Genomic DNA, 47,685 nt, shown 5'->3' on the forward strand with positions numbered 1-47,685 from the left:
GGCCAGGAGCTCGCCGAGCCCTCTGGCACCGCGGGGCCGATCGCGATCGTCGGCAGGAGCGGCACGGTCCACCTGCGCGACGGCACGACGGCCACCGTCGCCGACCCCGACGTCCTGCTGACCGACGACAAGAGCGCCTCGGCCACCGAGTGGGCGGCGCCGCAGAAGTACGCCATCGCCGGCGTCAAGGTGGCCACCGTGGGCGGCCCCGCCATGGTCTGGTCGCGGGTCCCCCTGGAGGGCACCGAGAAGGCGCTGCAGACGCTCTACGGCGCGCTGCTGCCCGGCGTGCCCGCCGTGCTGCTCGTGGTGGCCGGGATGACGTGGATCTCGGTGGGCCGCGCGCTGGCCCCCGTGGCCGCCATCCGGGCCAAGGTCGCCGACATCACGGCCCGCGACCTGCACCAGCGCGTGCCCGTACCCGGCTCGAAGGACGAGATCGCCGCGCTGGCCTCCACCGTGAACGGCACCCTCGACCGCCTGGAGACGGCCGTGGGCACGCACAAGCGGTTCGTCGCGGACGCGGCGCACGAGCTGCGCAGCCCGATCGCCACCCTGCGCGCCCGCCTGGAGCTGGCCGAGCCCAGCGAGCTGACCAGGGAGGCCCTGGCCGACGTCGAACGCCTGCAGTCCCTGGCCGCCGACCTGCTCATCCTGGCCAAGCTGGACGCGGGCGAGCCGCTGCGCGCGGCCGAGCTGGACCTGGGCCAGGTGGCCGCCGAGGAGTCGGTACGCGCCAGGCGGCGGCCCGAGGTGCGGCTGGAGCTGGACATCGAGCCGGACGTGGTGATGAAGGGCTCCCGCGCCCACCTCGACCGCCTGGTGACGAACCTCGCCGACAACGCCGTACGGCACGCCGCCTCGACCGTGCGGGTGCTCGTACGCGCCGAAAAGGACCAGGCCGTGCTGGAGGTGCGGGACGACGGGCCCGGGATCCCGCCGGAGCAGCGGGAGGCGGTGTTCGCCCGGTTCACCAGGCTGGACGAGGCGCGCGCCAGGGACGCGGGCGGCGCCGGGCTGGGGCTGCCGATCGCGCGGGACATCGCGCTCCGGCACGGCGGCACCCTCGTGTACGCAGATTCCGGATTTATCGCCAAATTTCCTCTGAACCGCTGATGATCTGCAAACGTGTGAGTGGTTGAAGGAGGCAACAATGCTCACACGCCGCGCATTGATCACCAGAAGCAGCGCCGTGGGCGCAGGAGTCGTGTTCCTGTGGCCGCGCCCGGCAGAGGCGGAGGCGGAGGCGGCCAAGCCCGTCCTCGCCACGACCAAGAGCATCCCGGTGGGGGGCGGGAAGATCGTCCAGAACAAGTACGTGATCACCCAGCCGAGGAAGGGCGTCTACAAGTGCTTCACCGCCAAGTGCACCCACCAGGGCTGCACGGTGGCGAGCGTCAGCCGTGGCACGATCAACTGCCCGTGCCACGGGAGCAGGTTCAGCGCCTCGACGGGCAAGGTGGTGAACGGCCCCGCCAAGAAGCCGCTCGCCAGCAAGAAGATCAAGGTCTCGAAGGGGAAGATCAGGCTGGCTTGATCGGCAAGGCGTAGGTGGTGGTGCGCCTGGTGATCTCGAACCCGGCGCGGCTGTAAACGCTCACGGCCCCCGTGGGGTTGTGGGCGTCCACCCCGAGCCCGGCACTGTCGTATCCCTGGTCTCCGAACGCGGCAAGGGCGTGTCCGATCAGCGTGCTCGCCACGCCCTTGCCGCGCCACTCGCGCAGCGTGCCGATGATCTGGATCCACGCCTGACGCTCGTCGCGCCGGGCGGAGGCGGCCTCGAAGAAGTGCGTGATCAGCACGCCGACCGGGCGGCCGCCGGCCAGGGCCACGAACGACGACTCGGGGCGGAAGTTCCTGCAGCCGCTGATGATGGCGCGCCAGCTCTCGGTCGTGTGCCGCACGCTGCCCCAATGGTCGCGGAACGACTCGTTGCGCACCTGGCGGGCGCCTTCGTCCAGCTCGGGCAGCCAGGCGACGATGGAGACGCCGTCCGGCGGCCGGACTGCGGGCAGGCCGCCCGACAGCCTCCGCTCCATGCGGGCGAACGAGCGTACGGCAGCGAACCCGGCCCCCTCCACCAGCGCGGCGACGTCGGGCCTGCCGTCGTGGACGTCGAAGTGGACCTCCAGAGGGACGCCGGGGAAAGCCCGCTCGCTCAGCCCCGGCGCCGTCCGGACGCTCCAGTCGATGACGCGCCGGCCGAGCCCCTGCCCGCGGTAGGCGGGGTGCACGCCGCCCGACAGGCGCATCATGTGCACGTCGTCGGCCGTCTGCCGGGCGGGGAGGTAGCCGAAGGCCACGATCCGGTCGCCGTCCCTGGCCGCGAGCGTGCCCTTTTCCAGGTCGACGAGGTGGCTGGAGAGATCCTCCGCCACCTCGTCGACCCCGTAGACCTTGCCCGTCCGGTCCTCGGCCTCGATGGCGGCCCAGAGCTCGGCCAGAGCCTCGGCGTCCTTGCCTGTCAGCGGTCCCCACTCCATGCCCGGCAGCCTAGGCGAGCCTGGTGGCGCACCCCAACCGGTTTCCCAGCTGCGCCAGGCCCTCGGCGAACGACTCGCGCGTGCGCCTGCGGAACCCGATGAACAGCCGGTTGGCCAGGGCGACGACCCAGTAGTTGCCGCCCACGTTGTAGACGCGGTGGACCAGGCGCGTTCCCTCGGGGACGGGGGTGACCGACCACTCGCCGCGGTACCACCACCCGCCCTGGTAGGCGAGGACGTGCTCGCCCAGCTCCGTCCGCGGAACGGCCCGCACGACCTCCGGCCACACCCGCTCGACCGGGGCGTCGATCACGCCGGCGACCTCGGTGAGCAGCTGCCGGCTCACGGCGCGCTCACCCGCGTGTTCTGGAAGGAGGCGAAGCGCCAGCCCTCGGGGGTGCGCAGCGCGGTCAGCGTGATGACGGACCGGCGGCTCGGGTCGGCCGCGCCGTTCACGGACGAGCCGCCGCCCACGATCGCCAGCGCGACGTCGTCGGTGAAGAGCCCGGCGTAACCCTCGGCGTCCCCGGCGTTCCAGGTCTCCGCGGTTCGCACGAGCAGCCGAATGATCTCTGCGGACATGGCACTGCTCCCTGTGTCGCGGCGCCTATCCTGTGAATGCGAGTTCGGGCAGGGCAGGCGCCTTGTTCGGATTTCCGGCCGCCGGGGTGTTGGCGCACCTCGGCGGCCTTCTCACATCTCGACCTTGGTCTCCCAGTCGAGCTCTCCCCTGTCGAGGCGGTCGAGCAGCCCCGTGATCCAGCCGAGCTCGGCGGTGTAGAGCGCCTGCTCGCACTCCACCTCCAGCATGAGGATCGCGGGCAGGCCGCTATCGGCCATGGCTCGCAGGTGGGCCTCCATGCCGGCGAGGACGCCCTGGATCGTGGCCGCGCGCCCGCGCAGCGCCCGCTGGGCCTCGGCCGGCGGCAGGCAGCCGATGAGCGAGATGGCCGCGACGAAGGCGCGGCGGTCGGGGTCGGGCTTCTCCAGGAGCTGCCGCAGCCGGGTGACCAGCTCCTTGCGGCCCTCGTCGGTGATCTCGTAGACCGTGCGCTCCGGCCTGCGGCCCTCGCGGTCGGTCTTCGCCGGGACGATCAGCTCGTCCTTGGCCAGCCGCTCCACCGCGTGGTAGAGGCTGCGCGGCAGGCCGGTGATGTAGTCCTTGTGCGTGTCGATGATGAACCGGTGCAGCTCGTACGGGTGGCTCGGGCGCACCGTGAGCAGGGCCAGCACGGTCAGGCCGACCAAGCTGTGGCGTTGCGCCATGATGCCTCCCTCAATATTGCACTTTGCAATATAGCTCAGACGTCCAGCTGCAGGAAGGCCCTCTCGATCGCCTGCCTGGCCACTTCCTCCGGATAGGGGAAGTGCTTGATCAGGTCACGCAGGCCCTCCACGTGGGCCCGCCTGGCCAGCTCGGCCACGAGGGTCAGCTCGGCCTGCTGCGCCTGCGCGAACGCCCGGTCCACGACCGCGCCGTGCCCCGGCACGACCACCTGCTCGGGCAGCTCGTCCAGAATCGCCGCCATGGTGACCGGCCAGTCGAGCGGGTACGAGTCACTGAACGCCGGAGGTGCCCCCTCCTCCACCAGGTCACCCGCGAACACGACGCCCGCGTCCGGCACGTGCACCACCACGTCGTTGCTGCTGTGCCCGAGCCCGAAATGCCGCAGGTGCACGATGCGTCCGCCGATGTCGAGGCTGGCCTCGACCGTGAACGTGTGGTCCGGCGGCACGATGGCGACCTCCTCGTACTCCGCACGCCGCTCGGGCTGGCTCTTGATCATTCCGGCGCGGGCCCGCTCGCCGTACTGCTCGATCTCCTCGGCGCACCTGACGTGGCCCCAGATCTCGGCGGGGCCGAAGATCGCGTTGCCGAAGTAGTGGTCGAAGTGGGAGTGGCTGTTGACGACCGTCCACGGGCTGCCGGTGATGCTCCTGACCGCCTCGACCAGCTCACCGGCCTCCCTGTGCGAACTGCGCGTGTCGAGGATCAGGCAGTGCCCGTCGCCCACGACCAGACCCACGTTCATGTCGAACGACTTGTGACGCCGGACATAGACCCGGTCGCCGACCTCCTGCCAGTGCTCGCTCATGTCAACGAACCCTACTTTCAGGTTGCGTCATTTGAGGTATTCGAGCACCGCCAGCACTCTCCGGTGCCCGTCCGCCGCGGGCGGCAGGTCGAGCTTGGCGAAGATGTTCGCGATGTGCTTGGCCACGGCCGCCTCGGTGACGAACAGCTCCTTGGCGATCGACGCGTTCGTCCGTCCCTCGGCGATCAGGCCGAGCACCTCCTGCTCGCGCGGGGTGAGGCGGGCCAGCGGGTCACGCCGCCGCCTCAGGAGCTGGCGGACCACCTCCGGGTCCACGACCGTGCCCCCTGCGGCCACCCGGTCGAGCGCGTCGACGAACTCGCGTACGTCGCCGATGCGGTCCTTCAGCAGGTAGCCGATCCCGGCGCCGGCGCCCGACTCCAGCAGCTCGGCGGCGTAGGTCTGCTCGACGTACTGGCTGAGCACCAGGACGGCCAGGTCCGGACGCCGTTCGCGCAGCTCCAGGGCCGCCCGCAGCCCCTCGTCGGCGAAGCCCGGCGGCATCCGCACGTCGGTCACCACGGCGTCGGGGCGGTGCTCGGCGACGGCGGCGAGCAGGGCGGGCGCGTCGCCGACCGCGGCGGCCACGGTGTGGCCGAAGCGTTCGAGCAGCCCGACCAGGCCCTCCCGCAGCAGGACGGCGTCCTCCGCGATCACTACGCGCACGGTATCTCCACTCTGATCAGGGTCGGGCCGCCGATCGGGCTGGACAGGGACAGTCTCCCGTCCACCACGGCCAGCCGGTCGGCCAGCCCGGTCAGCCCCGTGCCCCTGGCGGGGTCGGCCCCGCCCACGCCGTCGTCGCGCACCTCCACGACCAGCGTGCCGCCCTCGACCCGCCCGGTGACGGCGCCACGGGTGGCCCGGCTGTGCTTGGCCAGGTTCGCGAGGGCCTCGCTGACCACGTAGTAGGCGGTCACCTCCACGGGCGCGGGCAACCGGCCGGGCAGCTCCACGTCAACGTCCACAGGCACAGGAGAGCGTCCGGCCACGTCGCGTGCCGCCGCGCCCAGCCCGCGGTCGGTGAGCACCTGCGAGTGCACTCCCCTGATCAGCTCGCGCAGCTCGGCGAGCGCCCGCCTGGCCTCCTCGTGGGCCTGCCCGACCATCCGGCCGGCCGGCGAGTCGTCCGGCAGGTCGAGCCTGGCCAGGCCGAGCGCCATCGACAGGGAGACCAGCCGCTGCTGCGCGCCGTCGTGCAGGTCGCGCTCGATCCTGCGGCGCTCCATCTCGAACGCGTCCACCAATCGCGCCCGTGACCGCAGCACCTCGTTCAGCTCGGAGCCCTGCGGGGCGAGCATCGCGCGTACCATCGCGCCCCGGGCCCCGCCCCAGGCGGTGATCGTGTACGCGGCGACGGGCAGCAGCAGCACGCCCGCCACCGAGCCCACGGCGGCGACCCCGGGCTCCGCCTCGGGCTGGACGACCGGCGAGAGCATCAGGACCACCGGCCCGCCCACCGTGAACCCCAGCATGATCAGGTCGATCCACCACAGCCCGAGCACCGTGATGACGGCCAGCCCGGCCTCCCGCCTGCGCCGGTCCGGCGCCTCGGGCAGCGGCACGCCGTCCACCAGCCGCAGCCTGCGCCGCTCGAACCAGGCGACGAGCGGCAGGCACAGCGCCAGCACGACCGGGGCCGCGACCACTCCGAGCGGGACCGTGGCGAACACCGCGGCCCCGACGGCCGCGCCGGGGACGGCGCTGGCCAGCAGGTACGCCGCGCACCGCCAGGGCCAGGCGGAGCCCAGGAACGGCAGCGGCCGCCGAGTGAGCGCCTCCAGCGCGGTCCGGTCGAGCACTTTCCGACGGTATCCGCTGGTCGGCGGGCCAGGCAGTAGTGCTGGGTCTACTGTCCGAGGAAGCGGGTGAGCACCGGGGCCAGCGCCTTCGGGTCGACCATGTGCGTCTGGCCCTCGATGGTCTCGCGCACGGCACCCGGGACGAGCTCCACGATCGCGTCCGCGGCCCGGGCGAAGAAGTCGCCGCCCCCGCCCACGAACGAGTCCGCGCCGGCCCCGCCCGTGGCCACCAGCGTGGGGCAGGCGATGCCGGGCAGCCGGTCGGCGGGCGGGCGGCCGTCGCCGAGGCATTCGGCGTCGTACGCGAGCGTGGGGGCGAGGGCCTCGAGCCCCGGCCACATCGGCGAGTTGCGGGCCTGCCCCACCATCTCCTCCGTGGCCCCCGCCGACACCATGAACAGCGCGAACGCGTCACCGCGGCGGCCCCCGGCCAGCAGCGCGTGGAGCCGGTCCGCGTACTCGCGCGCGCGCCGCGGCCCGCCGGGCGCCAGGTCGTACGGCACCTCGTACACCGCCAGCCGCGCGATCGGGAGCCCCGCGGCGGCGGCTTCGAGCGCGAGCGCGCCGCCCGACGAGGCCCCGTACAGGTGCGCCGCCCCGCCCGCCGCGTCGATGAGCGCGGCGATGTCCTCGACCTCGCGTGAGACCTCGTACGGGAGGGTGTCGCCGCTGTCGCCCCGGCCGCGCCGGTCGTAGTTGTAGACGGTGAACCGCTCCGCCAGCTCGTGGGCGAGCTGCGCGTTCGCCGAGCGGTCGACGGCGGCGCCGCCGACCAGGACGATCGCGGGGCCGACGCCCAGGCGTTCGTATGCGATGGACGTGCCGTCTTTCGCCGTGACGCGGTGCATGTGACTCCTTCGGAGGCCCTTGTGACCACCCGATCTCGATGGGTGACTATCGGCGGCGACGTTATGGGACTACCGTCGAGCGTATGGCGATCCCCATTCCATCACGGCGGAATTCCGCGGACAACGACAAGACACCTGACACCCCCGCTCCACCGTCCTGGCCGATGTCGATGCCCCGCCTTTCCCCCGAAGCCACCACACAATCGGGGGAAACAGCATCAATCATCGTAAATTTAGACAAGGCGACACTTGATGCGGTTCATCAAAAAGCGCGGGCAGATGGCCGTATGATTTCCGATGTGATTCGCGCCGCGGTGGAGCGCGAAGTGGGCAACATGACGCACGCGACCATCTTGATCCAGCGCTGGAACCTGCAGTGCGACGACCTCGACAGAGCGGCCGACGCCCTTCAGGTGGACCGGATTTCTGACGACGTGATGCTCAGGCTCGGCCTGCATCGGAATCAAGAGGACTGACCATGCTTCCTGGGCGCGTTCTCGACGTGGGAGCGCTCGTCGACATAGCGGTCGCGAAAACAAATCATTCTCGGAGCATCGCGGCGGTGTGCCTTTATCGCGGTGGCGGGCTGTGCATTCCCGCGACCGCCCTCACGCTCGTCTATTCGATCGTCCCGCTCGCCACGAAAGTCGAACTCTTCGATCTGATCAACAGCTCCGCCGTACAGGTCGACGACCTCACCGTGGGAAAGGTGCCCGACATCGCCGAGATTCTCGACGGGTCGGGCGACATCACCGCGGGCCACGTGATCTTATGCGCGCGGGCCACCCAGTGGCCGATCCTGACCGACCGCCCCGGCATCCTGCGCAACCTCGACCCGGCGATCCTCGTCGATCCGCTGCCCGAGCAGAACTGACCTCTCGGCCCGGGCCGATGTCCGGTTCACCCACTATTGTGGGGGCCCGGACATACGAGGAAGCGGATCTACCTTGGCACATCGCGCCCTGGTCATCGCCCTGCTGCCCGCGATCGCGCTGCGGGCGCTCGCCGTGCTCGGATACCCGCCCTCGATCCTCTTCTACGGCGACTCGTTCGCCTTCCTGCGCGAGGAGCTGGCCCCCGGCACCGCCCGGCCCTCCGGATACTCGCTGCTGCTGGCGCTGCTGCGCCCCGCGCACAGCCTCACGCTGGTGACGGTCCTGCAGCACCTGCTGATGCTGGGGCTGGCCGTGGCGGTGTACGCGCTGCTGAGACGGCGCGGCCTGCCGGGCTGGGGCGCCGCCCTGCTGGTCACCCCGCTGCTGTACGACGAGTTCCTGGTACTGCTCGAGCACATGATCATGGCGGACGCGGTCTTCGTCGCGCTGGTCACGGTCGCGATCCTGCTCGTGGTCTGGCGCGTCACCCCCGCCACGGCCGCCGTCGGCGGCCTGCTGCTCGGCCTGGCCGGGATCACCAGGACGGTCGGCCTGCCGCTGCTGATCCTCACGGCCGCGTACCTGCTGATCAGGCGGTACGGCTGGCGTCCGCTCGTGGCGCTGCTGGTGGCGGGCGCGATCCCGCTGGGCGCGTACGGCGCCTGGGCGAAGGTGGAGAAGGGGAAGTTCGCGCTGACCGAGGCGGACGGGAACTTCCTGTGGTCCAGGACCATGAGCTTCGCCGACTGCTCGGTGATCAAGCCGCCGGAGCGGCTGGCCGTGCTCTGCCCGAACATGCCGGTGGAGCAGCGCCCGTACCCGCCGTACTGGTTGTGGGAGAGCTTCTCCCCCCTGCTCAAGGTGCCGGGGACGGGCAATCGCAACCAGCTCGCCGGGGAGTTCGCCAGGGCGGCCATCCTGGCGCAGCCCGGCGAGTACGCCGCCGCGGTCGCGACCGACCTCACGCAGCTGCTGCGCTGGGAGCGCACGGCCGTGGACGAGAAGACGCCGTACAAGTTCCCCGTCGCAGAGCGGCCGCTGGGCGAGTCGGTACGGGGCATCGCCGAGTCGTACGAGGCCGGACCGGCTGCCACCCGGGTCGTGGAGCCGTTCGCGGGGTGGCTGCGGGCCTACCAGCGGTGGGGGTACGTGCCGTTCCCGCTGCTCATGCTGGCTCTGGTCGGGGCGCTGGCGACGGCGCTGGTGCGGCGGCGGTGGGACGCGCTGCTGCCCGGCGTCACGGCGCTGGCGCTGGTCGTCTCGCCGCCGTTCCTGGCCGCCTACGACGTGCGGTACGTGATCCCGGCGATCCCGCTGGTCTGCCTGGCCCTGGGGCTGGCACTCGGAGCCCGGTCGCCGGCGCGGCAGGAGCGCCAGGGAACCCCCAGCCCGGAGCTTTCCCGGACCGCCACCTGAATGCTAGGCTCACGTGTAAGGAAATCATTACACGTGACGGGAAGCCATGACAGCGACCGGGCCGACAGGTGACGACCTGGTCGAGATCTTCGCGGCGCTGGCCAACCCGCTGCGGCTGCGCATCATGGCGGTGCTGGCCGAAGGGCGCGACTACGTGAGCCACCTGGCCCGCGAGATCGGGGTGAGCCGTCCACTCCTCCACATGCACCTGCAACGGCTCGAAGCGGCCGGGCTGATCGTCGGCACCCTGGAGCTGTCCGACGACGGCAAGGCCATGAAGTACTACGAAGTCGCGGACTTCAGCCTGCACCTGACCGCGTCGGCGCTGGCCGAGGCGGCCAAGACACTCACCAGGCCGGACCCGGGGAAGGGTCCAGGACCCAAGGAGCTCTCCTGATGATCGATTCCTGGCCCGCGGTGATCTTCTCCCTCGGGGTCATCCTCGTGGTCGGCTTCTTGATCGCCCTTTTCGCCGTGGGGATGTTCGAGATGCGCAAGACCAAGCTCGACGTCCACCAGGCGGACGACTTACGGCAGCTCGTGCGCCGGTTCGAGCAGCTCGCCGAGAACACGATGGACGCCCAGCAGCGGATCGCCGCCGACCTCGCCGAGCTGCGCGCCCGTACCGCGTCGATCGAGCAGATCCTGAGGACCGTCGAGTAGGTGACGCTGGTCAGAGGCCGAAGGCGCCGCCCTCCACGAGGATGACCACGCCGAGCCCGATCAGGACGAGGGGCAGCAGGACATGCCCCCACCGGCTGAGCGCCGCGGCGATGAGCGGGCGGGTGGCGAAGAACCTCCCGGCCAGGCACCAGACGGCGACCAGCACCAGGAAGACCACCACGTACACGGCCATGCCCGACGTGCCGGACGTGGCGAAGACGGGGACGTAGACCCCGATGTTGTCGCCGCCGTTCGCGAAAGTGACCGCGGCGACCTCCAGAGCCTTCGGCCCGCCGCCCCGCGCGGGCGGGTCGTCGCCGCCGCCGTCGGCGCGGTCGCGCCACACCTGCCAGGCCGCCTTGAGGCCCAGGGCGAGCGGCAGCAGGCCGAGATACGGGACGGCGGACGCGGGCAGGAACGTGGCCCCGAAGGCGGCCGCGACGGCGACCACGAGGATCCCGGCGAACCCGAGGTACTGCCCGAGGACGATCCGCAGGGGCCCCGCCCCCTGGGCGAAGAAGAGCGCCAGGATGACGATGTCGTCGATGTTGGTGACGGCGAACAGGCCTGCGGCTTGCCCGAAGATGCCCGAATTCACGCCTGGAACCGTACCGGACCGCCCTGGAACGCTCCTTGCTGGAGAGCGATCCATGGTTTTGACAGTCGTCCTGACACCTGGGCCTCCAGCTTTCTGACGCAGTTTGCGGCATATGTGGTCACACCTGGTGAACTCCCGCTCATCCTTTGTTATGGTCACTCACTGTCCAGAAACGGACACCCTTTACCCGAGGAGGATCATGAGGACCCCGAGGACCGTCGCCATCACTGCGGCTGTGGCGGCGACAGTCGCTCCCCTGCTGGCCATGGCGACCCCCGCGAGCGCCCAGCAGTCCACCGAGACCACCAAGAGCGTCCAGAGCTTGCCCCTGCTGGACTGGCTCTCCCTCGACAGCCTCAACCCGACCGAGCAGCTCAAGAAGGTCAAGGAGCTGCTCGGGACCGGTTACGTCCCCGAGGCGTTGAGCGTGACCAACGCGGCCAACCCGCAGTACACGTCCGTCTGGATCAAGGACACCACCCGCAAGGTGAGCGTCCTGCAGGGCCTGTCGGCGACCGACCTGCCGACGCGTATTGCCGAGCAGGCGAAGAGCGGCTTCGTGCCGTCCATGATCACCGGAACGGGCACGGGCCCCAGCGCCATCTTCGCGGCGGTCTTCGAGAAGACGACCGAGAAGGTCCAGTCCAAGCTCGGCATGACCAAGGACGTCTTCGCGTCCACCAACGCCAAGCTCGCCGCCTCCGGCTTCAGCGTCGCCTCGCTGGACGTGTACGGCACGGTCGAGAAGCCCCTCTACGCGGCCGTCTGGGTCGCCGGGGCCGCGACCGGCGCCGTGCAGGTGACCACCGGCCAGACGGTCACGCAGCGCGGCCAGGAGCTCCTCGCCAAGACCAAGGCCGGGCTGCGCCCCGTCCTCATGGCCGTCGAGCCCGGCAAGCTCTACACCACCGTGTGGAGCAAGGGCAGCGCGACCGGCCTCAAGGAGTACCTGAACCTGTCCAAGCTGACCTACACGCTCAAGGCCACCGAGCTGAAGGCGCTGGGCTACCGGCCCGAGGTCCTGGACACCGAGGGCAGCACCATCGCGGCGATCTGGAGCAAGGGCTAAGACCCGGATCGTGGTGTTGTGCACCGGCGATCAGCGACCACACCCGGCTGATCGCCGGTACGCACGGCACCCAGGTCAGCGGTCGAACCAGCGGGCCGCCGACGGGGTGAGCAGCAGGACGGCCACCGACAGCGGGAAGACCACGCCCGGCGCGAGCAGCGAGATCCAGTCGAGGTCGCCGTCGACCGCTTTGACGATCAGGAATCCGCCGCCCAGGACCGCTTCAAGGGCGATGGCTCCCCAGCGCACCCGCCTCCGCCGCGACGGCCAGCAGCCTCCGTCACACGATCATTCTGCAACACGACGAACGCGGGCATAATGGCGGCCGATGCCGGAAATTTCGGAAATATCAGACTATGCGGCGGCGATCGCGCCCGTCATCAACGCGGCCCACGTCAACGTGCACGCCTCCGCCCGCGGAGCGGTCTCCGAACTGGCTGAGAGCCCGGGACTGCTGGTCGACCTGAGGTTCGTGCTCCCTCTGCGCCCGGTGACCCGGGCCGGCCTGAGCACGATCTACCGCTACCACGACGCGGCCGGACGAGAAGCCGGGATCCAGGAGCAGCTGCGCTCAGGCACCCTGGCCGAGGACGGCGACGGAGTGCTGCGGGCGACGGGCCCGGGGCTGGAGTTCATCCGGAAGCTGTACGAGGCGCACGGCGCCGCCGCCGAGCGGATCGGGGCAGGGCAGGACCTGCCCCGGCTGGCCCACCTGGCCGGCAGGGTGCTCGACGGGGCCGAGCGGCTGCCGGGCGGCGCGCTCGAACTGGTCGCGCCGCCCTACGAGCCGGAGGGGAGCGGGCCGGGGCTGCTCCTGTTCAACCGGCTGGCCGTCCTCCGCTACCACCGGGCCGACGCCCACGCCTGGGCCTGGCAGGCGGAGGGCCTGTCCGCGGCCGAGATCGTCGGCCTGCGGGACGGGCCCGTCCGCGCGCGGATCGAGGCGGCGACCAACCTGCGGGCCGCGCGGCCGTACCAGGTCCTGACCGAGGACGAGCGGCAGATCCTTTACGACGGCCTGCTGAGGCTGATCTGAGCTGATCTAAAGTGCCGCCAGCAGGCTGGCCACCTGCGTGCGGTCTGATCTAAAGCGCCGCCAGCAGGCTGGCCACCTGCGTGCGGTCGTTCACGCCGAGCTTGTCGTAGGCCGCCTGGAGGTGGTTGGCGGCCGTCCGCGTGGACAGCGTCAGCCGGTCGGCGATCTGCCGGTTCGTCAGCCCGGCGGCCGCGAGCTGGAGGATCTCCCGCTGGCGCGGCGTCAGCTCGGGCGTGGCCAGCTCCACCAGCGCCGGGGTCGACACGCCCGGGCAGAGCCTGGCCAGTGCCCATGCCCTGGTCTGCGCGCCCCTGGCCAGCGTGCCGCGGCCCGTGTCCCGGTACGCCGCCGCCTCCTGGGCCGTCGCCTCGGCCGCGTACAGGAGCATCCCGAGCCGTTCGAACTCCCCGGCCACCGCCCGGAGCTCGACCGGGTCGCCGATCGCGCGGGCGTGCCTGGCCAGGAGCCCGGCCAGGGGACCGTCCACCCGGCCGGCCAGCCGGGCGAACCGGCTTGGGGCGCCGAGCCGGACCAGGTCGTGCAGCGCGAACATCAGGCCGGCGTGCAGCTCGTGCCGCTCCGCGTGGTCCGCCGCCGCGAGGCACAGCCGTACCGCCTCGTCGAGCTCGCCGCCGGACGCGGCCACCCACACCTCGGCCTGCAGCACGTGCTGCCGGGTGAAGGCCCACCTGGAGGCCGTCGCGGCGGCCTCCGCCAGCACCTCCCGAGCCTGCGCCGTACGGCCCAGCAGCGCCAGCGCGTGCGCCTGCTCGGCCAGCACCCGCCCCAGGTAGGGCTCCCGCCCGGGCATCCTGGCCAGGTCGTCCCGGCACCAGCGCAGCGCCCCCGTGACGTCCCCGCGCAACCGGCCGACCATCGCCCGGTAGGCCGCGAACCCCGACACCGACAGCTCGGCGGCCGGCAGCTCCATCCCCTGCTCCGCCGAACGGTCAGCCTCCTCCAGCAGCCCCGCGAACGTCTGGGCGGCGCAGAGCGCGTCCAGGAAGCTCGGCAGCGCGTGCGGCGCCTCGTCCCGCCAGCTCTCCACGCTCTCCAGCGTGCGCGCGGCGATGGCGAGGCTCTCCCCGGTACGACCCGAGTACGCCGCGGCCCACGCCTCCATGGACGCCGCGTGCGCGTCGGCGCGCGGCGACATCGGACCGTACGAACGCGAGCGCGCCAGCGAGCGCGCCGCCCCGGTCAGCCGCCCGGCGAAGCAGTCCGTCACGGCGCGGTAGACGTGCGCCTCCTGCAGCCAGGCCGGCTCGGTCAGCGTCGCGGCGGCCAGGTCGAGCACCTCGCACGCCTCGGCGTCCGCGCCCGCCCACGCCAGGTTGATCCCCAGGCTGAAGGCGTGCTGGGCGCGGTCGGCCTCGGTGACCGCGTCGCGCGCCGCCCGCCGCAGCGCCGTCAGCGCCGCGTCCGCGTCGCCCAGCACCATGAGCACCTCGCCGAGCAGCGCGACCGCGGCCACGCCCCCACCCGCGTCGATCGCGGCCCTGGCCAGGCGTTCGGCCAGGTGGGGATCCTGCCTGCCCCAGGCCAGCCGGGCGGCCGACACCAGCATCTCGGGTGCCGCGACCGAGCCGGAGTCCAGCCGCCACACGGCCGCGCGCAGCTCGTCCTCGCGCCGCCGCAGCCCGCTGGTCTCCAGCGCGTCGGCCAGCATCCGCAGCCGCCGCCGCGTCCGCAGCGTGCCGCAGCCGCCGCGGACGACCTCGCCGTAGAGGGGGTGGCCGAGCCGCAGTTGCTCGCGCCGGCCCTCGCTGACTGCCACGACCAGACCGCGGTCCTCGACCCGCTCGACCGCCCGCGCCGAGGTCAGCGACACCAGCAGCTCCGTGCCCAGCGGCTCGCCGAACGCCACCAGCTCCAGCACCTCGCGCTCGTCCTCGTCGAGGTGGCCGATCCGGTCACCCACCAGCTCGCGCAGCCTGGTCGTCATGGACAGCTCGCCCCGCCAGCGCCACTGCCCGTCCCGCTCGGTCAGGCAGCCCGCGTTGTGCCCCGCCTGCACGACCTCGCGCAGGTAGAGCACGTTCCCCTCGCTGACCCCCGCGAGGTGCCGTACGGTCTCCGCGGCCACCTCGCCGCCGAGCGCGCCCGCGAGCACCTGCCCGACCTCGGCCCTCGTCAGCGGCGGCAGCTCGATCCTGCCGAGCAGCTCGTCCTTCCACAGCGCGGCCACCGGAGCCGGTTGCGGCTCCCCGGACCGCACCGTCACCAGGACGCGCGCCACGCCGCTGTCCGCCAGGTAGTGCACCAGCGCCGCCGAGGCCGGGTCCAGCCGGTGCGCGTCGTCCACGCTCACCAGCAGCTCGCCCCGCGGCGCGCGGTCGCGCAGGTGGCGAGCCGCCCAGTGCAGCAGGTTCTCACCACCCTCCGGCGGCCCCGTCAGCACGTGCGCGAACGCGCCGAACGGGATCATCGACGCGGTCTCCGTGCCGAGCGCGCGCACCACCGCGTACTCCGATAACCCGGCCAGCGCCTCCGTCGCCAGCCTGCTCTTCCCGACCCCTGCCTCACCGGCGATCATCATGCCCGCTCCCGACCGCAGCGCCGCCCGCACGGCCGTGAGTGGCCCCCCTCGCCCGACGAACGGCCAACCGCTCCCCTGCTCGCTCATCGCGCCTCCTCTCGACACCCATCGTCGTCACGGAGGTTCGCGCGAGGTTCAGGCCAGGTCTGTGTTCATGGCCTCCGCTCCGCAGAGGCGGGCTCGGTCGCTCCGGAGCCGCCGCCTTCCCTCGTCGCTCTGGTCGCTACGCTCCCGCCGCTCCTCAGTCCAGGCGACGGCGCTCCCTCGCCAGTCCGGCAGCGGAACGCAGGAGGTCGAGGAGCGCTTCCGTGCCGCTGAACGGCACCGCCTCGCCTCCCACCTCTTCGAGCAGGCCGCGGAGCTGGCCGCCGGATTGCTCGGGCTCGACCAGCCGGACGATGACCGTTCTCATTCCGAAACCATCTCGCCGGGCGGTTCAGGTCTGGTTCAGGTGGGATAGGGGGCGGGCTCGACCTCCAGCTCGCGCATGCGTTCTGCGTAGAGGTGGTAGCGCCTGCGGGCGTCGCCGCGGCGGCCCGCCAGGTCGAGCACCCGCACCAGGCCCAGGTGGGCGCGCTCGTCATAGCGGTCGCGCTCCAGCAGGCGCAGCCAGTAGCGGGCGGACTCGTCGTAGCGCCGCTCGCCCGCGCGTGCCGCGGCGATCCTGGCCGCCGCCTGCGTGTAGGCCAGGCGGGCCTGCTCGCGCAGCCCCACGGCCCAGTCCGCGTACGGGTCCTCCTCGCAGAACTCCCCGCCGTACGCGCTCTCGGCCGCCGTCCACCGCTCCAGCGCCTCGGCCGTACGTCCTGCCTGATCCAGCCGTACGGCCTCAGCCACCAGATCCAGAAATTTCTCGACATCGACGTCCACATTGGACAGGTCCAGCCGTAACGTGCCCTCGTCCGAGACCACGATCTCGTCCGCCGGCCTTTCGTGCGCCGGGTCCAGCACCGCGCGCAGCGTGGACACCATGACGTTCAGCCGGCGCAGCCCGACCGCCTCGCCCTCCTGCTCCGGCCAGAGGATTTCGACCAGCCGCTCCCTGCCGATCCCGCTCCCCCTGCGGCTGGCCAGGATCTTCAGCAGGTCGCGCGCCTTGCGCGACTGCCAGGCCGTACGCGGGACCGGCACGCCGCCCCGCAGCACCCGGAACGTTCCCATGGTCTCGACGATCACCCTCGCGCCCGGCGCGGGAGCGGCGCGGGCGATCAGCGCGTCGATCCGGTCGTCGAGCGCCCGGCAGCCGATCGCGTGCATGCGCTCGCGCACGACGGCCGCCAGCTCGCCGCCGGTCGCCGGGTCGGCCAGGGCCGCCCTGACCAGCTCGGCCCTGGCCTGCCCCACCGGGTCGCCGAGCGTCGTCCACCTGCGCACGGCCTCGTCGGCCAGTGGCGGATCGCCCTCCAGCTCGGCCCGCAGCTCGGCGATGGCGGCCTGCGCGGCGTGGTCGCGGCGGCTCACCGCGAGGGGTTCGGTCTCGTCGAGCATCGCCCTGGCGTCGTCGTGCCGGCCGCCCTCCAGTGCCACGCGGGCGGCCACGACCCTGGCGGTCACCCCCGCGATGCCCTCCGTGTGCCGGAGCGCCTGCTCGGCGACGCGCGCGGCCTCGGCGGGATCGTCGCCGGCCAGCAGCTCGGCGAGGCCGTTGAGCGCGTTGGACAGCGACTGCACCTCGCCCGACGGCGCCGAGTCCGCGATGATCCGCCGGTAGATCGCCGCCGCCGCCCTGCGGTCGCCGCGCAGCACGTGGATCTCGGCGAGCCGGTTCAGCCCCGTGCCGACCAGCCTGGAACCCATCGCCTCCCACCTGGCCACCGCGTCGGCGGCCTCGGTGGCCGCCTCCTCCAGGCGGCCGAGACCGATCAGGGCCTTGGCACGGTTGGCGACGTTCAGGGCGGCATAGGGGGCGAACGACACCAGGTCGGACAGCCTGCCCCCAATCTCGGTCTCGGCCAGCGCCTCGGCGTAGGCGCCCTCGTCCAGGTGGCGGGAGGCCCGGTTGGCGTGAATGCGGATGAGCTGGACGATGTCGCCCGCGCGTTCGGCGTACTCCAGGGCGCGCAGGTAGTGGGCGTCGTTGGCGCGGCGGTCGCCGTCGAGCGCGGCGAGCATGGCCAGGACCGTGTTGGCCATGGCCAGCGCGCTCGGGTCGCCCAGGACGCTGGCCTGTTCGAGCGCCTTGTCGGCGAGTTCGGCGCAGCCCGCCCTGTCGCCCTTCAGCCAGAGCACCGACGCCGTGGACGCGGCGCACATGGCGGCGTCGGCGGGCGGCAGGCCGTACTCGTGTCCCCTGGCGTACATGGTCAGGGCCGCGTCGAGGTCGCCGCGCAGGTGGTCGATGAGGCCGAGCCGCCTGGCCACGAACGCGTCGAACGCGGGGCCCTCGGCGGCCTGGGCGAGCAGGTCGTGGGCGCGGGTCCACTGGCCGCGGTTCTGCTCGGCGACGCCGGCCAGCTTGACCATGGTCGGCGCGTGCCTGGCGGCCTCGGGCAGCAGCTCCAGCGCCGCGACCACATCCCCGCGCTCGGCCAGGCGCAGGCCGTACGAGTCGAGGAGCGTGGCCGCCAGGCCCGGGTGCTCGGTCGCGACGGCGGCGCGCAGGGCCAGCTCGGGCTGGTCGTGCTCCACGTACCAGCGGGACGCGACCGCCGCCGCGTCGTGGGCCTCGTGCCGGTCGAGCGGCGCGTGCTTGGCCAGCACGTGGCGGCTGGTCAGGGTCAGGCGATGACCGTTCTGGTCGCCCTCCAGGAAGAGGCCGCGGCTGGTGAGCGAGTCGAGCGTGTCGGGCGGCGCGCCCAGCGTGGCGGCCAGCCCGGCGGTCAGCACGGGCAGCACGGTGGCGGCACGCAGCAGCTCGCGCATCGCGGGCGGCAGGTCCCTGAACGCGGCCAGCGTGAGGCGTTCGAGCGTGGCCGAGTTCGCGGCCAGCCCGGCGGCCGTGCGCGGCCAGCCGGACGGGTCCTCGCGGGCCAGCGTGTCGAGCGCGGCCTGCACGGCGGCGGGCCAGCCGCCGCAGGCGTCGTGGAGCGTGGCGGCGACGGCCGCGCCCGCCTCCCCCAGCCGGTCGCGCGCCCAGGCGGCCGTCTCGTCGGGGGTGAGCGCGAGATCGGTCGCGTCCAGGTCGAGCACCTCGTGGTCCTGGCGCAACCGGGCGGTCGGGAACGGCAGCGGCGCCCGCGACGCGGTGACGAGGTGCAGGTGCCTGGGGGCGGCGCGGACCAGCGTCTCCACGTAACGCACGGAGCCCGGGGCGCCCGCGATGGCGTCGATGCCGTCGAACACCAGCGCGAGACCGCGCCGCAGCCGCCCGGACAGCGCCTCCGCCAGCGCGCCCGCCAGCGCCGCGGCCCTGGACACCTCGTCGGCGTCGGGACCGAGCGGGGCGTCCGCGGCGGTCACCAGATCGGCGGGCAGCCCCGGCACCCGCTCCGACAGGGCTACGGCGACCGCTCCCGCCAACGTGGGAAGATCGCGGTCAGCGGGCCCGAGCCGGTGCAACACCGCGCCGACGGCCTGGCTCCACCCGGCCAGCGCAGTCGACTTCCCGTAGCCTGTAGTTGCGACGAGCGAGGTGAGCCTGTATGTAAGCGCTCCGTCCAGCCGCCGGTCGAGGGCGGGACGGGGTCGCACCCACCCTCGTTCCACCCCCGCATGCTACGCCGGGGTTCGCGGGGGACTCCATAGTTCGGAAAGTGCCACCTCCCGGTAACAGACCGGCGGGCGCACTATGGTCGTACTTCTTAACAGGAGGCACCGTGGAACAGGAACTGCCCGGCGGTGCGAGGCTGATCGTGGGGGTGGACGAGTCCCCGGCCTCGCGCTGGGCGCTTGCCTGGGCCATCGGTGCGGCCAGGCTGCACCGGATGGCCCTGGTCGCCGTGCACGTCAGCCGCGCGCCCGTCCACCCATTCCCCGAGGCTCTGCCCGTCCAGCACGCGCTCCGAGCCGGCGAGGAGGCGCGCTGCGGCGAGGTGATCGCCAGCGTGTTCGAAGACGTCGCGGGCGGGGTGCCCGACGACATAAGAACGGCGGTGGTCGGCCGGGTCGGCGACCCCGGCTACCATCTCGTCGACCTGGCCCGCGAGGGCGACCTGCTGGTGCTGGGGCGGAGCCGGCGCGGGCTGCTCAGCCGCATCTTCCTGCCCTCGACCAGCATGTACTGCGCCCGCCACGCGCGGACCACGGTCGTGATCGTGCAGCAGCCGGCGCCGCCCGACGAGCCTGAGCTGTCAGGTGAGCGGGCCCGCCGGTTCTGGAGCCGCCGCCACCCGTAGGCGCCTGAGCCCTTCGGGGATGTCGTCCCTGGTGATGCCGCCGTAGCCGAGGACCACGCCGGGCTGGGGCGGGCTCTCACCGCAGTACGCCTCCAGCGACTCCACCGCGAGATCCGGTGCGGCACGTACCTCTATATCCGGGGCGAGCCGGGCACACAGGTGCAGGCCCGCGGTGGACGGGACCAGCCGCAGCCGCTCGTCGCCCGCCAGCGTTTCGGCGATCATGGCGTGTCTGGCGGCGTACTCGCGGGTCGCCTTCCTGATGTGCCTGGCCAGCAGCCCCTCGTCGATGAAGCGGGCCAGGGCGGCCTGCGTGGGGACGTCGCTGTGCCAGTCGGAGAGCTGCCTGGCCGCGCGCAGCGCCGGGGCCAGCGAGGCCGGGGCGACGAGGAAGCCGAGCCTGAGCATGGGGAGCAGGGTCTTGGAGAACGAGCCCACGTAGATGACGCGGCCGGCGCGGTCGAGGCTCTGGAGGGGTTCGAGCGGGCGCTCGCCGAAGCGGAACTCGCTGTCGTAGTCGTCCTCGATCACCACCGCCCGGCGGCGCTCGGCCCAGGCCAGCAGGGCGGCGCGGCGGGCCAGCGACATGGGCGTCCCCAGGGGGAACTGGTGCGAAGGGGTGACGTACACGATGCGGGCGGCGCCGGGGATGGCCCGGACGTCGATGCCCTCCGCGTCCACCGGCACTCCCACCACGCGGGCGCCGAGCGAGCGGAACAGCAGGCGGGCGGGCGGGTAGCCGGGCTCCTCGACGGCCACGCAGGCGCCCGGCTCGATCAGGACGCGGCCGATGAGGTCGAGCGCCTGCTGGGCGCCGTTCGTGATCAGCACGTCGCCGGGGCCGGCGTGGACCGAGCGGCTGATGCCTATATGACGGGAAATAGCCGCTCTTAGCGGCTCATATCCGGATGGGCTGCTGTACGCGGCGGCGCTCACCCGCAGCTCGCGGGCCACCAGCCGGCGCCAGGTCTCCATGGGGAACAGGCGCGGGTCCGGCATTCCGACGCGGAAGTCGTACCGGGCGGCCCGCACGGCTTCCGGGGCCTCGATCCCCTGCCAGAACGCCCTCGGCCGCACCACGCCCTCCGGGGCCGCCCGGCCGCGGACCGGCTCCGCCGACACGAACGTGCCCGCTCCCGCCCGCCCCACCAGGAACCCTTCGGCGACCAGGCGGTCGTAGGCCACGGCGACCGTGTTCCTGGAGATCTCCAGCCTGCGGGCCAGCTCCCTGGTCGGGGGCAGCCGCTCGCCCGACCTGAGCCGGCCGTCGAGAATGGCGTCGAGCAGCTGCCGGTAGACCTGCGCGGCCAGGTCACCCCGGCCCTGGAGACTGATGTGAACGTCCAACTTGGCCCAATCACTTTGCCGGAAATTGGAGCTTATATCGGGACAATGCGGAGTCCAAGATGAGGGCATGACACCCCGGCGCATCCTGGCTCACGCCCAGCTCGCGAACTCCATCGGCGACGGCGTCTACCTCGTCACCTCGGCGTTCTACTTCGCCAGGATCGTCGGACTGTCGGCCACCGAGATCGGCCTCGGCCTCACGCTCGGCTGGGCCGTCGGCTCGGTGGCCGGCGTCCCGCTCGGCCACCTGGCCGACCGGCGCGGGCCGCGCGGCGTCGCCGTCCTGCTCGCGCTGACGACCGCCACGGCGGTCGCCTCGTTCCTGTTCGTCCAGTCGTTCGCGCTCTTCGTCGTGGTCGCCTGCCTGTACGGCACGGCGCAGACGGGCCTGTCGGCCGCCCGCCAGGCCCTGCTCGCCGGGCTGATCGCGCCCGCCGAGCGCACAGTCGTGCGGGCGGTCCTGCAGTCCACGCTCAACGGCGGCCTGGCCGTCGGCGCGGCCCTGGGCGGCCTCGCCCTGCACCTCGGCACGCGACCGGCTTATCTGGCGGTGTTCGCGCTCGACGCGGTGAGCTTCCTGGTCGCCGCCGGACTGCTGCTCAAGCTGCCTCCCGTACGGGTCGCGCCGGCCGCGCCCGGCCCCCGGCTGGCCGTGCTCAGAGACCGGCCGTACGCGCTCATCACGCTGATCAACGCGGTGATGCTCTTCTACATGCCGCTGCTCAGCCTGGTCGTGCCGCTCTGGATCGCCTCCCGCACGAGCGCGCCCACCTGGATGGTCTCGGTCCTGCTGCTGCTCAACACCGTCACCGTGCTGCTCTTCCAGGTGCGGGTGGCCCGGCGCGTGAAGGGGCTGCGGTCGGCCGCCCGGTCGGTGCGGTACGCGGGTCTGGTGATGTTCGCGGCCTGCGCGGTGTTCGCCCTGAGCCCGTACGGGTGGCCGTTCCTGCTGGCGGCGGCCGGGCTGCAGGTCCTCAGCGAGATGCTGCTGGCCTCCGGGTCCTGGGAGATCAGCTTCGGGCTCGCCCCCGACCACAAGCAGGGCCAGTACCAGGGCTTCTTCGGCACCGGCGTGGCCGTGGCCAGGATGCTCGGGCCCGTCGCGCTCACCACGCTGGTGCTCGGCGGCGGCACGCTCGGGTGGCTGCTGCTCGGCGCGGTGTTCGCGACGGCCGGCGCCGCGATGGCGCCGGCCGTCCGGTGGGGGCGGCGTTCACTTGAGGCGGCTGCCGCCCGCCACGAATACGCTTGAGAACTTGGTTCAGTGCACGTGCCCGTGGCCGTCGCTCGGAATGGCCACTCCGGCCTCCTCTGCCCGGGCGGTGAACGCCGCCGTACGGACCTGGTCCCCGTGCTGGAAGTCCAGGAACAGCCCGTACTCGCCGCCGCTGGGCGCCTGGGCGTAGAAGGTGATCTCCGGCCCCGCCGTCACACTGTCCTCCGGATGCACGTGCAGATAGGCCAGGTCACCGCCCCGCAACGCCACCAGATGCCCGTAGGCTCCCAGATACCGCTGCAGATCCGTCACCGGCTCGCCGTCCTTGCTCACGCTCAGCGTCAGCTTGCTCGCCTGGCCCGGCACCAGATCACCCCGCAGGTAGACGGTGTAGTCGTCCACCGTCGCCGCGCGGCTGACCTGCGCCGCCGTCGGCGGCACGTACTCGCCCGCCACCAGCACATCCGCCCCCAGCGTCAACCCGCTCCCGCCCACCGGGGCGAAATCCGCGAACACCTGGTACGCGCCTGGCTCCTTCAACCTCAGCGGCACCGACCACACCCCCTCCGCGCCCAGGACCGGGTGCAGGTGCTGGAAACTCGCCAGATCCCGCGACACCACGATGAAGTGCAGCTTCTTGTCATGCTGGACCTGGTAGTCGGTCACCGGCCGGCCGTCGGGCCCGGTCACGGTGAACCGGAAGTCGGCCGGCTCGTCCGCTTCGACGATGGTCAGCGGGTTCAGGGTGTAGCCGTTCTCAGACATTTGAAGCCCCCCAGGGGTATAGATTTCCGCTGTTCTGTGTGATGTGCCCTCGACCTGCGCCGGGGGCGGCCGCTTGCCCCTCGCCTGAGGCGCCGCCGGGAACGACGGCCGATCCCAGGACGTGGGCGTTCATGTCTGGCCCGCCAGCTCGTATCCGGCCTCTTCGACCGCGGCGGCGATCTCCGCCCGGCCGACGGGGCCTTGGCTGTTGACCGTCAGCAGGCCGCCGGCCAGGTCCACCTCCACGGAGGTGATCCCCGCGACCCCGCTGACCTCTTCCTTCACCGTGGCAGTGCTCATGACGTCTCCTTTGGTGTGCTGGGTTTGAAGGTCTCAGCCGACAGGCTCGCCCTCGCGTACGGCCGGCCTGCGCATGAGGGCGGCCGTCAGCGCCGCGCCCAGGACGGCCACCACCGCGGCGCCGGTGAAGGCGGCCTGGAAGCCGAGCTGCTCCTGGGAGGTGGCCAGCGCCGTCATGACGGCCAGGCCCAGCGCGGAGCCGACCTGGTAGGTCGTGTTGACGATGCCGGAGGCGAGCCCCGCCTCCTCCGGACGGGCGCCCGACATGGCCGACATCATCGCCGGGATGTACGCCAGGGACATCCCGACCGCGGCGATCAGGCTCGCGGGGAGCACGTTCGTGGCGAACTCGCCGGTGAACCCGAGCCCGGCCACGCCTGCCGCCAGCACCGTCAGCCCCGCCACGATGAGCGGCTTGGCCCCGAACCTGCCCAGCAACCTGGCCGTGATGCCGATCATGAAGATCATGATCGCCACGGTCATCGGGAGCAGCGCCGCGCCACTGGCGAACGCGCCGTACCCGAGGACCTGCTGCAGGTAGAGGTTGAGGAAGTACCACATGGGGATCCAGGCCGCGCCGAGCAGGGCCATGGCCAGGTTGGAGGTGGCCAGGCCGGGGGTGCGCCAGATGGCCAGGGGCATGAGCGGCTCCTTGACCGTACGCTGCACGACCAGGAACAGGGCGAGCAGCGCCGCGCCCCCGAGACCGGCCGGCCAGTTCGCGGCGACGATGGCGTACACGACGAGCGCGATGCCCGCGGTGACGGACGCGGCGCCCACGAGGTCGACGGATCCGCGCTTCCCGCGCACGGCGGGCAGCAGCCCGGTGGCCGCGAGCGTGGCCAGGCCGATCGGCACGTAGATGATGAACACCCAGGGCCAGCTCAGATATTCGGTGATCACGCCGCCGAGGAACACGCCCGCGGTGCCGCCCGCCGGGGCGGCGGCGCCGTACAGTGCCATGGCCTTGCCGAGCTCGCGGGCGTTGTGGCCGAAGAGCATCATGAGCAGCGCCATGGCGGCGGGCGCGATCAGCGCCCCGCCGATGCCCTGCACCGCACGTCCGGCCACTTCGACCCAGGCGGTGGTGGCCGCGGCGGCGACCACGGATCCGGCGATCAGGACCACCCACCCCGTGACGAACACCCTGCGCGCCCCGAACAGGTCGGCCAGCCGCCCGCCTAGCAGCAACAACCCGCCGAAGGCGACCACGTAGGCGTTGAACACCCACTGCAGCCCGCCGTCGGAGAAGCCCAAGTCGCGCTGCATGTCGGGAAGCGCGACGCCGATGATGGAGGTATCCATGATCACCATGAACTGCGCCGCGGCGAGCACGAGGAGCGCCCACCAGCGTCTTTCGTCAGTCATGACGTGACCCCTTCCTTCTTTTAGTACCCCCAGGGGGTATATCCCTGGGCGGCGAGGAACGTAACATACCCTCATGGGGTATGTCCAGTTCGGAGTCATGCGCGCCCGGGCGCGATATTTGGCATGATCGAGCTGTTGCCCCGAGAGGGGCAGGTCGAGTGGGCCCCCAGAATGGAGGGGGATGGACACGGAGAGGAATCCGAGATGTCGTGGGCGATGGGGTTAACGCGCCTCACCTGGGGCTGACCACTCGTTCTCCGCACATTCCGCGCATGTGGTTCCGTGCGCAACACAGGGAGCGCAGCCATCCCTTGCTAGGCTGCATGTCAACCGTTGGGTCTCACCCCGGCAGGTGAGGCCGTCGAAGAAGTGGGGTCACACCGTGAAGAAGCTGCTCGTTCTGGCGCTGATCGCCCTTGGGGGGTTGCTGATCTGGCGTAAGGTGCAGGCCGACCGCGCAGAGCTCGATCTCTGGACCGAGGCGACCGGCAGCGAGAACTAACCGACCGGCGAGGCGATGAGTGACGTCGTCCCCATAAAGCTGGTGTGCCTGGACCTGGCAGGCACCACAGTCGGTGACATCGCCATGGTCGAGCGCGCCTTCGCCGAGGCGATCGCGACCCAGGGCATCGTGCCCGGGACCGGAGCGTACGCGCGTGCCATGGTTCACGTGCACCGGTCCCGGGGCTGCCCCAAGATCGATGTCTTCCGTGGGATCTTCCCCGGAAACGAGGCCCAGGCGCAAGCGGCGAACCTGACGTTCGAGCGCTCCTACGAGGGCACTCTGGAGCGGGCGGGTCTCGTACCCATGCCCGGAGTCCTGGAGGTCCTCGACAAACTCCGCGGCACCGGCATCAAGCTCGCCCTGATCACCGGTTTCAGCCGCACCACCCTGAGTCGCATCCTGAGCGTGCTCGGCTGGCACGACAAGATCGACCTCGCCATCTCCCCCGAAGACGCCGGCGGCCGCGGCCGCCCCTGGCCGGACATGGTCCTGCACGCGGTGCTGCGCGTGGGCGTGGAGGACGTACGCCAGGTGGCCGTCATCGGCGACTCGGAAAGCGACATGCTCTGCGGCAGGCGCGCCGGCGCGTCGATCGTGGCGGGGGTGATGACCGGGGTCCACAGCCGGGAACGCCTCCTGAAGGGCGGCGCTACCCACATCGTTGACTCGATCGCCGACTTCCCTGGTTTGGTACTGAGCGATGACCTTGGTACGACGCAGGTAGCTTCGTCCGCCCGGTAAGCTATCTTCGTCGAAGGGGCCTTAGCTCAGTTGGCAGAGCGCCTGCTTTGCAAGCAGGAAGTCAGGAGTTCGAATCTCCTAGGCTCCACCCCAGGTCAAAGGCCACTCCCCGTGATCGGGAAGTGGCCTTTTCGATCTTGTACAGCTGCAAAGTACAGCTACGGCGACAACTCACCCTGAGTTAGGTGTTCGGCTCTCGCGAGAGGGAGTCGATGAACGCCTCGGCTTCTGACTGGCTCATGTCCTCGGTGCTTCGCACAAGGAAGACGGCCTCTTTCCGGCTACCGGCTTCGATCAGCTTGCGAACCCTGGTGGACAGATCTCCCTCATCGAACACTGGGAAGCCCGGCAGGACCCCACCAGCGCGCAGAACCTCTGCGACTTCCACCGCGGTTTGCCGGGATACCTGGGATTCCTTGCGGATCAGCTCTACGGCGTCGCGGAGCCTGTCTGCCTCGATGAGGTCGTGGGCTCGGGCCTGAACGCCGACAGGAGTGATGTGGTCCAGGCCAACGTAGATGCGCACCACCTTGCGCCGCCGTATCCACCTGCTGATCCCGATTCCGATGATCACCAGCAGCAGGACAAGGAGAATCGACTCCACCGCGTCTAAGCCAAACATGCGGTGATCGTAGTGAGAGGTACCGACAGGTTAGAGTTCCCGCGTCATGCTGAGGGCCGCTCCCCTGGGGAAGCGGCCCTCAGCATGGTGGACGGCTCAGGAGCCGAGGTGCTCCCCCAAGCGCTTCAGCGCCTTGCGCGTCTCCTCTGACGAGACTTCGCTGTAGATATTCATGGTCACCGCGATTTGCGAGTGGCGAAGGATCTGCATGGCGACGCGAGGGTGGACATCCAGGGCGACCAGCAAGGACGCGCAGGTCTTGCGGGTCGCGTGGACGTGTACTTTCCGCACTCCGGCCTTGGTACAGGCGTTCGCGAAACTGCGCCGGAAGTTGGACGGTTCGATGGGCCGGCCGCTGGCGGTGGTGAAGACGAGGCCAGTCTCCTGCCAGTCGTTCCCCGCGGCTACCCGTGCGGTGTCGCGTGCCCGTTGACGGGCACGAAGGGCAGTCGTGACGACCTCTGGGAAGGGCAGGGTGGCGTCGGACGCGTCCGTCTTGGTCTGGCGGTGCAGCAGCTTGCCTGCGACGCGCTGGAGCTGCCAGCCGATCGTCATCTCGGCCTGGTCAAGGTCGACGTCTTCCCAGCGCAGCCCGAGCGTTTCACCCAGGCGCAGCCCGAGGACGAGCACCAGGACGTAGGCCGGGTACATCGGGTCCTCGTTCTTGCGCGCTGACTCCAGGAAGGTCCGCGCCTCCTCGACCGACCACGGCTTGACCTTGCGCTTTCGAGGAACAGGCATCTTGACGTTGGAGGCGACGTTACGGGTCAGGATCTCTTCTCGTACCGCGTTGCTCAGGGCAGCACGGAGCGTCATGTACGCGTCGTGAACTGTCCACTCTGAGGGTTCAGACTTGCAGCACTTGCCGACTGCGCAGCAGTTTTGACGGCGTTTCGGGTTGCTGTGGATCTTCGGGCGGGATGCGTCTTTGCCCTGGTCGCAGCACTGGCACGAGCGCCGTAGCTTGTTCACCCAGGATTGGACGTCCCGCACGGTCAGCTTGTCGAGCCGTTTGGGGCCAAGCGTGGGCGTGATGTAGAGCCGGGCGAACATCTCGTAGTTCGCGGCGGTCTTGGGGGCGAGGTTGGGTTCCACGACGTTGGTGAGCCAGTAGGCGAGGTACTCCGAGAGCTTCGGCGACTTGGTGACAACCGGTCCCTTGCGGGCGAGTTCGTGCAGCTTAAGCCACTTCTCGTGGGTCTCCTCACGGGTCTTGCCGTACGCCCATTTGCGGGTCTTCTTGCCCTCGGGCGTGGTGACCCAGACGTAGCCCGCCCAGCCGTTCTTGTACGGGAATATCGAACCTTCGTTGTTGGCGCGACTGCGGCGGCTCTTACGAGGGCGCTTGGGCTCTTCGGGTGTGGCGAGTTCGGTCTTGACGGGCATCAGGCGACCTCCTCGCAGAGCCGGGTTACGTAGTCGTTGAGGGCGGTCACGGGGATGCGACGGCAGCGGGTGCCGACGACGATCGAGCCGAGTTCGCCGGAGCGGATGAGGTTGTAGACGGTCCAGCGGCTGACCTTCAGCGCGGCCATTGTCTGCGGGATTGTGAGCAGCTCAGAGGTCATGTACGCCTCCGAGCTGGGTTCCGGTGATGGCGGCGGCGAGGAGTTGATCTCCGAGGGAGTGGCCTTTGCCTGCGTACTCCCATTCGCTGATGACGAGGACGGTGTCTTCGTCGAAGAGGGGGAGGCGGCCGGTGGTGATGTCGTTGAGGCGGGCGTGGTGTTCGCGGTCAGCGCGGATGTCACCGAGGGTGGTGGAGTAGCGGCGGGACCGAGTGGAGAAGTGGCCGCGGAAGCCGAGCATGTGGGCCCAGTCGGCGAGGCGGAGTTCGGCCAGGTCCGGTTCGGTGCCGAGCTGCATGCAGGTGGTGATGAGGCGGCGGGCGTGGTCGCGCAGGTTGTAGGCGTCGAGGTTGTCGAGTGGGTTGATGCGGCGGTCGAGGGTGCCGACGCATTCGGCGGCTTTGGTGGCGTACTTGGCGATGTAGCCGGCGACGGCTTGTTCGGTGAGGTCGCCGTTCATGGTGATGGGGCGGATGTCGAGCTGCTCACCCCACCGCAGAACCCGCCCAGGCTGGTCGGCGTAGGCGGGAGCAGCGGCGGAAACGGCCCTGGCTGCGTGCTGGATGGCTTTCGTCAGGACGTCGGCGGTGGCCCAGGGCGGTGGTGGTGCGTCGGGGCCGCCGGGGCCGTCGAGGCGGATGACGGCGTGGAAGTGGACGACGCCACGTCGCTGGTATTCGGCGACTTTGGCGAAGGAGAGGGTGAGGTGGTGGCGGAGCTCTTTGAGGAGCAGGCCGCCGAGTTTGGCCAGGTGGCGGCGTACGGAGTCGGCGAAGCGTTTCCAGAGGAGTGGGGCCAGGGCGTTGAACAGGACGGAGCCGGTGTAGTCGTAGCAGTCCGGGCAGAGTGGTTCGCCGAGGCGCGGGTCGTCTTTGCTGTGGCGTGCGGTGCAGGACATGACGCGGCCGTGCGGGCACGTGGTGGCGTTGCGGCGGGCGTGGCAGGGCTGGACCTTCCTGTTGTGTTCGCGGCGGGTGTGGACGGCGCCGAACGACGGGGCGGTGAGGGTGACGAACAGGGTCGGGTGGGTGGTGACGGTCTCGGGGACGCCTTTGCCGCCGATCAGGCCCGCGCGGATGAGGTGGTAGGTGTCGGCGCGGTAGGTCTCGGCGCAGGCGGGGCAGCGGGAGGCGCGGCGGGTCTTGCACGGGACGCGCAGGATGCCGTCGGGTTCGGTGCGGGTGGTGTATCGGCGCAGGAGTTGACCGGTGGCGGGGTCGTAGTGGTCGACCTTGCCGCGTAGGTGGATGGGTTGGCGGCAGCCGCCGGTTCGCTTGATCTGGTTCGCCCAGCGGTCGTAGTCAGGGCGGTTGAGTCGGGCGATCATGCCCGCTTTTACGTGCGCGTTGGCGTGGGTTGTGGGCAAGATGGAGACCTCCTTTCGCTCGTTCGGGTGAAGGGATGGCCCCCGACCTGGCAGGCGTCTTGGCGGATGTACGGCCAGGCCGGGGGCGCTGCGCGTTATGCGCCGTGGTTGTCGATGCCGGTCCCGTCGCAGTCGAGGCAGCGGACACCATCGGAGTCGAGGCCGACACCGTTGCAGGTGCAACAGCGGTAGTGGATCACCGGCAGGGTTTCGGGCAAGGGTCAGCTCCTTTCTCGTGGGCGAGTGGTGAGGTAGACCCGCCAGTGGTGAGGGTGGGCGCGGTCGGGGTAGGCGCGGGAGACGCCGCAGACGGTGAAGTGCAGGCGCAGGCGGAACAGGGCGTCGACGATTTCGGCTCGGGTGCCGTCGATGCGGATGCGCATGAGTGGTTCTCCTGGTCAGACGTCGGGTTGGACACAGCCGCGGTAGCTGGCTTCGGCGTCGTGGCGGGCGCGGGCGGCGGCCAGGATGGCGACGGCGCGGTATTCGACGGGGCCGAAGAAGCGCGAGGTGGAGTAGTGGCCGTACGGGATGTCGGCCTGGTCGATGGTGGAGCCGATGCAGGCGGCGATCTGGTCGATGTCGGCGCACTTTTCGGCGTCGGTGTGGTGGCGGGGGAAGTGGTCGACGGTCACGCTCGTGGTGACGGGCACATCGGGGTGGGCCTCCAGGAAGGCGGCCAGGTCGAGCAGGCCGTTGATGAGAGCGGTGCGAGGGTCGTGGGTCATCGGTCGGTTCTCCCTTCAGGCGGTGCGCAGGGTGCGCAGCAGGTCGGAGGCGAGTTGGTTGGACACGCCCAGGTGGGCGCGTAGGGCGTCGAGGGTGATGGGCTTGCCGTGCCGGGTGTGGTGTTCGTCGGCGACGCGGCGGGCGTAGTCGACGAGCGCGGGCGCGAGGTCGCCGTCCCGCTCGTCCTGACCGTCGTCCTCGTCCTGGGCGTGTTGTGGGACGAGTTCCGGGGCCGGGGACGAGGGCGCCGGGATGGCGGACGGTTCAGGACGGGTAGCGCGGCGTTCCAGCATCGAGACGGCGATGAGGAAGGCGGCGGCCGGGGTGGCGGCGGTGATCCAGCCCCAGACGGTCGGGGCGGCTTGGGCGAGGTTGGCGGCCAGGGACAGGACGACTCCCCCGGTCAGGACGAGGACGGGCCACGAGAGCGGACCCCGCCGGCGGTTGCCGGTCTTCTTGTCGCGTTGGCGCTCGCGGGCGGCCATGACGCAGGTCAGGTCGATGCAGACGGCGACGGCCCAGGACATCCAGCCGGTCTGGCCGTGCTCGGTGGCGGTGTCGCGGATGTGGGTGAACGATCCGGCACCCGCGATGGCGGCCAGGACGAGAACCGGGCCGGTGTCGAGCAGCCAGCAGGCGAAGCGTCGCATCGTTCCTCCCTTCGGTTTCAGGCGGTGATGGACTCGGGTAGGTGGGCGGTGATCTCGTCCCAGGACGGGGCGAGGTGAGCGTGCGTACGGGCGGCGTGTTCGGCGGTCTGCTCGGTGACGTAGAAAGAGCGGGCGCGGTACCACTGGCCGTCCTGTGAGGCGACGATGGCGACGCCGGGTGTCTCGGCGGCGATTGCACGGGCTGAGACGAGCGCGGCCGGGTCGAGGTCGCCAAGGGTCATGGTCGCGGTCTCCGGATCGTTGACCCGATGGCAGATCCGTCCCGAGCACTGAGCCCTGAGCGCGGTGACCCCAGGCCCGAGGTCGGAGCCGATGCGCTGGCCGCAGCAGAACAGGTAGATGCCGAACGCCCGCCCGAGCTGCGCGACCCGGAGCAGTGCAGTGGAGGACTTGGCGACTTCGTCCTTCTCGGACTTGTCGGCCATCAAGTAGAGCTCCGCGAGCTCGTCGACCAGGGCCACGACCGGGACCGGGCGGACGCCGGGCGGGAGTTGCCAGATGTTGCGGGCGGCGGCCTGGCGGCACAGCCCCATCCGGTCAATCATCAGCCCGACCAGGTCGCACAGCAGAGTGACGGACTCGGCGCGGGAGGTGGCCAGCGCCGACAGCCGGGGCGCGTACGGAGTGAACTCGACCCCGCCCTTGAGATCGAAGCCGACCAGCGCCACCGGCTGCGGGGCCAGGCCCACGATGAGCGCGTTGGCGAGGTTAGACTTGCCGGACTGGGTGGCTCCCGCGTTGATCCAGTGCGGCACGGTGCGGAAGTCGATGATCCACGGCTTGCCAGTTTCCAGCCGTCCAACGGTGACCTTGAGCAGTTCGGGCGAGGGCGGGAGCTGGTCGACTTTGACCAGCGGGTCGCGCATGGTGGCCATGAGGACGACGCGGCCAGGGCGGGGCGAGGAGGCGCGTATGGCATGCACACCCCAGGAGTGGGCGAGGCGTTCGGCGGCGTCGGCGTAGTCGCCGGGCGTCTGGCCTTCCAGGGTGTGCAGGGTGACGCGCCAGCCGTGCCGGGTCGGCAGAGGCAGCCACATGAACGGTTTGGTGTCCACGGCGATGCGTTGCCACTTGCGCCGGACGCGGACGACGCCGGTGGAGGCGACTAGGCCGGGGACGGTGGTGAACCAGAAGCGTTGCCGCTTCTTGGTCAGCCCGCACCCCAACGCCACCCGCCGCCACGAGGCGCGAACCGACAGGGCGACCAGCGGGAAGCCGACCACCAGCCAGAACGAGCCGGGGTGCCACCGGCGCCAGGCCCACAGCCCGGCCGCGACAGCGGCCAAGGCTGCGAGCACTTCCAGCGCGTCACGCATCGGCGGCCTCCCGCGCGGGGAGCAGAGCCGAGGCGCGGTAGGCGATGCCCCATCGGCCGGCGATCTCCCAGACGTAGCCGAGCAGGCCGACGGCGTTGACCTGATCGCCGACAGTGATGGGCGGTTCACCGGTGATGCCGATCTTGACGAGTTCGATCCGGCCGAACTCGTCCTCGACGGAGACGGTGACCTCGAAGACGGTGTTGCCGTTCTTGTCGGTCTTGATCTCGCCGGTGTCCTTGTTGAGCACCCGCGGGCGCGGGGCCTTCACGCAGGTGATGGCGAACTTGCTGACATCCACAGGGATCGGGATGGAACGCATGGGCTGTGACCTCCTATTTCGTCGTATCCAACATAGTTAACCTAGTTGGCTTGGTTGTCAACGTCCCCTCGGTTGGCTTGGTCGATGTTTCGTGGTGTGATGGACGGCGATGGTCAAGAACACCGGGCGCCCCGGCTACCTCCAGATCGCCGACGATCTCCGCGCGCAGATCCAAGGCGGTTCCCTCGCGCCCGGGACGCCGCTGCCGTCCACCGCGCAACTCGCCGAGCAGTACGACGCTTCGCTGAGCGTGGTGAAGATGGCCGTCGGCATCCTGCGCAACGAGGGTCTGGTGATCGGCCAGCAGGGCAAGGGCGTCTTCGTACGGGACACCGACGACGCGCCCGCCGGCGACACGGTTGGCGAGGTGGCCGAGCTGCGCGCCGCCGTACAGGACCTGTCGGTACGCCTGGCCAAGGTCGAGGAGCAGTTGGCTACGTCCACGACACGTCGTTCCGAACGCGACAGCCGGTGACCTTCCGCGCCAGCGACGCCGACGCCCCGTCTGGCGCGTGACGCAGGCTCAGCCGCTTGTCCTCCCGGCGGATGCCGACCAGTACCATCACGTACCCCACCAGCAGCGCGACACTGAGCACTCCGGCGATGATCAGAGGGATCGTGGTCATGACCAGATCACTCCCGCCTGAGCCAGGCCGCGAGGGGCGTGCGGGGGACGCCGGGTCTCGGAACGCCGCCGGTTGCGCCGGTTCCTGGCCCGCTCCTTGCGCGCCCAGCGGCCCCGCGCCAGGCACTTCGAGCATCGGGTCTGGCCCTCGGTCAGGGCGTTGCCGCACTCGCACGATGGGGTCTCGCCCGGGATGGTGATCTCGTTGTTCATGAGTGCATCTCCTCCTTCGGTTGCTGCCGTTGTGGCGTTGTGCAACCGAGGATGCGACGCAGAGTCAGGACGAGATCACTACACGACGGGACATGTTCAAGACGTCCGGCCTACGATGGCCAGGTCCCCGGACGTCCTTGAAAGCAGGTGAGATGGCGAACGAACGGCTACGCGCGGCCCTGTTGCAGAAGGGTGTGAGCGTCGCGGATCTGGCCGAGGCGATCGAGGTCGACCCCAAGACGGTGGAACGGTGGATCACCAAGGGCCGCGAGCCGTACCGTAAGCACCGTTTTGCCACGGCTTCGTACCTGGGTGTGGACGAGACGTACCTGTGGCCGCAGGCCCTTTCGCGCGAGCAGGTGGTCGCCGCTTCCGAGAGCGAGGTCCTGGCGATCTATCCGCACCGCTGGGCCGTTCCTCGGGACGCGTGGGGACGTCTGTTCACCGCCGCGTCCGAGGAGATCGGCGTCCTGGTCTACAGCGGACTGTTCCTCGCCGACGACGCCGCCATGGTGCGCCTGCTCGGCGAGAAGGCCCGGGCGGGATCGCGGGTGCGCATCCTGCTCGGCGACCCTGACTGCCCCGAGGTCGCCCAGCGGGGAGTGGACGAGGGCGTCGGGGACAGCATGGCCGCGCAGATCCGTAGCGCGCTGGTCTTCTACCGGCCGCTGCTTGGCCTGGACAACTTCGAACTGCGGCTCCACCAGACAATCCTGTACAACTCGATCTACCAGGCCGACTCCGACTATCTGGTCAACATGCATGTGTATGGCACCCGCGCCGGGAACGCCCCCGTACTCCATCTGCGGAGGGTGGCCGGCGGGGAGATGGTGACGACCTACGCCGACAGCTTCGAGAAGGTATGGGCACAAGCAACTCCCGTGGAGCCCTGACCGTGGCCAAGCGAATCGACTTCTACGACGACCCCAACGCACCCAAGCCGAACAGCCTGGTCCCGTCGGTGAACGTCATCGTCACCGACGCGGCGGCAAACATCTTGGTGATCCGCCGGAGCGACAACGACAACTGGGCCGTGCCCGGCGGCGCGATCGACCTGGGCGAGTCCATCCCTGCAGCGGCCGTTCGGGAGACGTTCGAGGAGACCGGCATCACTTGTGAGATCACCGGCCTGGTCGGGACCTACAGCGACCCCCGGCACGTGATCCTCTACACCTCCAACGGCGAGGCCCGCCAGGAGTTCTCCATCGTCCTCACAGCCCGCGCCGTGGGCGGCCGGCCGACACCGAGCGATGAGTCCCGGGAGGTCCGCTGGGTGAGGTCGGATGAGGTCATGGCGCTGCCGATGGACCGGTCGATGCGGATGCGGATCGAGCACTACCTAGCCGGTGCCGACCTGCCGCACATCGGATAGAGCCGCCTCCACCGCCCGCACCGACGACACGATGCACGGCGTCGCATTGGTGATCGACCGGCTCACCACGTGCTCGGGGCCGTATCGGGAGTGGATCTCCGCCAGCCGATCGTGTACGCCCAGGAGCCGACCGTCCGGGCCGGTGGTCATGTCGCAGTACGTCAGCGCCCTGGCCAGCTCCGGCCGCTCCTGGTCGAACTCCTTGACCAGCACATCCAGCAGATCACGTTGCCGCGCCTCGTTGTCCGCGCACGAGTGGTAGGCCACCAGGCGGCACAACTGTTCGTCGGCCCCAGCCACGTCGCGCAGGTAGCGTGCGCCGTCGAGCTGGTGCATGCCGGTGTCGACCAGGTCCGGGGCGTACCCGATGTCATGCAGCAGACAGGCGGCGACCAGCGTGTCAGCGTCCGCGCCCAGGATCGGGGCCAGGGTTTCGGCCTGGCCGGCGACTCCCTGGGTGTGTGCCCAGCGGCGCGGCAAGGTCGTCTCCAGCAGGTCCTTGGCCAGGCCGTATGCCCATTCGATATGTCCCACGGGGCTCACGATAGACATCAGGGGCATAAGCGAATCTAGTGGGCGCGGCCAGACGTCCTGGGACGTCCTCCCTCGCGCTGATCCTGCCGGACGAAGCGGCCCCGCCCGTGCTCGACCACGACCAGGCCTTCACGCTCCAGCACGCCAAGCGCCTGCCGCACCGTAGCGCGCGACGCCTCGTACCGCTGCCGCAGCTCCTTTTCGCTCGGCAAGACAGCCCCCGCGGCAAGTTCGCCCCGCTCGATTTGGGCACGCAGCTCAGAGGCGATCATTTGGTAGCGGTACGCGGTGTCCACGCGTGGACCCTGCACCACACGACCCTTGGAGGGGATCGTGACGATCAGCCCCTCCTGTTCCAGGATGGCCAGGCCACGTCTGACCGTGTTCCTTGCCACGCGGAACTCCGCGCACAGCTCGGCCTCGGACGGCAGCGAGCTACCCGCTGGATACCGTCCAGCAGTAACTCGCGCCCGCAGCCGCTCCGCGATTTTGGTGTAGACGGGACCGCCCGTCAGCCACGGAGGTTCGTCCGAGGCCATGGTGTCAGGCACGCCGATACGCATCAGTGATCATGCCCAGGTCGATGCGCAGCTCGGCCTGCTCACCAGTGCGCCAGCCGTCCCGGGCGGCCTGCTCGATCCTGTCGATGGCAGCTTCCAGGTTGAGGCAGCTGGTGCGCTCGTTGGGCTGATCGCCCCAGTAGAACCAGTAGAACGGGACGTTGACGTAGACCCTGCGGATACGAGAACGACGATCTTTGACGCCCAGCCCGGGACGCCCGTCTTCAGCGGCCATCAAGACCGCCGCGATGCCCCTCGGTCGTAGCCCATCACCTAGATCCGCTAGCAGACGTTGCTGATAAGCGAGGCTCTGCGCTCGGGCGCTGTGCATGTGTCCCGTCCCTTCGGTGGTTCGTCCGGCCCCACGAGCATCGGCCAAGCACCGGGAATCTCTACACCACGACTAGGGGACGTCTAGGGACGTCTCGTGTTAACGTCGCAGGCAACGACGATCCCGAGGGAGGAGCGGCGGTCCCCATGAACGACAACTTGCGCAACGCGATGGTCGCAGCCCGCATCACCCCCACCGACGTCGCGGCGGCCCTCACCGTGGACCCCAAGACCGTCAACCGCTGGCTCAAGGGCCGCATCCCCTATCCACGGCACCGCTGGGCCATCGCCGACCTCCTCCATGTCCACGAAGCCGACCTTTGGCCGCAGGTCACCCAACAGCACCTCGCCCTCGCCGGCGACGTACAGGCCATCTACTCACACCGCTGGGCCGTCCCCCAGAGCGTCTGGCACACCCTCTTCCAAGGTGCGACCGAGGAGATCGGCATCCTCACGTACAGCGGCCTGTTCCTCCCTGAGGATCGCAGAATCCTCGACATCCTCACCGACCGCGCCCGCACAGGCGTCAAGGTCCGAATCCTCCTCGGCGATCCCGACAGCCCTCAGGTCGCCAGGCGCGGCACCGACGAGGGCATCGGCCCCGACGTCATGGCCGCCCGCATCAAGAACGCGCTCACCCTCTACCGCCGGCTACACAACGTTCCCAACGTAGAGATCCGGCTCCATCGCACCGTGCTCTACAACTCCATCTTCCGGGCAGACAGCCGACTCCTGGTCAACCTCCACGCCTACGCCACCCCAGCAGCAGACGCCCCAGTCATGCACCTCCGCCACAGGGAGGATCAAGGGGCATCAGCGATCTACCTCGTCAGCTTCGAACGCATCTGGACCACCGCTGCACCTCACAGCAACGAGCCCCAACCAGACGCCGGACAGGACACAGGCTCCTGACACAGGCTCCTGACAGCCCTGAAAGCAACTTCTCTCCACGTCATCAAGGGCGGTCCGCTCCGCGGCCCACCGCGCGTCGGGCGGTCGCCAGCCGCGCTGCGGCTCTTCGGCCGGTCGCGGCCGCGCCGCCCACGCGCCCGTGTCCACCGGGGTGGAACCTTGCAAGGAGAAAGATCTTACGGCGGTCTTGAGGATCCTTCCGTTGTCCTGCCGCCCCGCTTCCGGTGCTCGGGCCTGGCGGCCCTGCGCTCCGGGTCGGGTTGCCACCGATTGACACATCGCAACCTGATCGCGGCCTTCTCCTGCCGGGCGGAGGGCGCTCGTAAGCGGAAACGGCGGCGATTACGGTCCAGCGCCACGGAGGTTCGCGACTGAGGTGCGGCCCCCTCATAGGGGCAATGAGCGCGACAAGCCCTCTGCTATCCGGTACGACGAGCTGTCCTTGTTGGGACCCCTCGTAGGTCGACGAGGACGGCCCCGACACCATCGTCACCCTAGACCAGGTCAGGTTGCCACGTGGGGCGCCCGCGTTGCCCGATCCGTCCACCGCGCCGTCCTCGCCGGCGCCACTGCCTGTGTGCCGCCACCCTGGCGGGTGAGCCTTCTCCGGATGGGGAATGAGCGGTGTTACAGGGAAGCATTCCCTTCTTATCAGGCAGGTTTAGTGCGAACTGATCCCGTGGCGCCACCGGGTCGGGCATTCGTCGCCTTCTGTCCTTCGCTGTGGAGTAGCGGGCTGCAGTCCACAAAAGGACAAATCATATTTAAAGCCACGGTGGCCCGCCAGAACGGAATGCTCTATATCTCGATCACCAATACTGATTGACATCAAATATTCACCCAGAGTGAGATCATTGATAAATTGACCTAAGGTATTGATATTCTTTTCAGTACAGCTCTACGATCATGGAGGCCACGAAGACGTGTGGCACACTCATGTCAGGGAGAGGGCTATGCTGCAATTCATTGCAAAAACCGCCGACAGGTTGCTGTCCGCGCTCGCCCCCAAGGTCGAGGCCGAGGCGGCCTGCATTTACCTCGGCCGATCCTGCAGCTCGGGTAGTTGCAACCAGACGTGCTGTGACTACTACGACAACTGTCCCGCGAATAACTGTGAAACCAGGTGGATCTGCTGATCCCGCACTCCGCGGTCGAGTTCGGTCGTCCTGTGGGACCACCTGCGGTACCGAGTCTTTCGGTGCTGCGACAGGCGACGAGGTCCATGCGCGGCGAAACGGGATAGGCATTGTTCCACGCCTTCCATGACAGTTCATGAGTCGGCCATGTGCCGGCTCATGAACTCAGCGTAGACGGACTCGATGTGAGGATGATGGTGTTCAGGGTTTCGCTCGCCGGCTTGCGACACTCGTGGCGGCGGGCGTTCTTTCTCGGTCTTGGAATTCTTGTGGCGAGCAGCAGCTTCCTTTTGCTGACGGCCGCCGTCCGGACGAGCCGGCTGGAAACCGTCGGCCTGGTGCAGGAGAATGGCCGGTCGGCCTACGATGTGCTGGTCCGGCCGAGGGGATCCCAGTCCGCGCTGGAGAGAAAACGCTCACTGGTTCAAGCGAACTACCTCTCTGGCATCTTCGGCGGCATCACGCTGGACCAGTACCACACCCTGAAGAGCCTTCCGGGGATCGACGTCGCCGCGCCCGTCGCCAATCTCGGATACATGCTGGTCGATGGCCGGCTCGGTATCGACGTCACGCCGTTTCTCACCAAGGCGCCGCGCCAGCTTTTCCGGCTGAAGCCGACGTATGTCGTCGGCCCCGGATTGCGCACCCATCCCGAACAAAACCTCTATCTGTATGTCACCGAGACTCCCTTGCGCGAGGATCGCGATATTCCGGCTCTTGCCCCGAGCAGCCGCCTGGTCGAATCCGGAAAATACCAGGTCTGCTGGTACTTCAATCAGAACCCGTCGGGCGGCGATGACAAGCCGACGGACCGCACGCTCAACCCGTTCCAGGTCCTCAGCCAGGCATCATCGCCTTTCGACCCGAAGATTCGGTCGACTATGACGTGTAAGTCGCTGACCGGGGACGCGATGTCATCGCGACCAGGGGTGCTCGAGATTCCCGTGACCTATCCCGTCCTGCTCTCGGCCGTCGACCCGGAGCAGGAGGACCGGCTCGTCGGGCTGAGTGCGGCGCGGGTCGCCGGCCGCGCCCTGACGGGGAACGACACGGTGAAGGCGACCGTCGACCCGACCTTTCCCGACATCGTGGATCTGAAGGTACCCGTCCAGTTGAGCGTCCGCCCGCCTGTCGACGGGACGATGACGGCCGAGGTGGAGAGACTGGAGATCGGGAGTTCCGGCGGTGTCCCCGCGAAGCTCGGTTCACCGTCGGCCCGACGCTGGGCGGAGCACCTGACGGGCGAGGTGGTCGGCCATCAGAAGGTGTCGATCAGCCAGGGGTATCCGAGGATCGACGACTCCACCGCGCGGCAGTGGCGAAGTCAGTACTGGACCGTAGGACCTGTCTCCTACCAGGAGAGCGGTCAGAAGCTGACGCTCACCACCCAGGCGGCACAGGACCCCGCCGTCTGGTCCGTCGGCAAGATCGACAAGACCTGGGAGACCGCGGTCCCCATCGAGAACACCGGTGTGCAGGCCCGAACCGTGACTCGCAACGGACACGACAGCGACTCCACCGCGCGACGGTGGAAGGACACCAAAGGCATCCCGTTCCCCCATGTGGAGCTGGTCGGAGCCTTCGATCCGCAACGGCTGAAGGGCTTCTCGTCGCTGACCCAGGTGCCGCTGGAGACCTACCGTCCTCCCGATGTCGACGGCGCGGATGAGGCGAGCCGGAAGGCGTTGGGCGACCGGCCCCTCACCCCGGACCGCAATCTCGGCGGCTACCTGGCGCAGCCACCCGGCCTGCTGACCACACTGGCCGCGATCGACGCGTTCACCAAGACACGCGTGGACAGGAACACCCTCCAGGAGCGGGCTCCCATCAGCGCCATCCGCATCCGCGTGGCGGATGTGGGCGGTGTCGACGAGCTGTCCAGGGCACGGGTCAACGCGGTGGCGACGAAGATACGCCGAACGTTCCCCGACCTCGACGTCGATGTCACAATGGGCAGCTCGCCCGCGCCGCAGACGGTGGAATTGCCCCCCGGCGTCGCGGTCGACGGAACGGCGATCCGGGTGAACGAGTACTGGGTGAAGAAGGGGGTGGCTCTCCAGGTCGTCAGCTCCGTCGACCGCAAGAGCCTCATGCTCAATCTCTTGGTGCTGACCGTGTGCGCGCTCTTCCTGGCCCAGGCGGCGTTCGCATCGGTTCGGGCGCGGCGCCGGGAGATCGCCACCCTGCGTTGCCTGGGGTGGAGCAAGGGACGGGTCTTCCTGCTGATCTCCTCCGAGCTGGTCGTCGTGGCATCGATCGCCGGCGTCGCAGGCGCGGTCCTGTCTCCCTTCATCGGTTCCGTCTTCGGTGTCGAGCCGTCATGGACGCGGTCGGTTTCGGTCGTCCCGCTGGCATGGGGCCTCGCAGTGCTGGCCGGGGCGTTCCCCGCGTGGCGGGCGGCGCGGATGACCCCGATCGAGGCTCTCACCCCACCGGTGTCGCCCTCGGGATCGGGACGGAGCATTCATTCCGTCGCCGGCCTGGCGATGGCCAACCTTCGACGGGTGCCGGGCCGTACCGCGATGGGCGCACTGGGCCTGGCACTCGGGGTGGCCGCAATCACTATCCTGTTGGCCATCACGTTCGCCTTCCGTGGGGAGGTCATCGGCTCGCTGCTCGGCGACGCCGTCGTCGCGCAGGCGAGAACCGTGGACTACATCGCGATCGGGTTGACGGTCCTCCTGGGCGCGGCGGGGGCGTTGGATCTGTTGTTGATCAGTCTTCGCGAGAGGGCCGGCGAGCTGGCCGCGCTACGGGCCCTCGGGTGGAGCCGCGGCCATCTGGTACGGCTGGCTTCGCTGGAAGGCGCGGGCATCGGCGCCTTCGGCGGGATGTCGGGAGCAGTCGCGGGGGTCCTGGTGGTGTGGTCTTTCAGCGGAGCGGTCCCAGGGGACGCGCTCGTCGTCGCGGGCGTGTCCGGGGTCGCCGGGTTCATCTTGCTGATGGCGATGCTCGCGCTCCCGGTGTGGCGATTCGCGCGGCTGGAACCGGCGGTGGCGCTCTCCGGTGAGTGAAGTGAACAGTGGAACGAGGGAAACCGTGATGAAGCAGGCGCCGATGACAGGTCGGATCGAGCTACGCCAGGTGACGAAGGTGTACCGGCGTGGCACGGACCAGGAAGTTCGCGCGCTGGACGCGGTCGACGTGAAGATCGACCCGGGATCTTCGGTCGCCGTGACCGGACCTTCGGGAGCGGGAAAGTCCACGCTGCTCCACCTGATCGGTGCGATGGACCGCCCAGACAGCGGCGAGGTGGAGGTGGACGGCGAACGGCTGGAACTGATGCGGGAACGGCAGCTGGACGACTACCGCCGCCGGATCGGTTTCGTGTTCCAGAGATTCCATCTTCTGCCCGCGCTCACGGCCCTGGACAACGTGCTCGCACCCGTCATCACCGACCGCCGACGGGCCAAAGCCGCCAAAGCGAGGGCGATGGACCTGCTTCGGCTTGTCGGACTGCAGGACCGGGCCGCCTCGCTTCCCTCCCAGCTGTCCGGCGGTCAGATGCAGCGCGTCGCCATCGCCCGAGCCCTGATCGGAGCCCCTCGGTTGTTACTCGCCGACGAGCCCACGGGCAATCTCGACAGCGACACGGGCAAGGAGATTCTGGAACTGCTGCTTTCCCTGTGCGAGTCCGAGAGCATGACCCTGGTCATGGTCACGCACAACGACGAAGTCGCCGCCGCCTGCAGGCGGACCATCGTGTTGCGCGACGGCAGAATCACCTCTGACACCCGTGTATCTGGTGACTAGCTTTCGCGATGTTCGAAGTCCCGACCCAGTCCGCGTTGGAATCGAATAATTCCTGAGGTGGTGTGTGGTGCCCTATCTCGTCGCTGCCGTTGCCCTGGTCGGCGTTCTCTGTCTGCTCAACCTCCTGCTTCTGTTCGGTGTGATCCGTCGGCTGCGGGAGCAGTCGTCGATGCTCAAACCGCCTTCGCTGACCCTGCCTGTTGGAGAAGCCGTCGGCGACTTCTCCGCCGTCACCACAACGAGAGGAACGGTGTCTACGGAATTACTAGGAGATGGCACCCTGGTCGGCTTCTTCTCATCCACGTGTCAACCATGCCATGAGAAGCTTCCCGATTTCGTGGCGTTCGCCGAGACCACCGCGGTGCGCTCCCTCGCAGTGGTGGCCACCGCGCCCGACGAGGGAGCCGACATGATCTCCGCACTGGAGTCGGTGGCGGACGTCGTGGTGGTCGAGTCGCTCGGCAGCCCCGTAGCCAGGGCCTTCGGTGTTCGGGGCACACCGGCTTTCGTGACAGTCGAGAGAGGCAGGGTGTCGGCGACGAGGTTGCCGGCCGGTCAGTTGCGGGCCTGATCCATGTCGACACGCACCTCTGTCCGCGGCTCGTCGTCCTGGCTGAAGGGAGTCCTGTCGGCCACGGGCCTGGCGTGGAAGGCCGGCCCGGTGTCCGTGACCCTCCTGACGCTGCTGACCGTCCTGACGGCCGTGCTCCCCGTGGGCGTGGCCTGGCTGACGAAGATGACGGTCGACAGCATCGTGGCCGATGATGAAGTGATCCCGCTGGCCGTCGCCCTGGCCGTCGCTGGTTTGCTGTCCGGGCTGGTGCCGAACGCCAGCCGCTTTCTGCGGGCGGAGTTGGAGCGCGCCACCGGTGTGCTGGCTCAGGGGCGGCTGTACACGGCGGTCAACGCTCTCCCTGGTCTGGCTCGGTTCGAGGATCCTGCCTTCTTGGACCGGCTGCGGCTGGCAAGCCAGTTCGGAGGGCGCACCCCCGCCCAGTTGGTGGACGGCACCTTGAGCCTGCTCGGGGGTGTTCTCACGGTCAGCGGCCTCCTCGGCTCCTTGTTCGCCGTCTACCCGCTTCTCGCGGGAGTGGTGCTGACCGGGGCCGTGCCGATGCTCATCGCGGAAGTCGCCCTGTCCCGTCGTCGAGCGGCTCTGATGTGGGGACTCGAGCCGGCGCAGCGACGGGAGTTCTTTTACAGTCAGCTGTTGTCGGATGCCGAGGCCGCGAAGGAGGTCCGCCTGTTCGGGCTAGGGGCTTTCCTGCGTGACCGCATGCTGTCCGAACGAAGGCAGGCCGACGTTCAGCGGCGTCGTCTGGACCATCGTGAACTTCTCGTGCAGAGCGCCCTCGGCGCGCTGGCGGCTGCTATTTCCGGCGTGGGAGTGGTTTTCGTCGTGGCCGCGACCAGAGACGGGAGTCTCGGCGTAGGAGACGTTTCGATGTTCCTACTCGTGATGACCGGCGTGCAAAGCGGGGTGGCCGGCTTGGTCGCGCAAGCGGCCGGCGCGCACCAGCAGTTGCTTCTGTTCCGACATTTCCAGGACGTGGAGACGGCCGAGCCAGATCTCCTCACTCCGGAGTCTTTCACTGCCGCGCCTCCGCTTCGGACTGCCATAGAGTTGCGCGACGTCTGGTTTCGATACAGCCCGGAGCATCCGTGGATCCTGCGCGGAGTGAACCTCGTCATTCCCCGCGGCAAGGCGGTGGGACTGATCGGGCGAAACGGTTCAGGGAAGAGCACCATCGTGAAGCTCCTCTGCCGATTCTACGATCCGGAGCGGGGTAGCATCCTTTGGGACGGCACGGATATCCGGATGCTGGACCCAGCAGATCTGCGGAAGCGCGTCGGGGCTGTTTTCCAGGATTTCATGGCCTACCATCTCTCCGCCGCCGAGAACATCGGATTGGGCGATCTATCGCTGATGGCGGACCAAGGGCGCGTCGAGCAGGCGGCCAGACGCGCGGGCGTGCACGACGAGTTGAGCGCTCTGCCTCGCGGCTACGACACATTGCTCACGAGGATATTCGCCGATAACGCGGACAAGGACGACCCCGCCACGGGTGTTTTCCTTTCCGGCGGCCAGTGGCAGCGGGTCGCGCTCGCTCGCGCGATGCTCGGCGAGGACCACGATCTGCTAATTCTCGATGAACCGAGTTCGGGCTTGGACGCGGAGGCTGAGCACGAGATCCATGTGATGTTGAAGGAACATCGGCGTGGCAGGACGAGCCTGCTGATCTCCCACCGGCTGGGTGCGGTCCGGGACGCCGACTGCCTGGTCGTGCTGGACGGCGGGAAGGTCGTCGAGGAGGGCAGTCACGACGAACTCATGAGGAAGGGCGGGGTCTATACACGCCTCTTCACGCTTCAGGCGTCTCGTTACCAAGGAAAACAGATGGAGGTCGGCTGATGTGGGCCTGGATCGCGGCCGGAGGCGTCGTCGTCGTGGCCGCCGCGCTGTTGACCATCCGGCTGCGCCTGCTCGTCGCCCATGTGAGCGGACCGAGCATGCTTCCCGCGTACAAGGACGGGGACAGGCTGCTCGCCGTGCGTCTACGCCGTCCGGCCCGGTTCGCCGTGGGACAGGTCGTAGTGCTGCGCAATCCACGGCTCGCCGGGATACGCGGATCGTCCAGGACACCGCTTATGGTGAAGAGGATCGTGGCGGTCGCGGGCGAGGCCGTTCCAGTCGGGATTTCCGGCGATGTGGTCCCACGGGAGCATGTGGTGGTCCTCGGTGACAACCGTGAGCAGAGCCTCGATTCTCGGCACCTCGGGGTCATTCCAGTCGATCACATCGTCGCACGCGTCGTCGGCCGGCTGGATCACTGATGGGCTACGTCTGATGGCCTGCATGGTCGCCTTGGGGACGGTGTTCGCGGAGTCGGCGATGGCAAGCGCTTCTGACATCGACAGACATCCGTGGACGATCTCGAACTGGCTACGGAGTAGATGCCAGCGTCCCATCGTGCGCTCAGTGCCGTACAGCAGAGAGGTACAGCAACGCCGACGCACACAAGCACCTGATACCAGACTGCATCTGCAACTTCACCAGGAGGAAGGCCGCTCGACGTTATGGTTGGCTCCCGTTTGCAAGCAGGAAGTCAGGAGTTCGAATCTCCTAGGCTCCACACGTACAAAAGCCCAGGTCAACGGCCTGGGCTTTTGATCTTTCCAAGGGCTATTCAGGGGCGCGTGCCCGTTGCGTGCCCGATGGCTTGTCAAGCGGCGGCGCGGCGCGCCGCCGTACCCCGGCCCTCCGCCCGCCCGCCGTCCGGGCGTGCGGCCTGGGGGCCGGTCCCGGACGGCGGCGGGGCACCGGGCCGGCCGCCGCACGCCTGCCGCGCCGTACCGACCGAACGCTCCGGCCGGGGTTGCCGCGCCGCCGCACAGACACAGCCCTACGATCGCCACTGCATGGCTGGACGTCGTACGTGCTTGGGGGCGATCGACGATCCAGGGTTCGTTCCTCACCCTGGCTCAGCGAGCAACGTGGCTGATCGCGGTTCGGCGGCGGACGGCACGCGGATGCGCAAAGATCCTTGAGCGTGGTCCATGGCGGTGTCAGCTGAGAGGAGACGTCCGTGATCGACTCTACTTACAGCAAGTGGTTTCGTCTGCAAACCCGGCTTGTCGTCGACTTGACGTGGTGTTCCGCCACCAAGATTGACGACGTCCTGGCTGCGTATGGAATCTCACCCGAGAGCACTCAGCCGGCACGCTTCAACGCAGACGACGTCGACATGCTCATCGGGCGCCTCGGCAAGGGCACCGTCATCATGGACTACCGCGTCGATTCTGTCACCGAGGGTGCTCTTCCCATTCTGGCGCAGTATGGCCCCTGCCTGAGCGCTGTATGGATCGATGAAGCCCCAGCCTTGGTCTCTTATCGGACGGAAAGCGGCCTGGTGGTCAAGTTCGACATGAGTGATTGGGACTGGTATCCAGTTCCTGATCTCGCCAGTGTCGAGCAATGGATCGCCGCCAGCCCAGCAGGTCGGGAGACCTGGGAGAACAGCTGGGGTCTCGCCACGCTCATCACCGCCGAAGCGCTATGCCAGGCTGTGGTCGACGACGAATGGATGCGATCCGTACACACCGGCGTCACCTCACCGGATCCACTGGTGGAGGAGATGCCGCCAGCCCCACGCTCTCTCAGCTCGATCATCGAAAAATACGGTGACCGCACACCGTAGAACAGAGGTCCGGCAGAACAGACCCCCTGACCACACACGTGATCGCCGTGCCATTAGCGTGCCATTAAGGGCGGTCAACAGGGGTTAGTCACGGTCACTGGCGGACTGCCGGTCGCCCAGGTCGAGGCCGCGGTACTCGAAGATCAGACCGATTTGCAAGCAGGAAGTCAGGAGTTCGAATCTCCTAGGCTCCACCAGCCAAAACACCCCGCCACCGATCTTGTGGCGGGGTGCTCGGGCCATTAATGGGCCATTAGCCATCAGGGCGGCGATCTTTCGTGTGCGCCGCAGGACCCGCCCCCCACGTCGGCCGCCTCGTCACCCTCGCTCAAGACCAAGGCTGGACCGTCCAGATCATCGCCACACCGCCAGCCCTCGACTTCATCGACGTCCTCGCGTTGGAGAAGCAGACCGGCCACCCCGTCCGCAGCCAGTACCGCAAGCCGGACGAACCAAAGTCGCCTCGTGCCGACGCGATCATCGTGGCCCCAGCGACATACAACACGATCAACAAATTCGCCCAGGGCATCGCCGACACCTACGCGCTCGGCCTGCTCTCCGAAGCCCCCGGACTCGGTATCTCGGTCGTCATCCTGCCGTTCGTCAACAATGCCCTGGCCTCACGCGTCCCCCTTCAGCGCAGCGTCGACCAGCTCAGAGCCGAAGGCGTGCGTGTCCTGCTCGGGCCAGGCCACTTCGAGCCTCACCCGCCCAGCACCGGCGGGGAGCACATGGACAGCTACCCGTGGGCGCTGGCGTTGGAAAGCTTGCCGAATTGATCTCATAGGTATCAAGCGGCGGCGCGGCGCGCCGCCGTACCCCCGGCCCTCCGCCCGCCCGCCGTCCGGGCGTGCGAGACGGCTAATCGCCGTGGGCCGCCGACATGCTATCGGCGATCAACTCGTGGCGACGGACCACCTCTTCAATGATGAAACCCAGAAACCTTTCCGCGAAAATCGGATCAAGTTTCGACTCCTGACTCAGGCGGTGGGAGCCACCTTGGGAGCCACCCGAGCGAACGGTCACGAACTCCGGCGGACAGATCTGGACGAGGCCCGTCTACGTGGCCTACGCGCTGAACGCTTCCGAACTGCCCTGAAGATCGTTTGGGGACCTTGTAAACAGAAGGTCTGCGGGTGTTCCGTCAGTGGCGCGTTCGCTGGCGCACGCTGGCCTGCCGCATAGACCGAACGCACCGACTGCGGTTGTCGCGCCGCCTGATAGAGGCTGCCCTCACGTCTGCCACTGCATGGCCGACCGCCGCACGCGCTTGAGGCGATCGACGATCCAGGTTCGTTCCTCATCCTGGCTCAGTGAGGTAGCGTGGCCGATCGCCGTTGCTGGCCTTGTTGTGACTGGCGAGGACGGAGGCAAATCGAATTAGTCCGGCCATCAACACTGGGATCCCGATGATCCAGCATGGTCGCGTCCTCGGAGCGGTGTAAAAGGCTCAACGAGGTAGGTGCCGTGAGTGGATCTTAGGCGGCGGCCGTCTCGGGTGTCGAGTCGGTCGCTG

At 69.3% G+C, this 47,685-nt stretch carries 56 protein-coding genes and 1 tRNA gene (1 of these 57 only partly in view); 25 read left to right on the forward strand and 32 right to left on the reverse strand.

The window, feature by feature from the left end; translation table 11 throughout:
• Both ABZS69_RS35030 and ABZS69_RS35035 read left to right on the forward strand, forming a co-directional pair.
• Window positions 1–1,116: the 3' portion of an ATP-binding protein gene (locus ABZS69_RS35030; protein ID WP_355379674.1), read on the forward strand. The gene continues 351 nt to the left of window position 1, outside the view; only the last 1,116 of its 1,467 coding nucleotides appear in the window; its start codon lies off the left edge, out of view; it ends in the stop codon at window positions 1,114–1,116.
• 37 nt (window positions 1,117–1,153) lie between these two features.
• Window positions 1,154–1,537 (forward strand): Rieske (2Fe-2S) protein, encoded by a 384-nt coding sequence (locus ABZS69_RS35035; protein WP_355379675.1) that lies wholly within the window; start codon window positions 1,154–1,156, stop codon window positions 1,535–1,537.
• On the opposite strand, the gene ABZS69_RS35040 is transcribed toward ABZS69_RS35035, so the two are convergent.
• From ABZS69_RS35040 to ABZS69_RS35075, 8 genes are all read right to left on the reverse strand, one after another.
• Window positions 1,524–2,483 carry a GNAT family N-acetyltransferase gene (locus tag ABZS69_RS35040; protein ID WP_355379676.1) on the reverse strand — a complete coding sequence of 320 codons (960 nt, stop codon included), beginning with the start codon at window positions 2,481–2,483 and terminating at the stop codon, window positions 1,524–1,526. The two genes, ABZS69_RS35035 and ABZS69_RS35040, sit on opposite strands and share 14 nt — an antisense overlap.
• A gap of 10 nt (window positions 2,484–2,493) precedes the next feature.
• Window positions 2,494–2,829: a hypothetical protein gene (locus ABZS69_RS35045; protein ID WP_355379677.1), complete on the reverse strand. Its 336-nt coding sequence runs from the start codon at window positions 2,827–2,829 to the stop codon at window positions 2,494–2,496.
• The gene (locus ABZS69_RS35050; protein WP_355379678.1) at window positions 2,826–3,065 is read right to left on the reverse strand and encodes a hypothetical protein; all 240 of its coding nucleotides are present in this window, start codon (window positions 3,063–3,065) and stop codon (window positions 2,826–2,828) included. Before ABZS69_RS35050 ends, ABZS69_RS35045 begins: the two co-directional genes overlap by 4 nt.
• 111 nt (window positions 3,066–3,176) lie before the next feature.
• On the reverse strand, window positions 3,177–3,749 hold the full coding sequence (locus ABZS69_RS35055; RefSeq protein WP_355379679.1) for a PadR family transcriptional regulator: 573 nt from the start codon (window positions 3,747–3,749) through the stop codon (window positions 3,177–3,179).
• Between the two features lie 35 nt (window positions 3,750–3,784).
• Window positions 3,785–4,579 (reverse strand): MBL fold metallo-hydrolase, encoded by a 795-nt coding sequence (locus ABZS69_RS35060; protein ID WP_355379680.1) that lies wholly within the window; start codon window positions 4,577–4,579, stop codon window positions 3,785–3,787.
• A gap of 27 nt (window positions 4,580–4,606) precedes the next feature.
• Entirely contained in the window at window positions 4,607–5,245 is a 639-nt protein-coding gene (locus ABZS69_RS35065; RefSeq protein ID WP_355379681.1) for a response regulator transcription factor, read from the reverse strand.
• Complete coding sequence (locus ABZS69_RS35070; RefSeq protein WP_355379682.1) at window positions 5,236–6,381, reverse strand: histidine kinase; 1,146 nt, start codon at window positions 6,379–6,381, stop codon at window positions 5,236–5,238. Before ABZS69_RS35070 ends, ABZS69_RS35065 begins: the two co-directional genes overlap by 10 nt.
• Window positions 6,382–6,428: 47 nt before the next feature.
• Entirely contained in the window at window positions 6,429–7,229 is an 801-nt protein-coding gene (locus ABZS69_RS35075) for an alpha/beta hydrolase (RefSeq protein WP_355379683.1), read from the reverse strand.
• An 83-nt stretch (window positions 7,230–7,312) separates the two neighbouring features.
• Here ABZS69_RS35075 and ABZS69_RS35080 point away from each other — a divergent pair, with 83 nt between their 5' ends.
• From ABZS69_RS35080 to ABZS69_RS35100, 5 genes are all read left to right on the forward strand, one after another.
• On the forward strand, window positions 7,313–7,705 hold the full coding sequence (locus ABZS69_RS35080) for a hypothetical protein (protein ID WP_355379684.1): 393 nt from the start codon (window positions 7,313–7,315) through the stop codon (window positions 7,703–7,705).
• A gap of 26 nt (window positions 7,706–7,731) precedes the next feature.
• Window positions 7,732–8,103 carry a hypothetical protein gene (locus ABZS69_RS35085; RefSeq protein WP_355379685.1) on the forward strand — a complete coding sequence of 124 codons (372 nt, stop codon included), beginning with the start codon at window positions 7,732–7,734 and terminating at the stop codon, window positions 8,101–8,103.
• Between the two features lie 73 nt (window positions 8,104–8,176).
• The gene (locus ABZS69_RS35090) at window positions 8,177–9,520 is read left to right on the forward strand and encodes a hypothetical protein (RefSeq protein WP_355379686.1); all 1,344 of its coding nucleotides are present in this window, start codon (window positions 8,177–8,179) and stop codon (window positions 9,518–9,520) included.
• 46 nt (window positions 9,521–9,566) lie between these two features.
• Window positions 9,567–9,917, forward strand: a complete 351-nt coding sequence (locus ABZS69_RS35095) for a winged helix-turn-helix domain-containing protein (protein WP_355379687.1) — start codon at window positions 9,567–9,569, stop codon at window positions 9,915–9,917.
• Window positions 9,917–10,183, forward strand: coding sequence for a hypothetical protein (locus tag ABZS69_RS35100; protein WP_355379688.1), 267 nt, complete (start codon window positions 9,917–9,919; stop codon window positions 10,181–10,183). Before ABZS69_RS35095 ends, ABZS69_RS35100 begins: the two co-directional genes overlap by 1 nt.
• Before the next feature lie 10 nt (window positions 10,184–10,193).
• Here ABZS69_RS35100 and ABZS69_RS35105 read toward each other — a convergent pair whose 3' ends face one another.
• Window positions 10,194–10,781, reverse strand: coding sequence for a cadmium resistance transporter (locus ABZS69_RS35105; protein WP_355379689.1), 588 nt, complete (start codon window positions 10,779–10,781; stop codon window positions 10,194–10,196).
• Window positions 10,782–10,980: 199 nt separating this feature from the next.
• Between ABZS69_RS35105 and ABZS69_RS35110 the strand changes: the two genes are divergently transcribed.
• Window positions 10,981–11,850: a hypothetical protein gene (locus tag ABZS69_RS35110; protein WP_355379690.1), complete on the forward strand. Its 870-nt coding sequence runs from the start codon at window positions 10,981–10,983 to the stop codon at window positions 11,848–11,850.
• Window positions 11,851–11,925: 75 nt separating this feature from the next.
• Here ABZS69_RS35110 and ABZS69_RS35115 read toward each other — a convergent pair whose 3' ends face one another.
• The gene (locus ABZS69_RS35115) at window positions 11,926–12,099 is read right to left on the reverse strand and encodes a hypothetical protein (protein ID WP_355379691.1); all 174 of its coding nucleotides are present in this window, start codon (window positions 12,097–12,099) and stop codon (window positions 11,926–11,928) included.
• Window positions 12,100–12,178: 79 nt separating this feature from the next.
• Between ABZS69_RS35115 and ABZS69_RS35120 the strand changes: the two genes are divergently transcribed.
• Window positions 12,179–12,886, forward strand: coding sequence for a hypothetical protein (locus tag ABZS69_RS35120; RefSeq protein ID WP_355379692.1), 708 nt, complete (start codon window positions 12,179–12,181; stop codon window positions 12,884–12,886).
• Window positions 12,887–12,935: 49 nt separating this feature from the next.
• On the opposite strand, the gene ABZS69_RS35125 is transcribed toward ABZS69_RS35120, so the two are convergent.
• From ABZS69_RS35125 to ABZS69_RS35135, 3 genes are all read right to left on the reverse strand, one after another.
• The gene (locus tag ABZS69_RS35125; RefSeq protein ID WP_355379694.1) at window positions 12,936–15,512 is read right to left on the reverse strand and encodes a LuxR C-terminal-related transcriptional regulator; all 2,577 of its coding nucleotides are present in this window, start codon (window positions 15,510–15,512) and stop codon (window positions 12,936–12,938) included.
• A gap of 154 nt (window positions 15,513–15,666) precedes the next feature.
• Entirely contained in the window at window positions 15,667–15,837 is a 171-nt protein-coding gene (locus ABZS69_RS35130; protein ID WP_355379695.1) for a hypothetical protein, read from the reverse strand.
• A 35-nt stretch (window positions 15,838–15,872) separates the two neighbouring features.
• On the reverse strand, window positions 15,873–19,055 hold the full coding sequence (locus ABZS69_RS35135) for a BTAD domain-containing putative transcriptional regulator (RefSeq protein ID WP_355379696.1): 3,183 nt from the start codon (window positions 19,053–19,055) through the stop codon (window positions 15,873–15,875).
• Between the two features lie 125 nt (window positions 19,056–19,180).
• Between ABZS69_RS35135 and ABZS69_RS35140 the strand changes: the two genes are divergently transcribed.
• A complete protein-coding gene (locus ABZS69_RS35140; RefSeq protein WP_355379697.1) occupies window positions 19,181–19,699 on the forward strand; it encodes a universal stress protein in 519 nt (172 codons plus the stop codon).
• Here the strand turns inward: ABZS69_RS35140 and ABZS69_RS35145 are convergent.
• Complete coding sequence (locus ABZS69_RS35145; RefSeq protein WP_355379698.1) at window positions 19,655–21,046, reverse strand: PLP-dependent aminotransferase family protein; 1,392 nt, start codon at window positions 21,044–21,046, stop codon at window positions 19,655–19,657. The two genes, ABZS69_RS35140 and ABZS69_RS35145, sit on opposite strands and share 45 nt — an antisense overlap.
• 67 nt (window positions 21,047–21,113) lie before the next feature.
• On the opposite strand from ABZS69_RS35145, the gene ABZS69_RS35150 reads away from it, so the two are divergent.
• On the forward strand, window positions 21,114–22,298 hold the full coding sequence (locus ABZS69_RS35150; protein ID WP_355379699.1) for an MFS transporter: 1,185 nt from the start codon (window positions 21,114–21,116) through the stop codon (window positions 22,296–22,298).
• 9 nt (window positions 22,299–22,307) lie between these two features.
• Here ABZS69_RS35150 and ABZS69_RS35155 read toward each other — a convergent pair whose 3' ends face one another.
• From ABZS69_RS35155 to ABZS69_RS35165, 3 genes are all read right to left on the reverse strand, one after another.
• On the reverse strand, window positions 22,308–23,027 hold the full coding sequence (locus ABZS69_RS35155) for a hypothetical protein (protein WP_355379700.1): 720 nt from the start codon (window positions 23,025–23,027) through the stop codon (window positions 22,308–22,310).
• A gap of 129 nt (window positions 23,028–23,156) precedes the next feature.
• Window positions 23,157–23,327: a cation transporter gene (locus ABZS69_RS35160; RefSeq protein ID WP_355379701.1), complete on the reverse strand. Its 171-nt coding sequence runs from the start codon at window positions 23,325–23,327 to the stop codon at window positions 23,157–23,159.
• A 33-nt stretch (window positions 23,328–23,360) separates the two neighbouring features.
• Window positions 23,361–24,695: an MFS transporter gene (locus ABZS69_RS35165; RefSeq protein ID WP_355379702.1), complete on the reverse strand. Its 1,335-nt coding sequence runs from the start codon at window positions 24,693–24,695 to the stop codon at window positions 23,361–23,363.
• Between the two features lie 382 nt (window positions 24,696–25,077).
• Here ABZS69_RS35165 and ABZS69_RS35170 point away from each other — a divergent pair, with 382 nt between their 5' ends.
• From ABZS69_RS35170 to ABZS69_RS35180, 3 genes are all read left to right on the forward strand, one after another.
• On the forward strand, window positions 25,078–25,197 hold the full coding sequence (locus tag ABZS69_RS35170; RefSeq protein WP_020542320.1) for a DLW-39 family protein: 120 nt from the start codon (window positions 25,078–25,080) through the stop codon (window positions 25,195–25,197).
• A 15-nt stretch (window positions 25,198–25,212) separates the two neighbouring features.
• Complete coding sequence (locus tag ABZS69_RS35175; RefSeq protein ID WP_355379703.1) at window positions 25,213–25,941, forward strand: HAD-IA family hydrolase; 729 nt, start codon at window positions 25,213–25,215, stop codon at window positions 25,939–25,941.
• Window positions 25,942–25,956: 15 nt separating this feature from the next.
• Window positions 25,957–26,029 (forward strand) — tRNA-Ala (locus tag ABZS69_RS35180).
• Window positions 26,030–26,122: 93 nt separating this feature from the next.
• Here the strand turns inward: ABZS69_RS35180 and ABZS69_RS35185 are convergent.
• The 10 genes from ABZS69_RS35185 to ABZS69_RS35230 form a co-directional block, all read right to left on the reverse strand.
• Window positions 26,123–26,563 carry a hypothetical protein gene (locus ABZS69_RS35185; RefSeq protein WP_355379704.1) on the reverse strand — a complete coding sequence of 147 codons (441 nt, stop codon included), beginning with the start codon at window positions 26,561–26,563 and terminating at the stop codon, window positions 26,123–26,125.
• Between the two features lie 96 nt (window positions 26,564–26,659).
• Entirely contained in the window at window positions 26,660–27,949 is a 1,290-nt protein-coding gene (locus tag ABZS69_RS35190) for a site-specific integrase (RefSeq protein WP_355379705.1), read from the reverse strand.
• Window positions 27,949–28,131: a helix-turn-helix domain-containing protein gene (locus ABZS69_RS35195; RefSeq protein ID WP_319719612.1), complete on the reverse strand. Its 183-nt coding sequence runs from the start codon at window positions 28,129–28,131 to the stop codon at window positions 27,949–27,951. The genes ABZS69_RS35190 and ABZS69_RS35195 overlap by 1 nt, the downstream gene beginning before the upstream one ends.
• Window positions 28,121–29,497, reverse strand: coding sequence for a replication initiator (locus ABZS69_RS35200; protein WP_355379706.1), 1,377 nt, complete (start codon window positions 29,495–29,497; stop codon window positions 28,121–28,123). Before ABZS69_RS35200 ends, ABZS69_RS35195 begins: the two co-directional genes overlap by 11 nt.
• Before the next feature lie 95 nt (window positions 29,498–29,592).
• Complete coding sequence (locus ABZS69_RS35205; protein WP_355379707.1) at window positions 29,593–29,715, reverse strand: hypothetical protein; 123 nt, start codon at window positions 29,713–29,715, stop codon at window positions 29,593–29,595.
• A gap of 3 nt (window positions 29,716–29,718) precedes the next feature.
• A complete protein-coding gene (locus tag ABZS69_RS35210; protein ID WP_355379708.1) occupies window positions 29,719–29,880 on the reverse strand; it encodes a hypothetical protein in 162 nt (53 codons plus the stop codon).
• Window positions 29,881–29,895: 15 nt separating this feature from the next.
• A complete protein-coding gene (locus ABZS69_RS35215) occupies window positions 29,896–30,225 on the reverse strand; it encodes a hypothetical protein (protein WP_355379709.1) in 330 nt (109 codons plus the stop codon).
• 15 nt (window positions 30,226–30,240) lie between these two features.
• On the reverse strand, window positions 30,241–30,876 hold the full coding sequence (locus tag ABZS69_RS35220) for a DUF2637 domain-containing protein (RefSeq protein ID WP_355379710.1): 636 nt from the start codon (window positions 30,874–30,876) through the stop codon (window positions 30,241–30,243).
• Between the two features lie 17 nt (window positions 30,877–30,893).
• Window positions 30,894–32,213: an FtsK/SpoIIIE domain-containing protein gene (locus tag ABZS69_RS35225; protein ID WP_355379711.1), complete on the reverse strand. Its 1,320-nt coding sequence runs from the start codon at window positions 32,211–32,213 to the stop codon at window positions 30,894–30,896.
• Window positions 32,206–32,535, reverse strand: a complete 330-nt coding sequence (locus ABZS69_RS35230) for a hypothetical protein (RefSeq protein ID WP_355379712.1) — start codon at window positions 32,533–32,535, stop codon at window positions 32,206–32,208. The genes ABZS69_RS35225 and ABZS69_RS35230 overlap by 8 nt, the downstream gene beginning before the upstream one ends.
• A 109-nt stretch (window positions 32,536–32,644) precedes the next feature.
• Between ABZS69_RS35230 and ABZS69_RS35235 the strand changes: the two genes are divergently transcribed.
• The gene (locus ABZS69_RS35235; RefSeq protein ID WP_355379713.1) at window positions 32,645–33,010 is read left to right on the forward strand and encodes a winged helix-turn-helix domain-containing protein; all 366 of its coding nucleotides are present in this window, start codon (window positions 32,645–32,647) and stop codon (window positions 33,008–33,010) included.
• Here ABZS69_RS35235 and ABZS69_RS35240 read toward each other — a convergent pair.
• Both ABZS69_RS35240 and ABZS69_RS35245 read right to left on the reverse strand, forming a co-directional pair.
• On the reverse strand, window positions 32,970–33,161 hold the full coding sequence (locus tag ABZS69_RS35240; protein ID WP_355379714.1) for a hypothetical protein: 192 nt from the start codon (window positions 33,159–33,161) through the stop codon (window positions 32,970–32,972). The two genes, ABZS69_RS35235 and ABZS69_RS35240, sit on opposite strands and share 41 nt — an antisense overlap.
• Window positions 33,158–33,373 (reverse strand): hypothetical protein, encoded by a 216-nt coding sequence (locus ABZS69_RS35245; RefSeq protein ID WP_355379715.1) that lies wholly within the window; start codon window positions 33,371–33,373, stop codon window positions 33,158–33,160. The genes ABZS69_RS35240 and ABZS69_RS35245 overlap by 4 nt, the downstream gene beginning before the upstream one ends.
• Window positions 33,374–33,525: 152 nt before the next feature.
• Between ABZS69_RS35245 and ABZS69_RS35250 the strand changes: the two genes are divergently transcribed.
• Window positions 33,526–34,266 (forward strand): helix-turn-helix transcriptional regulator, encoded by a 741-nt coding sequence (locus ABZS69_RS35250; protein ID WP_355379716.1) that lies wholly within the window; start codon window positions 33,526–33,528, stop codon window positions 34,264–34,266.
• Window positions 34,267–34,268: 2 nt separating this feature from the next.
• A complete protein-coding gene (locus ABZS69_RS35255; RefSeq protein WP_355379717.1) occupies window positions 34,269–34,745 on the forward strand; it encodes an NUDIX domain-containing protein in 477 nt (158 codons plus the stop codon).
• Here ABZS69_RS35255 and ABZS69_RS35260 read toward each other — a convergent pair.
• The 3 genes from ABZS69_RS35260 to ABZS69_RS35270 are packed head-to-tail and all read right to left on the reverse strand — an operon-like array spanning window position 34,713 to window position 36,074.
• Window positions 34,713–35,279: an HD domain-containing protein gene (locus ABZS69_RS35260; RefSeq protein WP_355379718.1), complete on the reverse strand. Its 567-nt coding sequence runs from the start codon at window positions 35,277–35,279 to the stop codon at window positions 34,713–34,715. The genes ABZS69_RS35255 and ABZS69_RS35260 overlap by 33 nt on opposite strands.
• Before the next feature lie 35 nt (window positions 35,280–35,314).
• Window positions 35,315–35,842: a GntR family transcriptional regulator gene (locus ABZS69_RS35265; RefSeq protein WP_355379719.1), complete on the reverse strand. Its 528-nt coding sequence runs from the start codon at window positions 35,840–35,842 to the stop codon at window positions 35,315–35,317.
• Window positions 35,823–36,074, reverse strand: coding sequence for a hypothetical protein (locus ABZS69_RS35270; protein ID WP_355379720.1), 252 nt, complete (start codon window positions 36,072–36,074; stop codon window positions 35,823–35,825). Before ABZS69_RS35270 ends, ABZS69_RS35265 begins: the two co-directional genes overlap by 20 nt.
• A gap of 242 nt (window positions 36,075–36,316) precedes the next feature.
• Between ABZS69_RS35270 and ABZS69_RS35275 the strand changes: the two genes are divergently transcribed.
• The 8 genes from ABZS69_RS35275 to ABZS69_RS35310 all read left to right on the forward strand — a co-directional run bounded on the left by ABZS69_RS35275 (window position 36,317) and on the right by ABZS69_RS35310 (window position 46,948).
• Window positions 36,317–37,081 carry an XRE family transcriptional regulator gene (locus tag ABZS69_RS35275; protein ID WP_355379721.1) on the forward strand — a complete coding sequence of 255 codons (765 nt, stop codon included), beginning with the start codon at window positions 36,317–36,319 and terminating at the stop codon, window positions 37,079–37,081.
• 1,327 nt (window positions 37,082–38,408) lie between these two features.
• The gene (locus ABZS69_RS35280) at window positions 38,409–41,231 is read left to right on the forward strand and encodes an FtsX-like permease family protein (RefSeq protein WP_355379722.1); all 2,823 of its coding nucleotides are present in this window, start codon (window positions 38,409–38,411) and stop codon (window positions 41,229–41,231) included.
• Between the two features lie 28 nt (window positions 41,232–41,259).
• Complete coding sequence (locus tag ABZS69_RS35285; protein ID WP_355379731.1) at window positions 41,260–41,970, forward strand: ABC transporter ATP-binding protein; 711 nt, start codon at window positions 41,260–41,262, stop codon at window positions 41,968–41,970.
• 67 nt (window positions 41,971–42,037) lie between these two features.
• Entirely contained in the window at window positions 42,038–42,541 is a 504-nt protein-coding gene (locus ABZS69_RS35290; protein ID WP_355379723.1) for a TlpA disulfide reductase family protein, read from the forward strand.
• 3 nt (window positions 42,542–42,544) lie between these two features.
• A complete protein-coding gene (locus tag ABZS69_RS35295) occupies window positions 42,545–44,383 on the forward strand; it encodes an ABC transporter ATP-binding protein (RefSeq protein WP_355379724.1) in 1,839 nt (612 codons plus the stop codon).
• Window positions 44,383–44,805 (forward strand): S26 family signal peptidase, encoded by a 423-nt coding sequence (locus ABZS69_RS35300; protein ID WP_355379725.1) that lies wholly within the window; start codon window positions 44,383–44,385, stop codon window positions 44,803–44,805. The genes ABZS69_RS35295 and ABZS69_RS35300 overlap by 1 nt, the downstream gene beginning before the upstream one ends.
• Window positions 44,806–45,557: 752 nt before the next feature.
• Window positions 45,558–46,169: a hypothetical protein gene (locus ABZS69_RS35305; protein WP_355379726.1), complete on the forward strand. Its 612-nt coding sequence runs from the start codon at window positions 45,558–45,560 to the stop codon at window positions 46,167–46,169.
• A gap of 278 nt (window positions 46,170–46,447) precedes the next feature.
• A complete protein-coding gene (locus tag ABZS69_RS35310; protein WP_355379727.1) occupies window positions 46,448–46,948 on the forward strand; it encodes a flavoprotein in 501 nt (166 codons plus the stop codon).
• Window positions 46,949–47,685: the final 737 nt, after the last annotated feature.

This window comes from Nonomuraea sp. NPDC005650 (genome assembly GCF_040605375.1).
Lineage (GTDB): Bacteria > Actinomycetota > Actinomycetes > Streptosporangiales > Streptosporangiaceae > Nonomuraea.

What these genes read in the sequence shown, in the direction of transcription:
- ABZS69_RS35110 (WP_355379690.1), top strand. Translation starts at nt 10,981, where the DNA reads ATGAGGACCCCGAGGACCGTCGCCATCACTGCGGCTGTGGCGGCGACA.
- ABZS69_RS35190 (WP_355379705.1), bottom strand. Translation starts at nt 27,949, where the DNA reads ATGCCCGTCAAGACCGAACTCGCCACACCCGAAGAGCCCAAGCGCCCT.
- ABZS69_RS35235 (WP_355379713.1), top strand. Translation starts at nt 32,645, where the DNA reads ATGGTCAAGAACACCGGGCGCCCCGGCTACCTCCAGATCGCCGACGAT.
- ABZS69_RS35175 (WP_355379703.1), top strand. Translation starts at nt 25,213, where the DNA reads ATGAGTGACGTCGTCCCCATAAAGCTGGTGTGCCTGGACCTGGCAGGC.
- ABZS69_RS35230 (WP_355379712.1), bottom strand. Translation starts at nt 32,535, where the DNA reads ATGCGTTCCATCCCGATCCCTGTGGATGTCAGCAAGTTCGCCATCACC.
- ABZS69_RS35125 (WP_355379694.1), bottom strand. Translation starts at nt 15,512, where the DNA reads ATGAGCGAGCAGGGGAGCGGTTGGCCGTTCGTCGGGCGAGGGGGGCCA.
- ABZS69_RS35055 (WP_355379679.1), bottom strand. Translation starts at nt 3,749, where the DNA reads ATGGCGCAACGCCACAGCTTGGTCGGCCTGACCGTGCTGGCCCTGCTC.
- ABZS69_RS35215 (WP_355379709.1), bottom strand. Translation starts at nt 30,225, where the DNA reads ATGACCCACGACCCTCGCACCGCTCTCATCAACGGCCTGCTCGACCTG.
- ABZS69_RS35160 (WP_355379701.1), bottom strand. Translation starts at nt 23,327, where the DNA reads ATGAGCACTGCCACGGTGAAGGAAGAGGTCAGCGGGGTCGCGGGGATC.
- ABZS69_RS35185 (WP_355379704.1), bottom strand. Translation starts at nt 26,563, where the DNA reads ATGTTTGGCTTAGACGCGGTGGAGTCGATTCTCCTTGTCCTGCTGCTG.
- ABZS69_RS35275 (WP_355379721.1), top strand. Translation starts at nt 36,317, where the DNA reads ATGAACGACAACTTGCGCAACGCGATGGTCGCAGCCCGCATCACCCCC.
- ABZS69_RS35095 (WP_355379687.1), top strand. Translation starts at nt 9,567, where the DNA reads ATGACAGCGACCGGGCCGACAGGTGACGACCTGGTCGAGATCTTCGCG.
- ABZS69_RS35265 (WP_355379719.1), bottom strand. Translation starts at nt 35,842, where the DNA reads ATGCGTATCGGCGTGCCTGACACCATGGCCTCGGACGAACCTCCGTGG.
- ABZS69_RS35270 (WP_355379720.1), bottom strand. Translation starts at nt 36,074, where the DNA reads ATGGCCGCTGAAGACGGGCGTCCCGGGCTGGGCGTCAAAGATCGTCGT.
- ABZS69_RS35040 (WP_355379676.1), bottom strand. Translation starts at nt 2,483, where the DNA reads ATGGAGTGGGGACCGCTGACAGGCAAGGACGCCGAGGCTCTGGCCGAG.
- ABZS69_RS35050 (WP_355379678.1), bottom strand. Translation starts at nt 3,065, where the DNA reads ATGTCCGCAGAGATCATTCGGCTGCTCGTGCGAACCGCGGAGACCTGG.
- ABZS69_RS35220 (WP_355379710.1), bottom strand. Translation starts at nt 30,876, where the DNA reads ATGCGACGCTTCGCCTGCTGGCTGCTCGACACCGGCCCGGTTCTCGTC.
- ABZS69_RS35225 (WP_355379711.1), bottom strand. Translation starts at nt 32,213, where the DNA reads ATGCGTGACGCGCTGGAAGTGCTCGCAGCCTTGGCCGCTGTCGCGGCC.
- ABZS69_RS35035 (WP_355379675.1), top strand. Translation starts at nt 1,154, where the DNA reads ATGCTCACACGCCGCGCATTGATCACCAGAAGCAGCGCCGTGGGCGCA.
- ABZS69_RS35130 (WP_355379695.1), bottom strand. Translation starts at nt 15,837, where the DNA reads ATGAGAACGGTCATCGTCCGGCTGGTCGAGCCCGAGCAATCCGGCGGC.
- ABZS69_RS35250 (WP_355379716.1), top strand. Translation starts at nt 33,526, where the DNA reads ATGGCGAACGAACGGCTACGCGCGGCCCTGTTGCAGAAGGGTGTGAGC.
- ABZS69_RS35210 (WP_355379708.1), bottom strand. Translation starts at nt 29,880, where the DNA reads ATGCGCATCCGCATCGACGGCACCCGAGCCGAAATCGTCGACGCCCTG.
- ABZS69_RS35060 (WP_355379680.1), bottom strand. Translation starts at nt 4,579, where the DNA reads ATGAGCGAGCACTGGCAGGAGGTCGGCGACCGGGTCTATGTCCGGCGT.
- ABZS69_RS35155 (WP_355379700.1), bottom strand. Translation starts at nt 23,027, where the DNA reads ATGTCTGAGAACGGCTACACCCTGAACCCGCTGACCATCGTCGAAGCG.
- ABZS69_RS35075 (WP_355379683.1), bottom strand. Translation starts at nt 7,229, where the DNA reads ATGCACCGCGTCACGGCGAAAGACGGCACGTCCATCGCATACGAACGC.
- ABZS69_RS35295 (WP_355379724.1), top strand. Translation starts at nt 42,545, where the DNA reads ATGTCGACACGCACCTCTGTCCGCGGCTCGTCGTCCTGGCTGAAGGGA.
- ABZS69_RS35195 (WP_319719612.1), bottom strand. Translation starts at nt 28,131, where the DNA reads ATGACCTCTGAGCTGCTCACAATCCCGCAGACAATGGCCGCGCTGAAG.
- ABZS69_RS35245 (WP_355379715.1), bottom strand. Translation starts at nt 33,373, where the DNA reads ATGAACAACGAGATCACCATCCCGGGCGAGACCCCATCGTGCGAGTGC.
- ABZS69_RS35150 (WP_355379699.1), top strand. Translation starts at nt 21,114, where the DNA reads ATGACACCCCGGCGCATCCTGGCTCACGCCCAGCTCGCGAACTCCATC.
- ABZS69_RS35080 (WP_355379684.1), top strand. Translation starts at nt 7,313, where the DNA reads ATGGCGATCCCCATTCCATCACGGCGGAATTCCGCGGACAACGACAAG.
- ABZS69_RS35280 (WP_355379722.1), top strand. Translation starts at nt 38,409, where the DNA reads ATGATGGTGTTCAGGGTTTCGCTCGCCGGCTTGCGACACTCGTGGCGG.
- ABZS69_RS35165 (WP_355379702.1), bottom strand. Translation starts at nt 24,695, where the DNA reads ATGACTGACGAAAGACGCTGGTGGGCGCTCCTCGTGCTCGCCGCGGCG.
- ABZS69_RS35300 (WP_355379725.1), top strand. Translation starts at nt 44,383, where the DNA reads ATGTGGGCCTGGATCGCGGCCGGAGGCGTCGTCGTCGTGGCCGCCGCG.
- ABZS69_RS35100 (WP_355379688.1), top strand. Translation starts at nt 9,917, where the DNA reads ATGATCGATTCCTGGCCCGCGGTGATCTTCTCCCTCGGGGTCATCCTC.
- ABZS69_RS35240 (WP_355379714.1), bottom strand. Translation starts at nt 33,161, where the DNA reads ATGACCACGATCCCTCTGATCATCGCCGGAGTGCTCAGTGTCGCGCTG.
- ABZS69_RS35285 (WP_355379731.1), top strand. Translation starts at nt 41,260, where the DNA reads ATGAAGCAGGCGCCGATGACAGGTCGGATCGAGCTACGCCAGGTGACG.
- ABZS69_RS35120 (WP_355379692.1), top strand. Translation starts at nt 12,179, where the DNA reads ATGCCGGAAATTTCGGAAATATCAGACTATGCGGCGGCGATCGCGCCC.